The 55,416-nt window shown below is 58.4% G+C and carries 55 protein-coding genes and 1 pseudogene (1 of these 56 only partly in view); 27 read left to right on the top strand and 29 right to left on the bottom strand.

The annotated features are described in order from the left end of the window. Together ACVWXF_RS07105 and dapA are read right to left on the bottom strand one after the other, a co-directional pair. Positions 1–879, bottom strand: the 5' end (the start) of a protein-coding gene (locus tag ACVWXF_RS07105; RefSeq protein ID WP_457405017.1) for a ribonuclease J. It extends 957 nt beyond the left edge of the window; only the first 879 of its 1,836 coding nucleotides appear in the window; the start codon lies at positions 877–879; its stop codon lies off the left edge, out of view. A 219-nt stretch (positions 880–1,098) separates the two neighbouring features. Then, positions 1,099–2,019: a 4-hydroxy-tetrahydrodipicolinate synthase gene (gene dapA, locus ACVWXF_RS07100; protein WP_457474025.1), complete on the bottom strand. Its 921-nt coding sequence runs from the start codon at positions 2,017–2,019 to the stop codon at positions 1,099–1,101. A gap of 275 nt (positions 2,020–2,294) precedes the next feature. On the opposite strand from dapA, the gene ACVWXF_RS07095 reads away from it, so the two are divergent. The 3 genes from ACVWXF_RS07095 (at position 2,295) to ACVWXF_RS07085 (ending at position 3,214) form a co-directional block, all read left to right on the top strand. Continuing rightward, a complete protein-coding gene (locus ACVWXF_RS07095) occupies positions 2,295–2,666 on the top strand; it encodes a nitroreductase family protein (RefSeq protein ID WP_457384674.1) in 372 nt (123 codons plus the stop codon). 271 nt (positions 2,667–2,937) lie between these two features. After that, on the top strand, positions 2,938–3,060 hold the full coding sequence (locus tag ACVWXF_RS07090; RefSeq protein WP_457395907.1) for a hypothetical protein: 123 nt from the start codon (positions 2,938–2,940) through the stop codon (positions 3,058–3,060). Next, a complete protein-coding gene (locus ACVWXF_RS07085; RefSeq protein WP_457395908.1) occupies positions 3,047–3,214 on the top strand; it encodes a hypothetical protein in 168 nt (55 codons plus the stop codon). Before ACVWXF_RS07090 ends, ACVWXF_RS07085 begins: the two co-directional genes overlap by 14 nt. A gap of 51 nt (positions 3,215–3,265) precedes the next feature. Here the strand turns inward: ACVWXF_RS07085 and trpD are convergent, their stop codons facing one another. Then, positions 3,266–4,297, bottom strand: coding sequence for an anthranilate phosphoribosyltransferase (gene trpD, locus ACVWXF_RS07080; protein WP_414329730.1), 1,032 nt, complete (start codon positions 4,295–4,297; stop codon positions 3,266–3,268). A gap of 183 nt (positions 4,298–4,480) precedes the next feature. On the opposite strand from trpD, the gene trmFO reads away from it, so the two are divergent. Continuing rightward, positions 4,481–5,860, top strand: coding sequence for an FADH(2)-oxidizing methylenetetrahydrofolate--tRNA-(uracil(54)-C(5))-methyltransferase TrmFO (gene trmFO / locus ACVWXF_RS07075; RefSeq protein WP_414329729.1), 1,380 nt, complete (start codon positions 4,481–4,483; stop codon positions 5,858–5,860). A 239-nt stretch (positions 5,861–6,099) separates the two neighbouring features. Here trmFO and ACVWXF_RS07070 read toward each other — a convergent pair whose 3' ends face one another. Continuing rightward, positions 6,100–7,116, bottom strand: a complete 1,017-nt coding sequence (locus tag ACVWXF_RS07070) for a phosphotransferase enzyme family protein (protein WP_457474018.1) — start codon at positions 7,114–7,116, stop codon at positions 6,100–6,102. 365 nt (positions 7,117–7,481) lie between these two features. Here ACVWXF_RS07070 and remA point away from each other — a divergent pair, with 365 nt between their 5' ends. From remA to ACVWXF_RS07040, 6 genes and pseudogenes are all read left to right on the top strand, one after another. Next, on the top strand, positions 7,482–7,751 hold the full coding sequence (remA, locus tag ACVWXF_RS07065; protein WP_414330335.1) for an extracellular matrix/biofilm regulator RemA: 270 nt from the start codon (positions 7,482–7,484) through the stop codon (positions 7,749–7,751). Positions 7,752–7,850: 99 nt separating this feature from the next. Next, the gene (gene gmk / locus ACVWXF_RS07060; protein WP_369791759.1) at positions 7,851–8,498 is read left to right on the top strand and encodes a guanylate kinase; all 648 of its coding nucleotides are present in this window, start codon (positions 7,851–7,853) and stop codon (positions 8,496–8,498) included. A gap of 210 nt (positions 8,499–8,708) precedes the next feature. Continuing rightward, positions 8,709–10,044: pseudogene (locus ACVWXF_RS07055) on the top strand (RNA-guided endonuclease InsQ/TnpB family protein). Between the two features lie 96 nt (positions 10,045–10,140). Further along, positions 10,141–10,599, top strand: coding sequence for an adenosylmethionine decarboxylase (gene speD / locus ACVWXF_RS07050; RefSeq protein WP_414328672.1), 459 nt, complete (start codon positions 10,141–10,143; stop codon positions 10,597–10,599). Positions 10,600–10,718: 119 nt separating this feature from the next. Continuing rightward, entirely contained in the window at positions 10,719–11,657 is a 939-nt protein-coding gene (locus ACVWXF_RS07045; RefSeq protein ID WP_414356308.1) for a fused MFS/spermidine synthase, read from the top strand. Between the two features lie 92 nt (positions 11,658–11,749). Next, on the top strand, positions 11,750–12,901 hold the full coding sequence (locus ACVWXF_RS07040; protein ID WP_457384670.1) for an NAD-dependent epimerase/dehydratase family protein: 1,152 nt from the start codon (positions 11,750–11,752) through the stop codon (positions 12,899–12,901). Here ACVWXF_RS07040 and ACVWXF_RS07035 read toward each other — a convergent pair. The 9 genes from ACVWXF_RS07035 to ACVWXF_RS06995 all read right to left on the bottom strand — a co-directional run bounded on the left by ACVWXF_RS07035 (position 12,898) and on the right by ACVWXF_RS06995 (position 21,866). Further along, on the bottom strand, positions 12,898–13,809 hold the full coding sequence (locus tag ACVWXF_RS07035; RefSeq protein ID WP_457474017.1) for a histone deacetylase family protein: 912 nt from the start codon (positions 13,807–13,809) through the stop codon (positions 12,898–12,900). The genes ACVWXF_RS07040 and ACVWXF_RS07035 overlap by 4 nt on opposite strands. Positions 13,810–13,866: 57 nt before the next feature. Beyond that, a complete protein-coding gene (locus tag ACVWXF_RS07030) occupies positions 13,867–14,187 on the bottom strand; it encodes a hypothetical protein (protein WP_011431733.1) in 321 nt (106 codons plus the stop codon). Between the two features lie 596 nt (positions 14,188–14,783). After that, the gene (gene rsfS / locus ACVWXF_RS07025; RefSeq protein ID WP_011431734.1) at positions 14,784–15,155 is read right to left on the bottom strand and encodes a ribosome silencing factor; all 372 of its coding nucleotides are present in this window, start codon (positions 15,153–15,155) and stop codon (positions 14,784–14,786) included. A 42-nt stretch (positions 15,156–15,197) separates the two neighbouring features. Then, complete coding sequence (gene yqeK, locus ACVWXF_RS07020; protein ID WP_457474016.1) at positions 15,198–15,803, bottom strand: bis(5'-nucleosyl)-tetraphosphatase (symmetrical) YqeK; 606 nt, start codon at positions 15,801–15,803, stop codon at positions 15,198–15,200. Next, positions 15,796–17,607 carry a translation elongation factor 4 gene (lepA, locus tag ACVWXF_RS07015; RefSeq protein ID WP_414328663.1) on the bottom strand — a complete coding sequence of 604 codons (1,812 nt, stop codon included), beginning with the start codon at positions 17,605–17,607 and terminating at the stop codon, positions 15,796–15,798. The genes yqeK and lepA overlap by 8 nt, the downstream gene beginning before the upstream one ends. A 331-nt stretch (positions 17,608–17,938) precedes the next feature. Further along, the gene (locus ACVWXF_RS07010; RefSeq protein ID WP_011431737.1) at positions 17,939–18,466 is read right to left on the bottom strand and encodes a low amplitude/bright protein LabA; all 528 of its coding nucleotides are present in this window, start codon (positions 18,464–18,466) and stop codon (positions 17,939–17,941) included. A 150-nt stretch (positions 18,467–18,616) separates the two neighbouring features. Further along, the gene (gene glyQ, locus ACVWXF_RS07005; RefSeq protein WP_414356301.1) at positions 18,617–19,603 is read right to left on the bottom strand and encodes a glycine--tRNA ligase subunit alpha; all 987 of its coding nucleotides are present in this window, start codon (positions 19,601–19,603) and stop codon (positions 18,617–18,619) included. A 52-nt stretch (positions 19,604–19,655) separates the two neighbouring features. Continuing rightward, positions 19,656–20,420, bottom strand: a complete 765-nt coding sequence (locus ACVWXF_RS07000) for a peptidase (protein ID WP_414412782.1) — start codon at positions 20,418–20,420, stop codon at positions 19,656–19,658. A gap of 36 nt (positions 20,421–20,456) precedes the next feature. Beyond that, a complete protein-coding gene (locus ACVWXF_RS06995) occupies positions 20,457–21,866 on the bottom strand; it encodes a DUF697 domain-containing protein (RefSeq protein WP_457474024.1) in 1,410 nt (469 codons plus the stop codon). A gap of 231 nt (positions 21,867–22,097) precedes the next feature. On the opposite strand from ACVWXF_RS06995, the gene ACVWXF_RS06990 reads away from it, so the two are divergent. The 6 genes from ACVWXF_RS06990 to ACVWXF_RS06965 all read left to right on the top strand — a co-directional run bounded on the left by ACVWXF_RS06990 (position 22,098) and on the right by ACVWXF_RS06965 (position 27,146). Then, positions 22,098–22,382 (top strand): DUF427 domain-containing protein, encoded by a 285-nt coding sequence (locus ACVWXF_RS06990; protein ID WP_414328853.1) that lies wholly within the window; start codon positions 22,098–22,100, stop codon positions 22,380–22,382. Between the two features lie 58 nt (positions 22,383–22,440). Then, entirely contained in the window at positions 22,441–23,025 is a 585-nt protein-coding gene (locus ACVWXF_RS06985; protein ID WP_414328852.1) for a TolB family protein, read from the top strand. A 49-nt stretch (positions 23,026–23,074) separates the two neighbouring features. Then, positions 23,075–24,259 carry an LL-diaminopimelate aminotransferase gene (locus tag ACVWXF_RS06980; RefSeq protein ID WP_457474015.1) on the top strand — a complete coding sequence of 395 codons (1,185 nt, stop codon included), beginning with the start codon at positions 23,075–23,077 and terminating at the stop codon, positions 24,257–24,259. Between the two features lie 115 nt (positions 24,260–24,374). Beyond that, the gene (locus tag ACVWXF_RS06975) at positions 24,375–25,118 is read left to right on the top strand and encodes a hypothetical protein (RefSeq protein ID WP_457474014.1); all 744 of its coding nucleotides are present in this window, start codon (positions 24,375–24,377) and stop codon (positions 25,116–25,118) included. A gap of 247 nt (positions 25,119–25,365) precedes the next feature. Beyond that, positions 25,366–26,679: a histidinol dehydrogenase gene (hisD, locus tag ACVWXF_RS06970; RefSeq protein ID WP_414328849.1), complete on the top strand. Its 1,314-nt coding sequence runs from the start codon at positions 25,366–25,368 to the stop codon at positions 26,677–26,679. A 59-nt stretch (positions 26,680–26,738) separates the two neighbouring features. Beyond that, positions 26,739–27,146, top strand: coding sequence for a hypothetical protein (locus ACVWXF_RS06965; protein ID WP_457474013.1), 408 nt, complete (start codon positions 26,739–26,741; stop codon positions 27,144–27,146). Between the two features lie 55 nt (positions 27,147–27,201). On the opposite strand, the gene ACVWXF_RS06960 is transcribed toward ACVWXF_RS06965, so the two are convergent. Continuing rightward, positions 27,202–27,615 carry a hypothetical protein gene (locus ACVWXF_RS06960; protein WP_457474012.1) on the bottom strand — a complete coding sequence of 138 codons (414 nt, stop codon included), beginning with the start codon at positions 27,613–27,615 and terminating at the stop codon, positions 27,202–27,204. A 147-nt stretch (positions 27,616–27,762) separates the two neighbouring features. On the opposite strand from ACVWXF_RS06960, the gene ACVWXF_RS06955 reads away from it, so the two are divergent. After that, positions 27,763–28,362 carry a pseudouridine synthase gene (locus tag ACVWXF_RS06955; RefSeq protein WP_457474011.1) on the top strand — a complete coding sequence of 200 codons (600 nt, stop codon included), beginning with the start codon at positions 27,763–27,765 and terminating at the stop codon, positions 28,360–28,362. Positions 28,363–28,640: 278 nt separating this feature from the next. Here the strand turns inward: ACVWXF_RS06955 and ACVWXF_RS06950 are convergent, their stop codons facing one another. From ACVWXF_RS06950 to ccsB, 5 genes are all read right to left on the bottom strand, one after another. After that, the gene (locus ACVWXF_RS06950) at positions 28,641–29,990 is read right to left on the bottom strand and encodes an adenylosuccinate synthase (RefSeq protein WP_457474010.1); all 1,350 of its coding nucleotides are present in this window, start codon (positions 29,988–29,990) and stop codon (positions 28,641–28,643) included. Between the two features lie 211 nt (positions 29,991–30,201). Beyond that, the gene (locus ACVWXF_RS06945; protein WP_457474009.1) at positions 30,202–31,701 is read right to left on the bottom strand and encodes a S41 family peptidase; all 1,500 of its coding nucleotides are present in this window, start codon (positions 31,699–31,701) and stop codon (positions 30,202–30,204) included. Between the two features lie 165 nt (positions 31,702–31,866). Next, positions 31,867–33,546 (bottom strand): trigger factor, encoded by a 1,680-nt coding sequence (tig, locus tag ACVWXF_RS06940; RefSeq protein WP_457474008.1) that lies wholly within the window; start codon positions 33,544–33,546, stop codon positions 31,867–31,869. Positions 33,547–33,622: 76 nt separating this feature from the next. Continuing rightward, positions 33,623–34,006, bottom strand: coding sequence for a LapA family protein (locus tag ACVWXF_RS06935; protein WP_011431755.1), 384 nt, complete (start codon positions 34,004–34,006; stop codon positions 33,623–33,625). An 84-nt stretch (positions 34,007–34,090) separates the two neighbouring features. Further along, complete coding sequence (ccsB, locus tag ACVWXF_RS06930; protein WP_457388776.1) at positions 34,091–35,143, bottom strand: c-type cytochrome biogenesis protein CcsB; 1,053 nt, start codon at positions 35,141–35,143, stop codon at positions 34,091–34,093. Between the two features lie 225 nt (positions 35,144–35,368). Here ccsB and ACVWXF_RS06925 point away from each other — a divergent pair, with 225 nt between their 5' ends. Beyond that, on the top strand, positions 35,369–36,727 hold the full coding sequence (locus ACVWXF_RS06925) for a hypothetical protein (protein WP_457474007.1): 1,359 nt from the start codon (positions 35,369–35,371) through the stop codon (positions 36,725–36,727). Positions 36,728–36,995: 268 nt separating this feature from the next. Here the strand turns inward: ACVWXF_RS06925 and ACVWXF_RS06920 are convergent, their stop codons facing one another. Further along, entirely contained in the window at positions 36,996–38,150 is a 1,155-nt protein-coding gene (locus ACVWXF_RS06920; protein ID WP_457474006.1) for an AI-2E family transporter, read from the bottom strand. A gap of 124 nt (positions 38,151–38,274) precedes the next feature. Between ACVWXF_RS06920 and xseA the strand changes: the two genes are divergently transcribed. The 3 genes from xseA (at position 38,275) to folD (ending at position 40,695) form a co-directional block, all read left to right on the top strand. Beyond that, complete coding sequence (gene xseA, locus ACVWXF_RS06915; protein WP_457474023.1) at positions 38,275–39,504, top strand: exodeoxyribonuclease VII large subunit; 1,230 nt, start codon at positions 38,275–38,277, stop codon at positions 39,502–39,504. Then, positions 39,485–39,721, top strand: coding sequence for an exodeoxyribonuclease VII small subunit (xseB, locus tag ACVWXF_RS06910; RefSeq protein ID WP_011431761.1), 237 nt, complete (start codon positions 39,485–39,487; stop codon positions 39,719–39,721). Before xseA ends, xseB begins: the two co-directional genes overlap by 20 nt. Before the next feature lie 92 nt (positions 39,722–39,813). Beyond that, a complete protein-coding gene (gene folD / locus ACVWXF_RS06905) occupies positions 39,814–40,695 on the top strand; it encodes a bifunctional methylenetetrahydrofolate dehydrogenase/methenyltetrahydrofolate cyclohydrolase FolD (protein ID WP_457474005.1) in 882 nt (293 codons plus the stop codon). Between the two features lie 263 nt (positions 40,696–40,958). On the opposite strand, the gene ACVWXF_RS06900 is transcribed toward folD, so the two are convergent. The 4 genes from ACVWXF_RS06900 to ACVWXF_RS06885 all read right to left on the bottom strand — a co-directional run bounded on the left by ACVWXF_RS06900 (position 40,959) and on the right by ACVWXF_RS06885 (position 44,889). Next, positions 40,959–41,468, bottom strand: coding sequence for a hypothetical protein (locus ACVWXF_RS06900; RefSeq protein ID WP_457474004.1), 510 nt, complete (start codon positions 41,466–41,468; stop codon positions 40,959–40,961). A 320-nt stretch (positions 41,469–41,788) separates the two neighbouring features. Next, on the bottom strand, positions 41,789–42,406 hold the full coding sequence (locus ACVWXF_RS06895; protein ID WP_414423877.1) for an Npun_F5749 family FMN-dependent PPOX-type flavoprotein: 618 nt from the start codon (positions 42,404–42,406) through the stop codon (positions 41,789–41,791). 48 nt (positions 42,407–42,454) lie between these two features. After that, positions 42,455–43,729 (bottom strand): GNAT family N-acetyltransferase, encoded by a 1,275-nt coding sequence (locus ACVWXF_RS06890; RefSeq protein WP_457474003.1) that lies wholly within the window; start codon positions 43,727–43,729, stop codon positions 42,455–42,457. A 506-nt stretch (positions 43,730–44,235) separates the two neighbouring features. Next, positions 44,236–44,889, bottom strand: coding sequence for a DUF3386 domain-containing protein (locus tag ACVWXF_RS06885; RefSeq protein ID WP_414422439.1), 654 nt, complete (start codon positions 44,887–44,889; stop codon positions 44,236–44,238). A gap of 345 nt (positions 44,890–45,234) precedes the next feature. On the opposite strand from ACVWXF_RS06885, the gene murA reads away from it, so the two are divergent. The 3 genes from murA to sixA all read left to right on the top strand — a co-directional run bounded on the left by murA (position 45,235) and on the right by sixA (position 49,597). Further along, positions 45,235–46,551, top strand: a complete 1,317-nt coding sequence (gene murA / locus ACVWXF_RS06880) for a UDP-N-acetylglucosamine 1-carboxyvinyltransferase (protein ID WP_457474022.1) — start codon at positions 45,235–45,237, stop codon at positions 46,549–46,551. Positions 46,552–46,736: 185 nt separating this feature from the next. Next, positions 46,737–48,872, top strand: coding sequence for a lytic transglycosylase domain-containing protein (locus ACVWXF_RS06875; protein ID WP_457474002.1), 2,136 nt, complete (start codon positions 46,737–46,739; stop codon positions 48,870–48,872). 137 nt (positions 48,873–49,009) lie between these two features. After that, the gene (gene sixA / locus ACVWXF_RS06870; RefSeq protein WP_414408574.1) at positions 49,010–49,597 is read left to right on the top strand and encodes a phosphohistidine phosphatase SixA; all 588 of its coding nucleotides are present in this window, start codon (positions 49,010–49,012) and stop codon (positions 49,595–49,597) included. 61 nt (positions 49,598–49,658) lie between these two features. Here the strand turns inward: sixA and ACVWXF_RS06865 are convergent, their stop codons facing one another. Beyond that, positions 49,659–49,949: a DUF3082 domain-containing protein gene (locus tag ACVWXF_RS06865; RefSeq protein ID WP_414408575.1), complete on the bottom strand. Its 291-nt coding sequence runs from the start codon at positions 49,947–49,949 to the stop codon at positions 49,659–49,661. Between the two features lie 84 nt (positions 49,950–50,033). Between ACVWXF_RS06865 and ACVWXF_RS06860 the strand changes: the two genes are divergently transcribed. Beyond that, positions 50,034–50,726 (top strand): J domain-containing protein, encoded by a 693-nt coding sequence (locus ACVWXF_RS06860; protein WP_457474001.1) that lies wholly within the window; start codon positions 50,034–50,036, stop codon positions 50,724–50,726. Here ACVWXF_RS06860 and ACVWXF_RS06855 read toward each other — a convergent pair. The 3 genes from ACVWXF_RS06855 to ACVWXF_RS06845 form a co-directional block, all read right to left on the bottom strand. Beyond that, positions 50,718–51,587 (bottom strand): SDH family Clp fold serine proteinase, encoded by an 870-nt coding sequence (locus ACVWXF_RS06855; RefSeq protein ID WP_414350282.1) that lies wholly within the window; start codon positions 51,585–51,587, stop codon positions 50,718–50,720. The genes ACVWXF_RS06860 and ACVWXF_RS06855 overlap by 9 nt on opposite strands. Positions 51,588–51,657: 70 nt before the next feature. Then, positions 51,658–52,539: a hypothetical protein gene (locus ACVWXF_RS06850; protein WP_457474021.1), complete on the bottom strand. Its 882-nt coding sequence runs from the start codon at positions 52,537–52,539 to the stop codon at positions 51,658–51,660. A gap of 1 nt (position 52,540) precedes the next feature. Then, positions 52,541–53,512 carry a fatty acid desaturase gene (locus ACVWXF_RS06845; RefSeq protein WP_011431774.1) on the bottom strand — a complete coding sequence of 324 codons (972 nt, stop codon included), beginning with the start codon at positions 53,510–53,512 and terminating at the stop codon, positions 52,541–52,543. A 357-nt stretch (positions 53,513–53,869) separates the two neighbouring features. Here ACVWXF_RS06845 and psaK point away from each other — a divergent pair, with 357 nt between their 5' ends. Next, complete coding sequence (gene psaK, locus ACVWXF_RS06840) at positions 53,870–54,115, top strand: photosystem I reaction center subunit PsaK (RefSeq protein WP_011431775.1); 246 nt, start codon at positions 53,870–53,872, stop codon at positions 54,113–54,115. Between the two features lie 121 nt (positions 54,116–54,236). After that, positions 54,237–54,374, top strand: a complete 138-nt coding sequence (locus tag ACVWXF_RS06835; protein WP_414332566.1) for a photosystem II reaction center protein K — start codon at positions 54,237–54,239, stop codon at positions 54,372–54,374. 338 nt (positions 54,375–54,712) lie between these two features. Here the strand turns inward: ACVWXF_RS06835 and ACVWXF_RS06830 are convergent, their stop codons facing one another. Continuing rightward, a complete protein-coding gene (locus tag ACVWXF_RS06830) occupies positions 54,713–55,252 on the bottom strand; it encodes a DUF3611 family protein (RefSeq protein ID WP_457474000.1) in 540 nt (179 codons plus the stop codon). Positions 55,253–55,416 lie beyond the last annotated feature (164 nt).

Genomic DNA, 55,416 nt, shown 5'->3' with positions numbered 1-55,416 from the left:
CGTTTCGTCCTTGCAGCGGATGTAGCCCAAGCGCCGCGCATGAGCCACCACGTTTAGCATGGAGCGGCCCAGCAGAGACACCACCCGACCTTGCTGTTCGGCGATCTGCAGCACCAAGTTGAGACGATGTACCGAAGAAGCAAAGGTAGTGATGATCACCCGTCCCTTGGCTCCGGCAATGGCCTTGGTGAGACCCGGCACCACAGAGGCTTCGGAAGGGGTAAACCCCGGCACTTCCGCGTTGGTGGAGTCGCTGATCAGGCAGAGCACTCCCTTTTCCCCATGTTCGGCCAACCGCTGCAGGTCGAAGTACTCCCCATCCACGGGGGTATGGTCGATCTTAAAGTCGCCGGTCTGAATAATGACGCCCACAGGCGTGTGCAGAGCCACCGTAAAGCTATCGGCAAAAGAGTGGGTGTTGCGAATGAATTCGGCAAAAAAGTGCTTACTCAAGGGAACGATTTCACGGGGGCCAACAGGACGCAGCTCTGTGCGGTTGAGCAGGCCCACCTCCCGCAATTTCTCTTCCAGCAGCGCCAGCGCCAATCTGGGGCCGTAGATGACCGGAATATCAAATTCCCGCAGGTGATACGGGATGCCACCGATGTGATCTTCGTGGCCGTGGGTAACCACCATCCCCCGCACTTTGTCGCGGTTTTGCTTGATGTAGGTCATGTCCGGCAGCACGATGTTAATGCCGTGCATGCTCTCATCGGGAAAAGCCAAACCGGCATCCAAAAGGATAATGTCGTCCTCGTAGCGGAAGGCCCATGTGTTTTTGCCGATCTCCCGTTCGCCGCCCAGCGGAATCATCTGAACGGAAGAGGTGGATTGTGGGATCACAGAACGAGAAGCAACTGAAGAACGTGGTGTTGGCATATGGGTTTAGATCCTCAACAGTAAAAAAACAAAAACAGAAATGGGCACAAGCTATCCCCGACAAAGTTGTGGGCGAAAGCCGCAACTCATCCATTTCCCAGGCCGGGGAAGAGCTTTTCAAGGAAAAAGCTACCTACCCACAGGTCAAACGCCACAAAAGAGCCCCTTGCAAACCCCTGAAAACCGTGGTCATGGCAGAAGCAAAGCCTAAAAATGCAATCATGAAACTTTCGTCGCCATTTGTTCGGATCCCTTCGATTCAGCCAGTAGGCCCATCTCTTCAAGCACCTGTCGCAAAACCTGCAGAGAACTGGGGTGTAGAGGCGCTAGGGGAAGGCGCGCCCGACCCACTCGCCAACCCTGCATCTCCAATGCGGCCTTAATCGGAACTGGGTTGGTCTCGATGAATAAAACCTTGAACAACGGAAACAGGCGCAGGTGGTGGGCCAAAGCTTGATCGTGTTGCCCTCTGATGTAGCTCTGGATCAGCTCCTGCAACTGCAACCCAACTAGGTGGCTGGCTACACTGACCACACCGCTGCCTCCCAAAGATAGGAGTGGCAACGTCAGAGAGTCATCCCCTGAATAGATGGCGAAACGCGAGGGAGTGAGTCGCCGAATTTCCGAAGCTACATCCATCATACCACTGGCTTCTTTGATGGCGACAACCGTTTCCAATTCTGCTAATTGGGCTACAGTCTCCGGCTGTAAACTGGCCCCTGTCCGACTGGGAATGTTGTAGAGCAAGATGGGCAGGTCACTGGCTTGGGCGATGGCCTTGAAGTGCTCATAAAGGCCGGCCTGGGTAGGCTTGTTGTAGTAGGGCACCACCTGCAGAGAGCCATCCAAACCGAGTTGAGCGGCCTTTTTTGTGGCTTCAATGGCCTCACGGGTGGAGTTGGATCCCGTCCCGGCGATCACCTTAGCCCGACCGGCTACGGCATCTCGCACCACGCGGAACAGCTCATACTCCTCTTGCCAAGTCAGGGTGGGAGACTCGCCCGTAGTGCCACAGACCACCAGGCCGTCGCTGCCGTGGGTTACCAAGTAATCGGCCAAACGAGCGGCCTCATCGTAGTTAAGCTCCCCCTCATCGGTAAAGGGGGTAACCATGGCCGTCAGCACTCGACCGAAGTTCACCGATTGCTTCTCCCCATCAACCACACCAATCCGACGATTAACCGGGCGACCCAGATGAGACCAGTTTGTTTTTCCATCATACCTGCCTTTGCGTTAGGGATCCCGCTTGCCTGCCCTGCCAAGGCCCAGTTTGTGCCTCACCCGGTTGCCACAGGCTGGATAAAAGGGGGATAACAAAGAAGACAGACCGTTTGAACACGGAATGTATAGCCATTTGCCAATCCTGCCCCTACCTTTGGGGGGAGCAGCCTTTCTACCGACACTTGAGGATCCCTATGGACGCCCTAACTGCCCTGAAAGAGCGCATTTCCGCCGACAAATTGGATCCCAGCCGCCGTTTATCGGAAGCGGAGATCCGAGAGCTGGTGGCTTATGCTACGGAAGCTCCTTCTTCCTTCAACATTCAGCACTGGCGGTTTGTTGCGGTCACCGACCCGGAAGACAAAGAGCGCCTCAAATCTCTGGCCTACAACCAACAGAAGGTGGCGGATGCATCGGTGGTGTTTATCATCCTGGGGGATCTGCGGGGGTATGAGAAACTGCCTGAAATTGTGCAAAGAAGCGTTGCTGCCGGGATCCTCTCGCCCGAAAAAGCGGAAGGCTGGGTGAACATGGCCCAGGCAACCTATCTGATACATTCACGCTGAACTCTCCTGAACATGGTTCAGGAAAGAAGCGATCGCATCCTGCCTATCTCTGTTCGCGTCAGCGGGACGGAGTCCAAACAGGAAGGCGGTATCCCGCAAAGCCCTGAGGAATACCCCCCGAGCGCTTTCCCCCTTCACTTCCCGGCAACCGTTGCGGTGGACTCAAGGATCAGGGGGAAACTTGGTCTACTATATCCCTCTCAATGACTTTTGCCAAACCGCCTAAAGCTCAGTAAATTCAGCAAAGTTCAGGGTTTTGGGGGTTAGAGGCATGCTCCACAATCCCACCTTGGCGCGGGATGAAGCGATTCGCTCTGGGGCGATGGCTGCCATGGCGCTGATGATCGCGGCTCAGGCCAAGGGTTTGGTGAGCGGGCCTGATGATCGGCTTTGATCCGGAAGGGGTAAAGCGGGAGTTCGGCATTGCCGACCGCTACGTGCCGGTGATGCTGCTGGCGGTTGGATATGCGGCAGCGGGTAACCTGCCGCGCAAGCCTCGCTTGGGGGTGGATGAAGTTCTGGCCTTTGGGCGAGGGCGGGAGTTTTAGCCCTAGGCTCAGGTGGGATCCCTGTCGCCCTCTCCTGGGCTCCTACCGGCATCAAGCCTTGAGAAAATGAACCAGCTGTTGCAAGCGATCCCAAGCGGCACCCCTGGCGAGAATCTCGCGAGCTTGGGCGATCCCGGCTCTCCAATCGGGGGCCACTCCGGCCACCTGCAGGGCCAAAGCAGCATTCAAGGCCACCACATCCTGCTGGGCAGGCGTCCCGGATCCCTGGAGAACTTGGGTGAGGATGGCGGCATTTTCCGCCACATCCCCCCCCTTGAGAGCTTGGGTGGGTGCCAGGGTCAGCTCGTAATCTGCAGGGTTCAAGACTTCCGTCCGTACCAGCCCACCGGACAGGATGCCCAGATCGGTGGGTTGATCCAGACCGGCCTCGTCGAGACCTTCGCGGCTGTGCAACACAATGGCCCCTTCCCGTCCCAACAGGCGCAGGGCCTCTGCCATTACCGGCACCAGCTCCTGGGCGTAAACCCCGATCACCTGGCGGTTGGGATAGAGGGGGTTGACCAAGGGCCCCAACAGGTTGAAAATGGTGCGAACCTTGAGGGCCCGCCGATAGGGGATCACCGCCCGCATGGCCGGGTGCCACTGGGGAGCAAACAAAAAGGTGATGCCCACTTCCGCCACAGCCGCCCGCACCCGCTCTGGCTCAGCCCCCAAGTTCACCCCCAGGGCCTCCAGCACATCCGCCGAGCCGACCTTGCCAGAGGCGGAGCGGTTGCCATGTTTAACCACCGGGATCCCGGCTGCACTGACCACAAAGGCCACCGCCGTGGAAATGTTAAAAGTGCCGGCCCCATCGCCGCCGGTGCCACAGGTATCCACCAGGAGAGGCAAGTCCAGCGGGGATCCCAGCGAAGCCCGCTGTAGCACTCGTGCCATGCCGGCCAGTTCACCAGCGCTCACACCCTTGGCTTGCAGGGCCGCCAGAATCGCCCCCGACACCACATCTGGCACTTGGTTCTGGAGCCAACCGTTCATCAACTGTTCAGCTTGGGCTTCGCTCAGAGATTGCCGATCCAGCAACTGCCCCAAAAGCTGTGGCCAAAGGTCAGCCGTTTCCGTCATGGGTCGGGATCCTGGGTGTCAGCGGGTACTTATAGTAGCGTATCTAGTAGCGTATCCCGCCTCTGGGTCACTTGCCTCGTGCAGGTCGGGCCATGCTGATGGTTGGTATAGTGGGTTTGACCTGAGCCGTTTCCGGCCCTAGCAGGGTGCGCTCCATTCTTCTCTTCCCTCCCGGAGGTTGTGATGAACCCTCCAACTAACCCAAGGGCTTGCAGCCCGCTTGCACGAGCGGGAGCCTTTGCCCCCATCCATGTTGTGGGCGGGGGGTTGGCGGGGACAGAAGCTGCTTGGCAAATTGCCCAGGCAGGGTTGCCTGTCATCCTTTCGGAGATGCGCCCCGTGCGTCAGAGCCCGGCCCATCACACCGATCAGTTGGGGGAGCTGGTGTGCAGCAACTCCTTTGGGGCTGCAGCCAGCGATCGGGCGGCAGGGCTACTCAAGGAAGAACTGCGACAACTGGGATCCCTGGTGATCGCGACGGCGGATTGCCATGCAGTGCCGGCAGGAGGGGCATTGGCAGTGGATCGGGCCCGCTTCAGCCAGGCTCTCACGGAAGCCATTCAAAACCATCCCCGCATCACCCTGCGTCGGGAGGAGGTGACGGAGATCCCGGAGGGCATTGCCGTCCTCTGTACCGGCCCTCTGACCAGCGATCCCCTGGCCAAGGCACTGCAAGCCTTTACGGGCCTGGAGTACCTGAGCTTTTTTGATGCGTCTAGCCCCATTGTTACCGGGGATTCGTTGAACCGAGCGGTGGTGTTTCAGGCTTCCCGCTACGACAAGGGGGAAGCAGCCTATCTCAACTGCCCCATGACGGAAGCGGAGTACGAACGGTTTTGGCGGGCGCTGGTGGAGGCGGAGCAGGCGCCCCTCAAGGATTTTGAACGGGAGGAGCGCAAGTTTTTCGAGGGCTGCTTGCCGATTGAAGAAATGGCGCGCCGTGGCAAAGACACCCTCTGTTTCGGCCCCTTGAAGCCGGTGGGGCTGGTGGATCCGCGCACGGGATCCCGTCCTTACGCGGTGGTGCAGTTGCGGCAAGAGGACAAAGCAGGGCAGCTGTGGAACTTGGTGGGCTTTCAAACCAACTTGAAATGGGGAGAACAGCAGCGGGTCTTTCGCCTCATCCCCGGCCTGGAACAGGCGGAGTTTGTCCGCTTTGGGGTGATGCACCGCAATACATTTTTGAATTCGCCCCAGCTTCTGTGGCCGACCTTGCAATTTCGTCGCCGACCCACGCTGTTTGCCGCCGGCCAGTTGGTGGGCACCGAGGGCTATGCCTGCGCGGTGGCAGGGGGATGGTTGGCCGGACAGAACGCCGCCCGCCTGGCTCTGGGGTTGCCCTTGATCACGCTGCCCCCCGAAACAATGATGGGATCCCTGTTTCAGTTCATCAGCAGCGCCGATCCCAGGCACTTTCAGCCGATGCCGGCCAATTTTGGGCTGCTGCCGGATTTGGAGGGGCGCAAGCTTCGCAACAAGCAGGAGCGCTATGGCCGTTACCGGGATCGGGCTTTGGCTGCTCTGAAAACGACTGGGTTGGTGCGCCAAGTGCAAACCGCCTAGGGGAGCTTGGAGCGTGTTCCCGACCATTGCGATCCAAGTCAAAGTCGAGATTGAGCGTTATCGTCATTTGAAACTAGATTGAGACACTTCCTAGGCGTTTCGCGACCGCCCCCAGCCCCTCTCCCTCTGGGGGAGGAGAGTCGGGAAGCAATGCCACAGAAATATTTAGAAATGTTTCATTCCTATGCCGCGGTAGCAGATCCCAAAACGAGCTGTCAAAAGCTGGGCAAACCTGTTGGCTACCTTCCCTCTTTCCGCTGCTCACAAGACAAAAGGGCGCGCATGGACTCCAACAGTTGAGGCACCCTCTGGGTTAGGTCTTGATAGAGGCAAATTTGCTGTTGGCAGCGGGCCAGGTTATGGGCCTTGCGGCTGGGGTAGCGCTGGGGATCCCAATTCCAGTAAGCGTCTTCAAACCAATCCTGCAAAAAGCGCATCCCCAATTCCAGGGTAATCAGTTGGATCCCTTGAATGATGAGTTCTGGTTGTAGGGCGTGCAGGTTCCCGGTTTGGGCATAGCCCCGCAACCCGGCCAGGATCGCCTCTGGCTGAAGGGTATTTCCTCGTTTGCCCCAGGAGCGCAGGGCATCCCCCAATTCAACATAGAGATTGTGATACATAAAGGTGTCCAGATCCACCAGGCCCACAAATCGCCCCTGCTCATCGAACAAAAAGTTGTTGAACTTGAGATCGGCATGGATGATTTGAGTTGGGATCCCCGAGGGCAGCAGAAGATTGGGCACAGTTTCGATTAAAAACTGCCATTCTGCCTGCACTTCTGGCACCGGTTCGTGCTGGCGTAGCTGTTGCCAAAGGTGAGCCGTATCGTGAAAATGCGGGATCTGGAAGCGAAAACGATAGTCCATCTGGGCCAAGAGTCGATGCAGGCGTCCAACGGCTGCCCCCGCCTCTTCCAGATAGCCCCAATTGGGAGGAGTTGGGTGACAGGATCCCGGCAGACAATCCATGACCCGCCACAGCCCTTCTGCCCAGGACAAGTGCAGGGATCCATCGCGAGCGCGGCGGAATTGGGGGACGGGGAAGCCGTGTTGTCTCAACCATTGGCCGATGGCTTGACCATCTTCGGTGACAGCAGGATCAAATCGGGGGTGAAGGCGCTGGACGATGAAGGATCCCTCAGAGGTGTTGAGTTTCCAAGTTTGGTGAATGAGGCCCACTCGGATGGCTTCGGGTGGCTCTGGATCCCCCAGTTGAAAGTGCTGGACAAGGGGATCCAGCCAAGTCAGGTCAAGCATAGGCAAGGAAGAAATCTATTCAAGCTTGGGGTGCTGGGTCGATCTTTACTGTTTTCCGAGCCCACTCAAACTGCCTATCACACTTACCGCCTTTGAGGCTTAAAGTTCTCTTAAAGTTCTGTTGAAGTTGCTTGGCGTTGGCGATTTTACCGTCCTCGATAAACAGGGCAAGTTGTTTGGGAGGGTGCAGCTTGTTATGCAACCACAGCCTTTTTGCGGCTCACCCGAACGGGACTTGTCGCCAGAACTCACTGCCCCATTGGCCGAGAACTCAGGTGTCGTTGTGGCAAACCCGCGAAAGAGCCCCATTTGCTACCTTAATGAAGGTTGCTGGCCGGACAACCGTTAGGTTCCCTCATCACCCCATGGATACCCGCCTAATCAACATTGGCTTTGGCAACATCGTCGCCGCTGGGCGTGTGGTCGCCATTGTCAGTCCCGAGTCAGCTCCCATCAAACGCATCATCAGCGATGCCCGCGAGAGGGGCCAGTTGGTGGATGCTACCTATGGTCGTCGTACCCGCGCTGTCATCATCACCGATTCCGGGCACGTCATCCTCTCCGCCATCCAACCCGAAACCGTTGCCAACCGCTTCCTGACGGCCAAGCCCGGTTTGCCAGACGAAACCGAGTGAAAGCCATCGCTGTGAGCCGTTTGAGAAACCAGAAGTGAGATATCCTAAAACAAACCCAAACAAGTCAATTGCCCAGCCGTCTTGCGTCGGTCTCTGTCTATGCCAACCTCTCCTACCCCGGTTTCCTCTGAGTGTACGCAGCAGCAGGGATCCCTTCCGGCTCCCACCCCGCGCGGTCGCTTGGTGGTTTTGACAGGGCCCAGCGGAGTGGGTAAGGGTACGCTGGTCAACCAGTTGCGCCAGCGCCACCCCGAGCTGTATCTCTCGGTTTCGGTCACCACCCGCCCCCCCCGCCCCAGCGAACAGGAAGGCGTCAACTACTACTTTCGCAGTCGGGAGGAATTTCTCAACTTGATTGAAGCCAACGAGCTGTTGGAATGGGCACAGTATGCGGGCAACTTTTACGGCACTCCCCGCGAGATCGTGTTCCAAAAACTCAATCAGGGTCAGGATGTGCTGCTGGAAATTGAGCTGGCGGGGGCCCGTCAGGTGAGGCAACAGTACCCAGATGCCATTCGCATCTTTCTCTGTCCCCCTTCTCTGGAAGAGCTGGAACGTCGCATCCGCGAGCGCGGACAAGACTCAGAGGCCAGCATCGAGCGCCGCCTGGAACAGGCCCGCAAGGAATTGGATGCCCAAGACGAATTTGACTACGTGATTGTCAACGACAACCTGGAGCAAGCGCTGCAGGAGCTGGAAGCCCTGCTCTATCCCCCCTCTCCCTCTTCAAAGGAGCAGCAGCCCTAGCTTCTCCAGCCCCTTCCCGGAACGCTGGTGTCGGTGGTGCAGTGGCTCCAGATTGGGCCTAGGGTTAACTTTCGGTTAAGAAAAAAGCTGCTGGGGAGGGTAGTTTGGCTTTACCAAAAAACTGGGTCTGAAGCCCCGCCCTAAGGCCTACGGCCCGCTGACGCGACCAGGGCGGCTTTTATCTTGCTAGACCTTTGATAAAGTAGGCTCATGCGCGTCCTCGAAGCCAAGCTCCTCAACGGCACAGCCCAGCAGTACCAAGCCCTGGATGAGGCCATTCGGACTGCCCAGTTCGTGCGCAACAAGTGCCTGCGCCACTGGATGGATCATCAGGGGGTGAACAGGGCCACGTTGTACTCCCTCTGCAAGGACTTGGCCAGAGAGTTCCCCTTCGCCCAGAAGCTGAACTCCTCTGCCCGGCAAGCCAGTGCGGAGCGAGCCTGGTTTGCCATCTCCAACTTCTACCGCCGCTGCAAGGAGAAAGCAGCCCGGAAGGGCTATCCCAAGTTCCAGAAACGGTGTCGCTCCGTGGAGTACAAGATCTCCGGCTGGAAGCTGGCAGCAGATGGGATGTCCCTCACCTTCACGGATGGCTTCCAGGCAGGCACCTTTGCTTTGTATTGCAACGACAAGGCGCGGCGGGACATCCTCACCCTGAAAATCAATCGGGTGCGGGTAGTGCGGAGAGCCGATGGCTACTACGCCCAGTTCTGCCTGGACGTGGAGCGTCGGGAGAAGGTGGGCTACACCGGCGAGGCGGTGGGGCTGGATGTGGGCTTGATGCACTTCTACACCGACAGCCACGGCCACAAGGTAGAGTGCCCCCAGTTTTTGCGTCGTGCCGAAAGGAGGTTAAAGCGAGAGCAACGCAGGTTAAGTCGGAAGTTAAGGACTCCGTCCCGCTTACGCGAACGGAGAGGGGCCAAACCCCAATCCAAGAACTACCACCAGCAGAGGAAGCGACTGGGCAAGGTGCATCTCAAAGTCCAACGCCAGCGTAGAGACTGGGCTGTGAAGTTGGCCCGGTGCGTGGTGCTCGCCTACGGCGGCGCGGAGCGCTTTGTCTAGCGACATCGTGGCGTATGAGGACTTGCAGGTGCGCAACTTGGTGCGGAATCACCACTTGGCCAAGTCGATTCACGATGCCGGGTGGAGTTTATTCACCGGGTGGCTGGACTCCTACGGGAAGGTCTTCAACAAGGTGGTGGTGGCCGTGCCGCCCCAGTACACCAGTCAGGACTGTTCTCGGTGTGGCCACCGGGTGAAGAAGACGCTGTCCAGTCGCACCCATCAATGCCCGCAGTGTGGGGTGGTACTTTGCCGGGATGAGAATGCGGCCATCAACATCCTGCGCAAAGGGTTGGAGTTGTTGGGTGAGGAGTGGAACAACGGTACCTTTGGGCAAAAGGGAACCGCCCCGAAAGGGGGAACGCCTGGGGAGAAAGGCCTACGGCCCGCTGCCGCGATGAGCACCGCTGCTGTGGAGGGGCAACCTGACACGGTAAGTGCTGTCGCAGAACCAGGAACCAGAATCCCCTGCCTTTAGGCAGGGGAGTATGTCAATTGTGAGATAATGGTAAAGCTGCGCTTTCTGTGCAGCCTCTGGTTCTAATCAGTTCTATCTGGCCAATTAGGGGATAGTATGCTGCACACACTATCTGGCCAATTAGGGGATAGGTCTCCAGCTCTGATCGGGATCCACTGTATCCTGGAGCTTTACGACTGCCCGGCCAAACTTTTGGATGATGCCTCTCTGGTGCAACAGGCTTTGCGAGAGGCAGCCAGACGCTCCAACTCCACCTTTTTGGGAGAGCTGTGCCATCCATTTGAGCCGCAGGGGATTACAGCCCTCGCTCTTTTGGGGGAATCCCACATCTCCATTCACACCTGGCCCGAAGCGGGCTACGCGGCGGTGGATGTGTTCACCTGTGGTCGCCACACCCGACCGGAAGCGGCCTGTGAATATCTGATCGACGTGTTTCAAGCGCGACGATATTCCCTGCGCAAGGTGCCCCGCCGCACCGCGCAACCGACACTCCTGGAAGAGGCCCCAGACTCGGCTGAGGTGCTCACCTGTGAAGCGACCCGACGAAGGCGCTGAGATCTTCGCCAATCGCAGCTTTTTCCAAACTGTCATGGGGGCCATCTGTAGGCTGGGTGGGATCCGATTCACCCCAGAGGTCAGTCTATGTTGCTGGAAAAAGCTGTAGCGAGGTGCTTATGAGCAGCCCGAGAAGTTTCTTCTGGGTTCAGGAGTACTTTACCCCTTGGGACTACACCGCCCGTGCCGTCACGCGCATCTTGGCCTACCGAAAAACCCCTTTCCAGGAGATGCTGATCGCCGAGACGGGGGCCTTCGGCAAGGGTCTGATGCTGGATGGGCATTGGCAATCCACTACCGTGGATGAGTTTCTGTACCACGAGGCTTTGGTTCATCCGGCTATGGTGCAGGTCGTGCAAGCGGGCGGGATCCCCCGGCGGGTACTGGTGTTGGGGGGGGCAGAAGGGGCAACGCTGCGGGAGGTGCTGCGTTGGCGCTCGGTGGAGCAGGTGGTGATGGTGGATATCGATGGGGAGGTGGTGGCCGCCTGTCGAGAGCACCTGCCGGAAATGCACCAGGGATCCTTTGAAGATCCGCGGGTGGAGGTGGTGATTGCCGATGCCTTGGATTTTCTCCAAGAAACAGGCCCCATTTGGGATGTGATCCTTTCCGATCTCTCCGATCCCATTGAGTCCGGCCCTGCCTACCGCCTCTTCACCCAGGAGTTTTTCCGCCAGATCCGCTCCAAGTTGCAGCCAGATGGGGCTTTCACCATCCAAGCCGGGCCGACGGGGCCGGTTGAGCTTCATCAACACACCCGCATTGTTCGCACCCTGAAAACGGTGTTTGCCGCCGTGCAGCCCTACGCCATCTATGCCCCCACCTACGGTGGCCCACTGGGTTTTGCCCTGGCAGCTCAGGATCCCATCTCCCCCAGGCCAGAACCGGAGCAGATCGACCAGATTCTGAGCCAACAGTTGGATCCCGAGCGAGGGGCACTGCAATTCATCGATGGCATCACCCTTCTGGGCCTCTACCAAGTCCCAGCTCACCTGCGCCGTGCCATTGCCGCCGAGACCACGGTTTATACCCTGGATAACCCGCCTCGCATTGAATGAGGAGCCATGCAGCGCTCAAAGGGATCCCAGGAGAGTTTGTCTTTGGTGCCATAACTTGGTAGATTCGTGAGCAGCCGAATTTTGCTTCCCTGATGAAAGTCCTGGTTATTGGTGGTGACGGATACTGTGGCTGGGCGACGGCCCTATACCTATCCAACAGGGGTTATGAGGTGGCCATTCTCGATTCCTACGTCCGCCGCCTCTGGGATCTGCAACTGGGGGTTTCTACCCTGACCCCAATTGCCCAGCTAGAGCAACGGGTGGATTGCTGGAAGGGGCTAACCGGCAAGGACATTCCCATCTTTGTCTGCGACGTTACCAACTACGAAGCCCTGATCTCCTGCATGCGCCGCTTCCCGCCGGAGGCCATTGTTCACTTTGGCGAGCAGCGCTCTGCCCCTTACTCGATGATCAGCCGCGAGCATGCGGTGATGACCCAGGTGAACAACGTGGTGGGCACCTTGAACATCCTCTACGCCATCAAGGAGGAATTTCCCGATTGCCACCTGGTGAAGCTGGGCACCATGGGCGAGTACGGCACCCCCAACATCGACATCGAGGAGGGGTACATCACCATCGAGCACAATGGCCGCAAGGATACCCTGCCCTACCCCAAGCAGCCGGGATCCATGTATCACCTCTCCAAAGTACACGACAGCCACAACATCCACTTCGCCTGCCGCGTCTGGGGCCTGCGGGCCACCGACCTCAACCAAGGGGTGGTATACGGCGTGCTCACAGAAGAAACCGGCATGGACGAGGTGCTGATCAACCGTCTCGATTACGATGGCGTATTCGGCACAGCTCTGAACCGCTTCTGCATTCAAGCGGCCGTGGGCCATCCGCTGACAGTGTATGGCAAGGGCGGCCAGACCCGCGGTTTCCTGGATATCCGCGACACGGTGCGCTGCGTGGAGCTGGCCATTGCTCACCCTGCCGAGCCGGGCCAATTCCGGGTGATGAACCAGTTCACAGAGCAATTTAGTGTTGAGCAACTGGCGTTGCTGGTGCAAAAGGCGGGAGCCACCATGGGCCTGAAGGTGGAAATCAACCACCTGGAGAACCCCCGCGTCGAGCTGGAAGAGCACTACTACAACGCCAAAAACACCAAGCTCCTAGACCTGGGCCTCCAGCCCCACTATCTGTCCGATTCCCTCTTGGATTCGCTGCTCAACTTTGCTCTCAAGTACAAGGATCGGGTGGATGTGCGGCAGATTTTACCCAAGGTGAAGTGGAAAGGTTAACTCTCCAGGCAAGCTTGGGCCAGGCTCAGCCAGCCGCGCGCCAGGTTGTCCAGGTTATAGCCGCCTTCCAAGCCGAAGAGGGTTTTGCGGGTCACCTGCTCCAGGCAAAGGCGGGCCATGCGGCCAAAGTCTTCCGGCTCTAGCCGCATACCGGCCAGGGGATCCCCTTTGGCACAGTCGAAGCCGGCGCTCACCAGCAGCAAATCCGGCTGGAACGCTTGCAAGAACGGCAAGATCTTCTCGTCGAGGGCCTTTTTGTAGGCCAACCAATCCGAGCCGGCAGGCAAAGGCACGTTGCAGAGGTTGCCGTGGATCCCGGTTTCGCGAGCGGAGCCGGTGCCGGGGTAGAGGGGAAACTGATGGATGGAGGCATAGGCCAGTTGGGGATAGCGCTCCACCACCGCCTGCGTGCCGTTGCCGTGGTGAACATCCCAATCGAAAATCGCCACCCGCTTCACCCCCGGCTGATCCAGCGCCCACAGCGCCGCAATGGCCGCGTTGCTGAATAAACAAAACCCCATTGCCCGTTCTGGCTCTGCGTGATGCCCAGGTGGACGGCACAGCACCAGCGCTGGCTGAGCGGTGGTCAAAACCGAGGCAGAGCCGGCCACCCAAGCCCCCACAGCCAGGCGCGCCGCTTCAAAACTTCTCTCCGAGAGAGCAGTGTCGGCATCAATGTGTCCCCCACCTGCTGTTGCCAACTCAGCCACCTGTTGAATGTGCCGACGCGAGTGTACTCGCTCCAGCTCTGCCAGCTCCGCCAAGGGGGGATCCCGCCATTCCAACTGGTTGGCAAAAGGGGCACCACGCAGCGCCTTAACAATGGACTGCAAGCGAGCCGGACGCTCGGGGTGAAATGGCCCGGTATCGTGGCTGAGGAAAATATCGGAATAGTAAACAGGCAACATGGGCAGAGGCAACAAGCTAAGGCAACGCCTTTGCAGTGTAGCTTAAGCCCGCCCCCTCTATCCGTAGAAGACCTCTGACATGGATCCCGCATAGGGGTCAAGGCCAAAAGAGGCTTGTTGGAGTTTTTGATTGACCACATCCCGCACTACCGACCGCAGCAATTCCAGCTCAGAGGAATTGAGTTGATCGCGGCTGGGACACTCATCGGCAGCCAGCCACATGTAGATGGCGGGGACCCGGTTTAGGATCTGCTGCATCATCGCTTCCCGCTCCCTAGCGTCATAAAACACCTGTTGATGGGGGTGCTCAGTGGAGAGGATAGTTTCCAGTTCTCCCAATGCCAGGTACTCGACGATATTAACCAACATCTTTTCCATGATGAATGTCCCTCCTAAAAATCCCTGTCGCTCTTAAAAACAGACATTAAACAAAAAACGCTGCTTCCCCATCTTCCTCCGCTGCTTTTGGCACCGGATTTTGCCTACAGGCCGACCATTTAAGCCGGTTGCAGTTAAGTCTGCCGTCGGGAAGAAGTTGCGGTTTCGTTCGTAAGATCCTCTTGTGCAGCCAATCCTTGCCTCCTCTATTCGCCTCGTTTGCCTTTCCACTTGCCGCTGAAAGCAGCCAATAGGAGCCATCAGCAGCTGGAAAATCTTTTTGCTGGTATTCAGTACCAACAAAGAATTATCAGCGTTCAAGAGAAACAAGGTAGAGCGTTTAACAAAGACTATAGAAACTCGACTGCAAAAGGCAGGAAGATCTTACTCAGCTATTTGTCATTCACTACCCTAACACGTGACTGTGTAAGAAATTGCGGGAATATTAAGAAACTTACATATTTCTTGACAATTGACTAAAACTTCTGTCTGTCAAGGAGGCCCTGGAAGGCAGTTAAAGAGTTGTAAAGAGCAACTCTTCCCTTGGCTCCAAGCTCTGAAGAACTGCCAAATCCAGGGATCCAAAACAAATAGATTTAGCCTGCTATGGGCAGATCGACTCGCTGAGCCTGGATCCAGAAAGACTCTAGGTCATAGTAGTCCCTTTCCTGTTGCATAATCACATGGACAATGAGATCGGCATAGTCGATCAGTATCCAAGAGGCCGATTCCTGCCCTTCGATGCGGCGCGGAGTTTGTTTCCACTCGTCCCAAACCTTTTCCTCAATTGCTCGGGCAATGGCGCGGACTTGCGTAAGCGAGTAGCCGCTGACCAGAAGAAAGTAATCTGCCAAAGTGGAGACTTGGGATACATCCAGCAGAACGATATCGCCACCTTTTTTCTCTTCTGCCGCGCGAGCTGCACTCAGCGCCATGCAATAGATGGGATCCCCAGCAGGGGCAGGCATGAGATGTAGCAACTAAAACCCTCCTGAAACGACTGAGTTAACCTAGAACACCGCTTTTTCTAAAGGATGTAACAAAAAATGATTCCGAGTCATGAGTGTGCGCGGATGAACCACCTGATTCCGGTCTAGCAAAAATTTTAGGCTCAAGTCACATACTCCCACTACGGTTTTAGACAAATCTACAAAAGCCATCTGCCGCAACCGCTCCAATTCTGGGCTGTTGCCCCGATTCGGCTCCAGGGCATCGGCCACGAAAACCACGCAACTGAGCGGATCCATGCCGGGCTGCCCTAGCGTGTGGTTGGCAATGGCCGCCAAAATCTCCGGATCTTGTACCTGAAACTGCTCCCGCGCCACCAGGGATCCCACCTCAGCATGCAGGATGTGAGGTTCGGCCCGCTCAATTTCATCCAGCTCCCGTTCCTGAGCCACCCTTTGCAACAGTTGCTCCGGCGGGAAAGCCTTGGCCAAGTCGTGCATCAGCCCTGCCCAAGCAGCTTTCTGCTCATCCAGCCCGTAGTGGGCCGCCAGCTGTCGGGCCATCCCCTCTACCCCCAAGATATGGCGGAGGCGAGGAGGAGACACCCGCTCCTGTAGCCAGGCCAACACCTCTTCCCGCCCCAGTTGAGTGCCCATCGCCCTAGTCATTCTGCAGCTTCAGCACGGCCATAAACGCTTCTTGGGGCACATCCACCGTTCCCACCGCCTTCATGCGTTTTTTCCCCTCTTTTTGTTTTTCCAAAAGCTTGCGTTTGCGGGTCACATCTCCTCCGTAGCATTTGGCCAAGACGTTTTTGCGCAGGGCCGGTATGGTTTCACGAGCAATCACCTTAGAGCCAATTGCCGCCTGAATGGGCACTTCAAATTGATGGCGCGGGATCAGCTCTCGTAACTTGGCCACTAGAGAACGGCCTACATAAAAAGCTTTGTCCCGATGCACAATTGTGGATAGAGAATCCACCACATCGCCGTTGATCAAAATGTCCAAACGCACCAAATCATCGGCGCGATAGCCAATCATTTGGTAGTCCATGCTGGCATAACCGCGGGTGCGCGATTTCAATTGGTCGAAAAAGTCGGTGACCACTTCCGCCAGGGGCAGCTCATACACCAGCGTAGTCCGACCCTGCGCCAGATATTTCATGTCTTTAAAAGTGCCGCGTTTGGTCTCACACAGCTCCATCACGGTACCGACAAATTCCTCAGGAAGAATCACCTCTACCCTGACAATCGGCTCCTCAATGCTGGTGCGCTCGTTGGGGGGAGGCAGCTTGCTGGGATTGTCCACCCGAATCACAGAGCCGTTGTTGAGGGTAACTTGGTACACCACCGTCGGAGCTGTGATCACCAGATCGAGATTGTACTCCCGCTCTAGGCGTTCCTGCACCACCTCCATGTGCAGCAGGCCCAGAAAACCACAGCGGAAGCCGAAGCCCATGGCGCTGGAAATTTCCGGCTCAAAGTACAGGGCAGCATCGTTGAGCTTGAGCTTTTCCAGAGCCTCTTTGAGTTCGGCGTACTGATCGGAGCTGCTGGGGAACAGGCCACAAAACACCATCGGCTTGGCTTCTTTGTAGCCGGGCAGGGGCTCAGGAGCTTTGCGATTCACCAGTGTGATGGTATCCCCAACACGGGCGTGTTCCACGCTCTTGATGGCGGCGGCCATGTAGCCCACCTCGCCCGCATGTAGGGCATCCACCGGCTCTTGGTTGGGACGCATCACCCCCAGCTCGGTAATCTCGTATTCTCGGCCAGAGGCCATAAAGCAAATCTTGTCCCCCGTTTTCACCTCCCCGTCCATGATGCGCACATAGACGATCACGCCGCGATAGGCGTCGTAATAGCTATCGAAAATCAAGGCCCGCAAGGGATCCGCCACTGTATCCCGTGGGGGGGGCACCCGCTGCACAATGGCCTCCAGAATCTCTTGAATGCCAATACCCACCTTGGCAGAGGCCAGGATTGCCCCGCTGCAGTCGAGGCCGATTACCTGCTCAATCTCCGCAATCACCCGCTCCGGCTCGGCGCCCGGCAGGTCGATTTTGTTGATCACCGGAATAATTTCCAGGTTGTTCTCCAGGGCCAGGTAGACGTTGGCCAGGGTTTGGGCCTCCACCCCTTGAGAGGCATCCACCACCAGCAACGCCCCTTCACAGGCGGCCAGGGAGCGGGAGACTTCGTAGGTGAAGTCTACATGCCCTGGCGTGTCGATCAGGTTCAAAACATAATCTTGGCCGTCTTGGGCACGGTAGTTCATGCGGGCCGCTTGCAGCTTGATGGTAATGCCCCGTTCCCGCTCCAGTTCCATGCTGTCCAGCAGTTGTGGCTTCATCTCGCGGGCTGAAACGGTGCCCGTTTCCTGCAGGAGGCGATCGGCGAGGGTGGACTTGCCGTGGTCGATGTGGGCGATGATGGAAAAGTTGCGAATGCGGGAGACAGGAACGCCGGTCATAAAAACCTGATCAGGGCAAAGATTTTTTACAATGCTAGCCTGTCTGGCCCTCTGCCTAAGCCAAGGTTGCCCAGAAGTTGGCTGCCAAGGGGAGAAGACACAGCCCTTCTGCCGGACACCAGAGCACCCTACTGGAATTGGCCGGGACAGCTCCTTTCCGGCAGCGCTGACTAGAGCCGGTACAACGGACGTGCCGCTTGTGTGGCAGGGATGGGATCCGTGAAGATGGAAAAAGCCAGAACGAACTTAGGCGGTGTTGTCGCCAGCTCGCCAGGAGGCTATGGGTCTGACCCGACGGCAGAGGAAGCAGTCCAGAACCCTGCCCAAAGCACTACTTGTCTAACTTCTCAATGTAGGGGCGAATGTCATTGAGGTCGATGTAGCGGTCGGTGGCGTTGCGCAGCTCGCGGGCGATCATCCCTTCGGTGGAGACAACTGTAATCAGCGTGTTTTTGGAACGCAACAGCTCGACGGCCCGCTCAAAATCTCCATCGCCGCTAAATAGAATGATCCTATCGTACTGGCCAACGGTGTTGAACATATCGATTACTATTTCGATATCCAGATTTGCTTTTTGGGAGTACCGACCGGAGTCTTCATCTCGATATTCTTTGAGGATCTTGGTGCGCACAGTGAAGCCCATGCTGATCAGAGCGTCTCGAAAGGCCCTCTGATCATGGGGATCCTTGATGCCGGTGTACCAAAAGGCGTTGACCAATTCAACATTCGGCTGTGATCTAACAAAATAATCCAGCACCCGGCGTGGGTCAAAAAACCAGCCATTTTTCTGTTGAGCATAAAACATATTATTGCCATCAATAAAGATGGAAACCCGAGTGACGGGATGATGGTAAAACATAAAGCTTTTCCGAAAAAAGTAAGGTGAACTGGTCAGAAAAAGAGGATGAAAACGAGGTCACTGACTTTCCACAAGAGCCATTTGGGCAGCCAGCACCTTGCTGACACCAATCTCTTATCATAGCCAAAGGTGGGATCCCTTTCTCAAGAATTAACTCTGGGGAGAGGCACCCCTGTAAACCAAAGCGGGTTCCGGTTGCCGCAGGGCATAGCTGGATCCCGGTCGATCGGCTTGGCTAACGTACAGCTCCGCCAATTGTCGAGCCAGGTTACGGATGCGCCCAATGTAGAGGGTGCGCTCGGCTACAGCAATGACACCACGAGCGTCGAGCAGGTTAAAGGTGTGGGAGCACTTGAGCACATAGTCGTAGGCGGGCAGGAGCAGAGACACGGCCAACCGATCCGGCAACACCTGTTTCTGCAGTTTCTGTTGGGTGGTTTCGATCAAACGCTTGGCCTCGGCTTCGTAGAGCCGGAACAATTCCAGTAGCATCTCCGGATCGGAATACTCGAAGTTGTAATAAGATTGCTCGACCTCATTTTGGAAATAGATTTGTCCATAGGTAATCCGTCCCAGAGAAGGATGCTCATTCCAGCAGAGATCGAAAACCGAATCCACCCCCTGCAGATACATGGCCAGGCGCTCTAGCCCATAGGTAATTTCTACAGAAACCGGGCGACAATCTTGTCCGCCCACCTGCTGAAAGTAGGTGAACTGGGTTACTTCCATGCCGTCCAGCCACACTTCCCAGCCCACGCCCCAAGCCCCCAAGGTGGGAGATTCCCAATCATCTTCCACAAAGCGAATATCGTGCTCTGCCGGATTCACGCCCAGAGCTTGCAGGCTATCCAGGTACACATCTTGAATGTCGTCGGGGGAGGGCTTGATCAACACTTGGTATTGAAAATAGTGCTGCAGGCGATTGGGGTTTTGACCGTAGCGTCCATCGGTGGGGCGGCGACAGGGTTCGACATAGGCCACTCGCCAGGGATCCGGCCCCAAGGCGCGCAAAAACGTGTGGGGGCTCATGGTGCCGGCGCCTTTTTCCAGGTCGTAGGGTTGTAGGATCAAGCAGCCCTGCTCCCCCCAAAACTGTTGCAGGCGAAAGATCAAGTCTTGAAAGGTGTGGGCTGACATGGCAAGGGTTGGGCAGAGATAGAGCAACCCCTATCCTACCAATCTCCTCCTCTCAGTCGAGCAGCTCTTCCCGATCAGCTGGATCCGAGTAGTCCCACTCGATGGGGGGCATTTGGTCGAAGGCTTGTTTGAGGGCGCTCTCCCACAGTTTGCGCATCTTGGCCAGGTAGGGATCCCCGGTGCGCAGGCGCAGACGGTGGGTGACCTTGAACTGATCCGCTTGCACCATCACCAAATCGATGGGGGGGCCGACGGAGATGTTGGATTTCATGGTGGAGTCGATGGAGAGGAGAGCGCATTTGGCCGCATCTGCTAGCGAGGTTTCGTAGGAGAGGGTGCGATCCAGGATGGGTTTGCCGTATTTGGTTTCCCCCACCTGCAAAAAAGGGGTTTCCGGGGTGGCCTGGATGCAGTTGCCCTGGCTGTAGATCAAAAAAAGGGCTGGCTCTTCGCCTCGGATCTGTCCCCCCAACAACAGGCTGCACTGGGCGTCGATGCCGTCTTTTTCCAGCCAGGGCCGGTCTTGCTCCTGAATGTAACGAATTTTGGATCCCAGGTAGCGGGCCACGTCGTAGAGGTGGGGAAAGGTGTGGAGATTGGTACTTTCCGGTTGGCGCAGATCCCGCTGCACTTCGGTCAAAACGCCCTGGGTGATGGACAGGTTGCCGGAGGTGCAGATCAAGATCACCCGCTCTTCGGGCACGGAAAAATCGAACAGCTTTTGGTAGGTGGAGACGTAGTCCACCCCGGCGTTGGTGCGGGAATCTGCCGCCATCACCAAGCCAAAGCGGGTGATGATGCCAAGGCAGTAGGTCATGAGGACGACGCGGCTCGGCTTTTTGATTGTAGAGGGTCAGGGGAAAGCAAATCCGATTTTGTGGCGGATTTCCTCTCGCAGGCGGGCGGTGATCGAGGCTTCGTCCAAATCGGCCAAAATCTGGGCTATGGCGGCTTTGGGGCCCTCTGGCCCCCAACTGGCCCCTTGGGCGAGGTAGCGGCGGGCGGACTCGCCGATGGCATAGCAGGAAAACCCGGCCAACACCGCCTGCGTCAGGGCCACGGAACCGTAGGCTCCCAGAGAGAATCCCCCCAGCAAGGTTTTTAAGGATCCCAGGCCCAACAGCGCCACCCACTCGCCGGCGCCCAGGCTGAGCATGCTGAGGATGATCTTCTGCAGCAGTTGTGTGGCTCCTGCAGTGCTCATGGGCCAGCCGTACAGGCGGGCCAGGCGCAGGATCAGGGTGACATCGATGGCCAGCCCTCCCAAGGTATCGAGCAGGGTGATGGGGTTGAGGGCAACCGCCAGCGCTTTGGTGCGGGCGGCTGAGGCGATGAGGTCTTGGGCTTGCTGGGCACGGGTTTGCAGCTTGCGCTCAATTACCTGCTGGTTAACCCGATCGGCAAACAGGAGGGCATTCAAGGCCAGCAGCGAACGCCCCTCCCGATGCAGGACTTCCAGGATTTTCTGGCGCAGCTCGTCCACCTGCGGGGATCCCACTTCCATTTGGGCAGCAAAGCTCCCATCCGGCCTTTGTACCAGGCGGGGCACGCGAGGGGAGGCCGCCACCATGACGATCTCGTTGGGAGAAAGGAGCTGCCGCACCCGTTCGTTGCGGATCTTATCGTAGATGGCCTGGCGATCCGCCTCTGGGTACTGGTCGATCTTGTTGAACACCAGCAGCATGGGCTTGCCCGCCTCCCGCAGGGTGGCCAGGGCCTCAAACTCCACCCGCGTCAGATCCCCGCAGACGACAAACAGGATCAAATCCGCCCGCTGCGCCACTTCTCGGGCCAGCCGCGCCCGCTCTTCGCCGTCTACTTCATCCAGGCCGGGGGTGTCGATCAGCTCCAGACGGGATCCCTGCCAATGGGCGACCTGTACCGACTGCACCGAGGAAGGGGGGAGGCGGGATCCCTGCAGGGATGTGCCAGAGAAGGAGGACTGGGGGCGGGTTTCCCAGCTGATGTTCCAAGTTGCCACTTGCTGGGTACGGGTGATGCCATGGGTGGGCCCCGTCTCAAAGACTGGCTCGCCCAGCAGGGCATTGAGCAGGGAAGACTTGCCTCGCCCCACCAGACCAAAGGCGGCGATGTGGATGACCTCGGTTTCCAGCTTGTCCAAGAGCGCTTGCAAGCTCTCCAACTCCCCTTCTAAGCCCGCGACCTCTTGGGGGCGCAGATCCAGTTGGGCCACCCACTGGCGCAGGCTGCGCTTGGCTTGTTGGTAGTTGAGGTCATCTTGTAGGGTGTTGCGGCGAGCCATGGCCGTAGCGCTCAATAGCGGTAGGAAGCAGCCCTTAAAAGACTCCACTTTGCTCTCGGGATCGGCAGGCTTCCCCACCGGACAGAGAGCTTCTCATCGGACAATACAAGGGACAATACAAGACGATCATAAGAGGAAGGGAAGAGCTAAGCTCAAAGCAAGGCGGCCTCAGCCGCCGGGATCCGCAACTCAAAAATCCGATATCCAAAACTTGGCAAGAGGAGGTTTTCCATGCCCAGGGCTATCTGGAATGGGGTAGTGGTGGCGGAGACAGACCGCTACGAAACCGTAGAAGGCAACATCTATTTTCCGCCGGAATCTCTGCGCCGGGAATACTTCCAGCCCAGCTCTACCCACACCACCTGCCCTTGGAAGGGGGAGGCCAGCTACTACACCCTCGTGGTCAACGGCCAGGAGAACAAAGATGCCGCCTGGTACTACCCGGATCCCAAACCCGCTGCGGCCAACATCCGGGGCTATGTGGCCTTCTGGAAGGGTGTCAAGGTGGAGCCCTAGCCGGAGCCGAGTTTGTCAACCGGGTATGATGGGAAGAGTGGGTTGGAGAGGCGATGCCATGCTGACCAATGGCCGGATCCTGTTTGGCGCGGCCCGGTGGGCGAGAAAGCTGGGCCTGGCCGGATTGAGCTTGGTGCTGTTGGGCTGCAGCCCCGCAGGTTTTCGCACCCCGCGTCCCAGCCTGACCAACAGTGGCCTCAACAGCATCTTCCCCGATGGGGAGCCTGCTTTCAACGGAGATGGCCGCTACCTGGTGTTTTCCTCGGCCCGCAGCGGCAGCCAGGATATTTTTCTCTACGACACGGTGGAACGTCGCTTGGTGGATCTGCCCGGCCTCAACTCCAGCGACGTGGCGGCTACCTCGCCCGACATCAGCGCTGATGGCCGCTACATCGTCTACGTGTCCAATGCTCTGGGCAAGTCTGAGATCTTCCTCTACGACCGGGAAACTCGCAGGATAGAAAACATCAGCAGCCGGGTGCCGGGAGATGTGCGCAACCCCACCATCAGCGGCGATGGCCGGTTTATCGCTTTTGAGAGCAACGGCCAAGGACAGTGGCACATCGAGATTTTCGACCGGGGGCCGGCGGCCAGCACGCGTCCAACCTCACCTTCTTCCCCCAATGCTGACGACAATCCCTGAGGGGATCCTCAAGCTAGGATAGACCCCCCTGCTTTGCAAGAGTTGTTGCATGTCGATTTCCCTCGCCCAGCGACTTCAGCCCCTCGGCGGCAATGTGTTTGACCAAATGGATCGAGCCAAGCGAGAGGCTCGTCGCTCTGGCCTGGATGTGATCGATCTGTCTCTGGGATCCTCCGATCTCTTTCCCCCTTCAGACTCCTTGGCGGCCATTCAATCGGCTCTGTCGGATCCCTCTACCTATGGCTACACGCTGTTTCACGACACGGCGGACTTTCGGACGGCCTGCGCCAAGTGGTACATGGGGAAGTTCGGCCTGGAGATCGATCCGGAAACAGAGGTGCTGCCGTTGATCGGATCCCAGCAGGGGACGGCCCTCTTGCCCCTGGCTTTGCTCAATCCTGGCGATGTTGCCTTGGTCGCCGATCCGGCCTATCCCTCTCATGCGGGCGGGATCCATCTGGCGGGCGGGATCCCCTACTACCTGCCCCTGCGGGCGGAAAACCGCTTCTTGCCCCGCTGGGATCGGATCCCGGAGGCAATCTGCCGGCAGGCACGGTTGCTGGTGCTGAACTACCCCCACAACCCCACCACTGCCACCGTCACCCCGGAGTTTTGGCAGGAAACCCTACAATTCTGTCAACAGCACGACATCGTTCTGGCCCACGATTTTCCCTATGTGGACTGGCGTTTCGACGGCCAGGTAGCCCCTTCCGCGCTGCAGGCGGATCCCGATAAAACCCGCACCATCGAGTTTTTTTCTCTCTCCAAGTCCTATCACATGGGGGGATTCCGGGTAGCCTACGCCATTGGCAGCCGGGAGCTGATCCGAGCCCTGCGGTGGGTGAAATCCACCATCGACTTCCATCAGTACCAGGGCATTCTGCGGGGGGCAGCAGCGGCTTTGGCAGTTCCCGATAGTTTTTTGGAGCGCTGGCGGCAGGTGTACCGAGAGCGACGGGATATAGCTGTGGCGGCTCTACACCGCATCGGTTGGCCTGTGCCTTTGCCGGAGGCCACCATGTATCTGTGGGCGCCTTTGCCGGAGTTTTATCGCGGCTCTTCTGCCCAGTTTTGTTTGGACTTGGTGAGAGCCACAGGGGTTGCCCTGTCTCCGGGTTCTGGCTTTGGCCCCAGTGGGGAAGGCTATGTCCGCTTTGCTTTGGTGGTCGAGGGATCCCGTCTGGAGGAGGCAGTGGGACGGATCGAGGCGTTTTTGTCCCGGTGCATTTCCTAAATCCCAAACATCAATCCCAAACATCGAGCATCCAGCTCTCGGTTGGTTGTGCTCGCCCACCCTCGGGCAATCTAAGTCAGGATAAGAGTAAGAGTGTTATCCAAGTTGAGTGGGCATGGAGAAGGAAACGCTCGACAGTTTTTTGTCCATCCGTGGGGTGATGGGGGTGGCGCTCTTGAGTCGGGCAGGTCGCCCTTTCTTCTACCGCTCTTTTCAGGATTTGGATAGCCGACAGCAGCAAGCCCTTACCGAAGGGCTGTTTCAAGTTTTGGAGACCATGCCCCCAGGACTTGACTATTTTGACTTTCAGTTTGCCGAGCAGCGGGTTTTCGTTTACCCCCTTGGGCCGGAATGGGTGCTGCTGGTGGCGGTGAATGACGATCTGGTGATGCCGGTTTACACCTTGGCCGTGAACCGCCTGCGAGCCGAGCTGCAGCAGGATACGCCAAAGGGCTTGGCCACCTTTCGTCTATTTACCAGCCAGGCAGAGGCAGGCCGGAACGCTACCCAGCCCAGTTCCGCTCCTGTGGCGGGCCCGCGCATGGAGATGGATGTCTTCGTGCAATCTCTGAACCGTCTCTGCCAGATTACAACCGGCTATTTGGGCAAGGCGGTGATCGTCAACTATTGGAAGGCAGCACGGCAGGAAGTGGTGGAACGCCAGGGATCCAAAGCAGAATGGCTGAACCAGTTCGAGATCGAGCGCAGCGGCCAGATCCACTACCGGGGATCCCTCAAGGAACTGGACGAATCTCAGCAAAGGGTGCTACGGGATTGGGTGCTCGCTTTTTTCCGTCGCTGTGAAGAGGTAATCCACGATTTTCGCAACTTGATCAAATCGACAGAACTGGGCCTATGAAAAAGGGGCAGGCTTTTTCCTAAGTAGGGCTATCGGCGAACTCTACCCGGCTCTTGGTCGAGGAAAATCCAGGCTAAGCTATGACCATGATCAACCCGGATCGCGCCAGGTGCAGACAAGATCCCTGCCTGGGGATGTCCCTTCTTGTCGCCGCAAGCCGACCCAGCGAAAGATCCGCTTTGCTACCCCGATGCCGCCGGATCCCTCGTTACTATGGGGTTGCGGCACTCTACGCGAAGGAGTCGCTATGCTGAGAATCGTCACCCAGCTAGCCGAGGCTGAAGCCGAGCTCAGACGGATCTCGGAGCGCACTCAGGCTGACCAGAACCTGCACCGCGAAGCAACTGTGCGGGAGATCCTGCAAGCGGTACGCCGTCAGGGGGATCGGGCCCTGCTGACCTATACGGCTGAGTTCGACCAGGTGGAGCTGAGCGTTGCCGAGCTGAAGGTGTCTGGGGCCGAGCTGGAGGCGGCTTACCAGGCGGTGTCTCCGCAATTGCTTTCAGCCCTACGGCTGGCCAAGCAGCGCATTGAGGCTTTTCACCGGCAGCGGGTGCCCAGCAGTTGGGTGAGCTTTCCCGGCCCTGAGATCGTCTTGGGCAAGCAATACCGCCCTGTGGATCGCGCCGGCCTCTACATTCCGGGAGGGCGAGCCGCCTATCCCAGCACGGTGTTGATGAACGCCATCCCGGCCCAGGTGGCGGGGGTGCCCGAGATTGTGATGGTGACGCCACCGGGATCCGACGGCTCGGGGGGCAAGGGGATTAGCCCGGCCATTTTGGTGGCCGCCCAAGAAGTAGGCATCCACACCATCTATCGCGTTGGGGGGGCTCAGGCAATAGGGGCTTTGGCCTACGGCACCGAGACCATCCCCAAGGTGGACGTGATCACCGGCCCCGGCAACATCTACGTAACTTTGGCCAAAAAGCTGGTGTACGGCACGGTGGGGATCGACTCGCTGGCCGGGCCATCGGAGGTGTTGATCATCGCCGACGAGAGCGCCAACCCCCTTTATGTGGCTGCCGATTTGCTGGCCCAAGCCGAGCACGATCCCTTGGCGGCGGCCATCCTTCTGACCACCGATCTCCAGCTGGCCCAGCAGGTGCAGCAGGCGGTGGCCACCCAGATGGAGGCCCATCCCAACCGTCTGATGGTGGAAAAGTCGGTGGTGAATTACGGGCTGATTGCGGTGGTGCCGGATCTGACGGCGGCGGTGGCTTTGTCCAACCTGTTTGCGCCAGAGCATTTGGAACTGCAGGTGGCAGATCCCTGGGCTTTGCTGGATCCCATTCGCCATGCGGGGGCCATTTTCTTGGGCCACCATACTCCGGAGGCGGTAGGAGATTACCTGGCTGGCCCCAACCATACCTTGCCCACCGCCGGTGCGGCCCGCTATGCCTCGGCTTTGGGGGTGGAAACTTTCCTAAAGCATTCCAGTCTGATTCAATACAGCTCAGCGGCTTTGCGGGAGGTGGCCAGCGCCATTCAGGCTCTCACACAAGCGGAAGGGTTGCCCGCCCACGGCCAGTCGGTACAGGTGCGGTTGGCGGAGGAGCGCTAATCAAGCCCTGGTCGCAGTTAGCTAGACCGCCGGGAAGCCCCACCCTCTGTTAGTGACTAGTGGCTAGTCACTATCCACTCACCACTATCCAGGGTGAGGGTCGGGATAAAAGGCGAGGACACGATCCCTATCGGGATCCCTTTGGGGCTGTTCGGGATCGCTTCCAAGCGCTGCGGCAGGAGTGGATGTTTTTGCTCGAGCAGAAACGGTTGGGGTTGTGGGATCACAGCCAATGGATGGAGCAAATAGAGCGGGTGCAGGGATCCCTGGCGGCCTTGGCAGCGGATCCCACCCCGGAAGCCCTGGAACAAGCCCGTCAGCAACTGGGCAACTTGAAAACCAATCTTGCCACTTGGATGCGGCTGGAATCTCTGCGCAACCCCTATCGAGTTCAAGTTTGGGGCAACCGTCTCGCGGCTTTGGAGATGATGCTGCGCTACGGAGAGCAAACCCTGATGAGGGCATGAAGCTCCCCTCTTGCGGGATGGGGATCCCATCTATCCCCAGAACCGAAAAAAACTGTTATGGGGTATCTTTCGGCATTTCCTCTGCGGGGTCAGGCCCTGCATCCGGCTCCTTGGGGAGAGCAGAGTCCTCAGGGCTGGGCAAGGACTCTGTCCTGCTGGCGCGAACCGCTTCCGGGGAGGTTTCTGGCTCCTCGTCATCGCTACGCGACGCTTCTGGGAACCCGTCAGCAGTGTGTGGCGCTGAAGCGGGCTGAGCAGCAACAGGTTCAGGAGCAGAAGGAGGAGGTGCAGCTGGGATCCCGGCTTCTTCTGCAGGAACAACCGCAGGTGGCTGAGCAACTTCTTTTTCCTTTTGCTGTTCGTAGCGGCGACGTTTGTTGCCCTCATCCACCAGCACGTACACCAGGCTGAGGAGAGAGAGCCCTGCTGTTCCAACCAAAACCCAGAGTAAGTTGTTGTCTATGGTCATGGGTTGAGCTCCGTCAAACGCTGCTGGCGATGGAGGGATATTGCTCCTTAAGGCTTGATCTTACCGTTGAAGCCGCTCTGCCAAATCCTTCTGCCAAATCTTAAAGATTGGAAAGGTTGGGTTCACAGTTTTGTTGTTTTGTGTGTCATGCGCTATCTCAAGTTCTACAAGCCCTATGGCGTGCTCACCCAATTCACCGACCGAGAGGGACGGCCCACCCTCCAGTCTTTTATCCCGGTGCCCAGGGTTTATCCGGTGGGGCGACTGGATCGCGACAGCGAAGGGCTGCTCCTGCTGACCGATGATGGTCGCCTCAATGCCCGCTTGATCGATCCCAAGTTCGGCCATGAGCGCACCTACTGGGTTCAGGTGGAAGGGATCCCCACCCCCCAAGCCCTGCAACAGTTGCAACAGGGGCTGATCATCCAAGGGCGAAAAACGCGCCCGGCCCAGGTTAAGGTCTTGGCTGAGGAACCCACCCTGCCGCCACGGGATCCCCCCATCCGCTTTCGCCGCTCCATCCCCACCACCTGGCTGGAACTGACGCTGCGGGAGGGTCGCAATCGCCAGGTGCGCCGCATGACTGCTGCTGTTGGGATCCCAACTTTGCGGTTGGTTCGAGTTGGACTGGGGCCCCTCTCTCTGGCGGGGCTTGCTCCTGGCCAGTGGCAAGATCTCAGTGAGGTAGAACTGGCCCAACTGCGGCAATATTGTTTTTCTCAAACCATTAGAGTCATTTCAAGTTAGATTAAGACGCTTCCTATTCGCTCGGCAGTGAGGAGCTGGGAAGCAAGACAACGGAACAGTTTTATTCCCTCTTAAATGACTATAAACTAGGACACTGCATCCACACCTAAGACGTTGAACGCACAGGGCCGGAAGGCTTTTCTCCGTAGCTTAGGCGTTTCACCCTAACCTGAAATGACCATAACTTAACTCACATTGATCATTACTGAGCATTTGATCACTACATTGTTAATGATTGCCCTATGATTGCCCTTGTTCCCAATTGTTCTTGAGCCCACTCAGTCGGGCATGAGGGCGTGGGCGCGCTTGCCACCATTGGGGTAGAGAAGGGCCCGCTTGGGGCCGTGGATGGGATCCTCGACGATAATCGTCTGGTCGCGGCTGGCCCCCAGAGAAACAATGGCAATCGGCACCTGCATCAACTGTGCCAAAAACTTCAGGTAATCATGGGCTTCGGGGGGCAAGTCTTGGATGGAGCGGCAATCTTTGGTGGAACATTTCCAGCCCGGCAGGGTTTCGTAGATGGGTTTGCACTGGGCGAAAACCCGGGCATCGCTGGGAAAGTGACGAATTTCCCGCCCCTGGTACTCGTAGGCCACGCACACCTTGATCTCATCCAAGCCATCCAGCACATCCAGTTTGGTGATGGCCAGGCAGTCTAGGCCATTGATTCGCACCGCGTAGCGCCCAATTACCCCGTCAAACCAGCCGCAGCGCCGTTGTCGCCCTGTGGTGGTGCCAAATTCAGCACCGGTTGCCCCCAGGTACGCCCCGATCTCATCTTTGAGCTCGGTGGGGAAAGGGCCTTCGCCAACGCGGGTGGTGTAGGCTTTGGCCACCCCGATCACCCGGTCAATGCTGGTGGGGCCGATCCCAGCGCCAATACAAGCGCCACCGGCAATGGGATGGGAGGAGGTGACGTAGGGGTAGGTGCCGTAGTCGAGATCCAACAGGGTGCCTTGAGCCCCTTCAAACAGGATGTTCTCCCGATCTTCGATGGCTTGGGTCAGAAGCAGGGCAGCGTCGGTAACATAGGGGCGCAGCCGCTCGGCATAGGCCAGGTATTGCTCGATAATTGGCTCGGGATCCAAGGGCGGCAAGTTATAGATCTTTTCCAGCAAGACATTTTTGTAGGGAATGGCCCAACTGAGGCGTTCCCGCAACTGGTCAGGGTACATCAAGTCCACAACGCGAATGCCCATGCGCTCTGCCTTGTCGGCATAGGTGGGGCCAATACCCCGTCCGGTGGTGCCCAGCTTGTAGATGCCGCGCCGCTCCTCTTCTGCGATGTCGATGACCCGGTGGTAGGGCAGGGTAACGTGGGCTGTTTCGGCAATGAACAGGTTGTCGGTGGAAATGCCCAATTGATGCAGTTGGTCGATCTCGGCCAGCAGAACCTCGGGATCGATCACCGTGCCGCTGGCGATGATGCAGCGTTTGTCGGGGTAGAGAATGCCAGAGGGGATCAAGTGTAGCTTGAAGGTTTGGCCCCCCACCACCAGGGTATGCCCTGCATTCACCCCACCTTGATAGCGGACGACCACATGGGCCTTTTCACTGAGGAGGTCGGTGATCTTCCCTTTTCCTTCATCGCCCCACTGGGCACCGACAACCACGACGTTTGCCAAGAGCTTCTCCTACAGTCCGTAGATGGCACAAAAAATCCCCTTTGCGGGGGTTGCTGCACTAATCTACCGCATCGCTCCGGGCGATGTTGAGAGATCAGGACAAAAAGATTAACAATCGATTAACTTTTCTCCGGCAGGGGACAACGTGGAGATGAACGGGATCCCCGAACCCTCTGGCAAGCCAACAGAGATTCCCCAGTTGCCCTCGCCTTCAGCTCCCCGGCTTGAACAGGCCAATGGCCGTGACCTGGTTGGATCCCACCTCAAAGGCAAAGGCCAGGCCCAGGGCATCGTAGTTGACGTAGTAGCGGTCGTCGCGCAGATATTCTCGGCTTCCCTTGGGATAGGGTACCACCTCGTTGTAGCCGTTCTCGCCGGGCCCGCCGTAAACGGCGATCACTTCCGAATAGGTGGAGCCGATGCGGATCCCTTCGCCGGTCATGGCTTCCGGGTGGGTGGTGTAGATGCGGTTGGCGAAAAAGCTATCCACAATGCCCGGATGACGGTAGGTGAAGAGGATGTAGTCTTGTAGGTAAAAGATCTTCAAGTCGCTGTTGGGCTGAAACACATTGGCTCCAGAGGCCGCTGGGATCTGATCGACATTGCCCAGCAGGTGGGTATCGACGTTGCGGGTATCCATGCCCAGCTCAAAGCGACCGACTCGACCCTCTTGCACCAGCACTGTAGGCCGTGGGGGCAGGGCAGGTCGCCGGGGGGGCAAGGCCAGCGCTTGCAGGCCGGCATTCAGCCAAGCATTGTCACCTCCTTCCACGGTCTGCAAGGGCACCAGACCCCGCTCCAAAGAGCGACCATCTCCTGTCTTCCAGGTGGCCACGGCCAGTTCCACCGCCGCGCCGGAGGGAAGGGCAAAGAAGCGGGTTTGTCGTTCGCTGCCCTGGGTGGGCTGCCCCAAAATGAGGGTGCTGCCGCTGGCTCCCAACTGGGCAGCCAGGAGGGTGGCCCCCTGGCGGGTGTTGCCATCCACCAGAACGGCCAACGGGATCCCGGCGGCAATGGGCAGATTTTCGCTGTTCCAGAGGGTGGGCTGCCCGAATCGGTCTTCGGTAATCAGCAGCGGCTGGACGGAGCGGGGCAGAAATAGGCGCGCCACATCGGCCACCACTTGGGGGTCGTAGCCCACAGCTCCGCGCAGGTCGAGGACAATGCCCTGGCTGTAGTCTTGGGTGTAGAGGGTTTGGCGGATCTGCTGAGCCGTGGCTGGGGTGAGATCCGGCACTGCCAAATAAACCTGGCGCGGGCCAATCCCGCGGGCTTGTACGGGAGGACGGGGACGGTTGAGCAAGTCCTTGAAAGCTTGCGGATCCCAGAAGCGATCGGCGGGATCCCCATACTCCCGCAGGATCTCTTGAATGAACTCGTACTCCACCTCAATGGGGGGGCGGGGATCCCCGTAGCTTCGGGCCAACAGGCGGGTGTAGAGGTCGTTGTAACTAACCGCAGCAGCTTGGCTGCCCGCCCCCCAAGACTCGTTGATGAACAATCCCACCAGATGGCGGAGATCCAGCCCGACCGGCTCACGGGGAAGCGAAGGAGCTGCCTGGATCCCTGGATCGGGAAACGAACCTTGGGGATCCGAGGGCATGATGGGCACAGGAGGCAAGGCCGATTGGCCCACGGCGCTGCCGGGCGAGATCCCGGCGATCAGGGTGAGGATCCCCCAAGCCCCAAGTACGCGCGCAAATCCCTTCATGGCAGCCTGCCCTCTTGCAGATGTTGCGAATAGGATAAACCCTAAACGCTCCCCTTTGCCACTGCCAGCAGTGGTAGATATCTATTTTTTGCGACTTGGAACACTAGGGGCTGCGCCCCCTTGCTTTTGAAGGAAATGCCCTCAGCCAGAAAATCCCCAGCGCATTCACTTGCCTTTTTTGTCCTTTTTGCTCGGCTTGGGCTTTTCTGCTGCCGGGATCTCTGTAGCGGTCTCTGCCGCTTTCTCCTCAACTGGGAGCGTTGCCTCTGCCGCAGAGGCTGAGACGGTTTCAGCAGGGGATGCTTCTACAGCCTTTTCTGTAGCTGGCTCGGCTTCCGCAGCTGCAGCTTCTCCATCCGTTTCCGCCCCCGTAGCCGTCTCTGATGAGGATTCAACGGCCTCAGGGATCCCAGATACCTCTGCTTCTGGCTCATCGGCCTCAAACTCGGCCTCTGGCACTGCAACCTTCTCCTCCGAGCCTGCCAAAGAAGTGGGCGCCTGGGTTGGATTCCCCTCGCTATCGACCCAGTTGACCGTGGTCTGAGACTTCAGCCAAGCCATCACCTTGTTGGTCAGCAAGCTTTCATAGACGGCTTGGCGTACTCGGCGTACTCGTTCCCGATCCAGCTTTTGGCCTTGCTGGGCATAGGCCGCCATCACCTCTTCCACCTCCACGTCCAACTCCGTGGAACCTACGGCAATTTGCTCTTGCCGAACGATGGCGCTCAGGGCCAAGGTGCGCCGCAGCCGGTCGATGGCTTCGGGTCGGTGGCGCTCTTTCAACTGGTTAAGGGTTTCGGGAGGCAACTCGGACAAGAACTTACGGAGCTCCCCCGGCTTGATGCCTTCCTGCCGCAGGGCCTGGAGACTCTGGGCCAGCAGTTGTGTCGTTTCTTGTTCGATGAGGGTTTCCGGCAAATCCACCTCAGTAGTCTCCAAGATGGCGTTGAGGATGGCGGTTTCCAGGTTCTCCTCAGATTGTATCAGGGCATCCTGTTCGAGGCGCTTTTGCAGGTGTTCCCGCAACTCGGCTACCGTTTGGAAGCTGCTGATCTCTTGCACAAAGGCATCATCCAATTCGGGCAGCTCTTTGGCCTTGATCTCCCTCAGGCAGACAGTGAAGGTAACCGTTTTCCCGGCCAACTCTTTTCTGAAGTAGTCGTCGGGGAAGGTGGCTGCGATCTCCTTGGTTTCGTCGAGCTGCATGCCCACGATGCCCGCCACAAAACCGGGGATGAAGTTGTCTTCCTTGAGTTCCAGCTGGAAGTCCTGGGTGGTCATCTCGTCGAGGGGATTGCCTTCTGCATCGCGGGCCTCAAAATCGATCACCACCACATCCCCCAACTGACCAGGCCGATCTTCTACCGGCAAGAGGGTGGCCCGCTGATCCCGCCATCGGTCGATGAGCTGGTCAATTTGCTCAGGCTTGACGTCAACACGGGTTGCCGTAACGGTCAGCCCTTTGTATTGGCCAACGCGGGCTTCGGGGTACACCTCAACATATCCTGAGAAGCTGAAGTCTGCTTCGGGGTTGAACTGAGCCAAGAGCTGACCCACCTCATCATCCAGCTCGAACCGACTGATGGGGGTGAGCTGAGCTTCCTTGAAAGCCTGTTGAATGGCCTCGCTGATCAGGTCATCCACAGCACTGGCCATGATGCGCTCGCGGCCCACCTGCCGCACAACAAGATTGCGGGGGGCCTTGCCCTTGCGGAATCCCGGAATTTGGATATTCTGCTCCAGTTGACGCAAGGTTTTTTCGTAGGAGCGCTTCACCCGGTCGGCTTCTACCACGATTTTGAGACCGACCCGGCTGCCAGGGCGTTTTTCTTGGATAACCTGCATAGGAAGTATGAGCTAGGGAGAGGGGCAAGTAGAAGTTCAATTCTACCTCAACGGCCTGTGGGTCAACCTGGGAATTTTAGGCAGGGGATCCCTCGGTGGCCACTTCTTTCACATCCTGGATGTCCTCTTGGGGTTCGGCACGCTTGCTGGGAGGCAGTTGCTTCACTTTGGCTTCCAGCTCCACCACCATTTCCTTGAGTTCGGTGATGGTGACCTCCTTCTCCTGCAGTTGCCGATTTTTTTCCCGGGCTTCGATGCTGAACTGTACGCGCATCCAGAGGCTATACAGCCAGGCGAGGGCGGCCCCAATCCCGGCAGATGCCAGAAGTTCCATCACCAGAGGGCTTTCAACGCTGACGCCGGGGGCAAAAGTAACCGTGACCGGGGTGGCGTTTTGCATGGCAAAGAGGGCAATGGCCAGGAGGGCTGAAAACAAGATCAGGTAGTTGAACAGTCGCATCGTTTTTCTCCTCGAAGGGATCCACTACGGCTTGCCAGCACCAGAATACCCATAAACTCGGGCCGGTTTTTGAGAAAAATTCCCTCAGAAAAACCAGCCATAACTGTGTAAGCCTTTGCCCAGAAAGTTGACCCCCAGGTAACATACCCAAACCACTCCAAAACCCAAGCTGGCCAAGAGGGCGGGGCGTCTGCCTTGCCAGCCTTTGGTGATGCGGGCATGCAAATAGGCGGCAAAGACCAACCAGGTAATCAAGGCCCAGGTTTCTTTCGGATCCCAGCTCCAGTAGGTACCCCAGGCTTCGTTGGCCCAAACGGCGCCGGCAATAATGCCGATGGTGAGCAGGGGGAACCCCAGCCCGATCAGCCGGTAGCTGGTGTTGTCCAAGATTTCTGCCAGGCTCAGCCGTTGCCAGGGGATCCCTTCGGGGGCCGGTTGGGGGGGGAGTTCAGCGGACGAGGGGGCAGGACGGGGGGAGCGGAGGCCGGCGTAGGCCAGTTCTGAAGCCGGGGAAGGCAGGGTGGCTTCCGCCCATTCGGGATGGGTTTGGGGTTGGGGAGGGCGAAATTGCAGGCCGAGGGAGTTGCCCTTGAGATGCACTTCCTGACCGCGAGTGACGATGAGAAAGCTGATGGAGAGAAGGGATCCCACCAGCAGCGCCGCGTAGGCCAGCAACATCACAGTCACGTGCATCATCAGCCAGTTGGATTGCAAAGCCGGCACGAGGGGCTGGGCTACCTGCATATCTTCCGGCAGCACCAAGGCAGCAAAGGCTACGATCCCGGTTACAACTGGGGCGGTCATGACCCCCACCCAGCGGCTGCGGCTCCAGTGGAGGGCCAGCAGGTGCAAAGCGGTGATCCCCCAGGCCAGGAAAAACAAAGACTCGTACAGATTACTCAAGGGGAAGTAGCCTGCATCGATCCAGCGGGCCGTCAACAGGGCGGCCATCGTCAAGTTTGCCCCGATCATCCCCGCTAGGCCCAATTCGGCCAAAAGCTGCACCTGGGGAAAAGCTGCCCCACCCCAGTAGAACAGCATGGCCCCCAGAGAAATGGCAAACGCCACGTTGTTGAGCAGAGCTTGCCACTGGGCCAGATCCATGCCCGCAAGAGCTGTTATCGCCAACAGAGCCATACACGACCTCAAAAGTGTCTCCGACCCGGCTGGAGCCAGGCCAGTTGATCCCATTCTAGGGCGGGGGAAGGGATCTTCCCCAAAGGACACATGCTGGTAATGTGGGGATGGCTTGTCTGCGGCTCGGCAGGATACAAAGAGCATTGGGATGTAAGGCTCATGCAAGAACACGCGGGAAATGCCAGGTTGAGAAGGTGGGGGTTGTTGAGATGGTGGATCTGTCTGTTGACCGCCCTCGTTTTGGCCTCTTGTGGGGGATCCCCGCCTGAACCCCCGCAGGAACAGCTTCCCCAGCTAGAGCGCGTGCCGGTTCCCCCGGAGATTGCCAAGCTGGATGCCCATTTGCAGTATTGTCGCCCGCAAGTTCAGATCCTCAGCCCCAAGCCAGGTGAGGTGTTGTTAGAGCGGCAGGTAACCGTTCGCTTCGCGGTGCAAGGGTACCCACTTTTCAAAGATCCGCAATTGGGTCTTGGCCCTCATCTGCACGTGGTGCTGGACAACCGGCCCTACATCGCCCATTACGATGCCGATGCTCCCCTCGTTTTCAAGGATTTGGAGCCGGGATCCCATACTCTGCGGGTGTTTGCCGGCAAACCTTGGTACGAGAGCTTCAAAAACTCTGAAGCCTACGCCCAGGTCAGCTTCCACGTGCTGGCTCCCACCCCCGAGTACGTGCCGCAGCCGCAACTGCCCCTGCTCACCTACAACCACCCCACCGGCAGCTACGGGGCCGAGCCGATCCTGGTGGATTTCTGGCTGGCCAACGCCCCGGTGCGGGAGAGCCTGCTGACCGACTTGCCCCGCGATTGGCGGATCCGCTACACCCTCAACGGCCAGTCCGGCCTGCTGGATCGCTGGGAGTCCTTTTATCTGAAGGGCTTGAAACCCGGTCGCAATGTGATGGTGGTGGAGCTGGTGGACAGCAAAGGGGATCCCATCCGCAATGTGTTCAACAGCGCCGCCCGCGAGATCACCTACACCCCTGGCGGCCAAGATACCCTCTCCAAGCTGGTTCGGGGGGAGCTAAAAGCCGAAGAGGCCCTGGCCATCGTCCAGCCCCAGCCCACCCCTACCCCAACTCCGACACCGGAGCCCACCCCAACTCCGACACCGGAGCCCACCCCAACTCCGACACCGGAGCCCACCCCGACTCCAGAACCCACGCCCACTCCTACTCCGACGCCAACGCCCACTCCGACGCCCACACCCACACCCACTCCGACTCCAACACCCAGCCCGACGCCCACACCCACACCCACTCCGACTCCAACGCCAGAGGCGACGCCCACGCTTGCACCTCGTCGCCAGCCGCGCTTTCAACTGGGCCGCCCCCGTCCGACACCAGAGGGGATCCCGGCTGTTCCAACGCCACCGCCCGTGGTGGCCACTCCCGAACCTGAGCTTACGCCTGAGCCCAGCCCAGAGCCCTCTCCGCAAGCTGTGCCCACTTCAACTCCCCAGCCTGTGGCTACGCCTTTGCCGCGCGTGACCCCCATTCCCTTCCAGGAGCGGCGGGTGCGCCAGCAGGGGTTGCGGCTTTTCCCGCCGGGACTCCACAGTCCAACCTTGCCAGGTGAGCAATAGCGGGACGGAGTCCTTGAGTTGATAGAAAGTTGATAGAATGCCCTTCGCGCAGCGGGCCGTGGGCCTCACTGTTTCCCCGATGCCGCTCTGCCTGGGTGCGCAGTTGCCAGTTGTCGCGTTCTCACACCGGTCAAGCGCGAGGAGCGTGGAGCGACGGGAAAGAATCCCCCGGCTCTAGCCGTGGGGAGAACGTCGATTCCTGCCCAATGGAAGGGCCGGTCGTGTGGCTAAGCTGATGGGGTTGAGCCAAGCCAGGAGCATTGCCCCCTCAACCTTCTCGCACCGATTGCGGTCGCGGAATGGGATCCTGGTTTTCCGCCTGGGTGGAGCTTTGGATCCCGTTCTCTCCACTTTCCAACTTGAGCAAGGGCCGCAATCGGGATCCCTGCCAGGGATCCAGGACATCCCGAATTAGCACCTCCTGAATCCACACCTGCAGGATTGCCGCCAAAGGCACGGCCAGGAACAGGCCCAGCACCCCAAAGAAAAAGGCTGAAGTAACTTGAGCTACTAGGGTTAGGGCGGGCAGGAGCGACACCTGTCGGGACATAACGATGGGGGTGAAGACGCTGCTTTCCAACTGCTGGATCAGGATATACAGCCCCAGCACTGCCAAGGACTTCCAAGGGGCATCCGTGAGGGCTACCAGCATGGGGGCTACCACGCTTAAGGTGGGGCCGATATTGGGGATGAAGTTGAACAATCCCGCCAGCACCGCATTGGCCAAGATCAGGGGCACCCCCAAAATCCACAGCCCGATCCCACTCAGCAGCATCACCAAGGTGCTGGTAAACAGGATCCCCATCAGCCAGCCCCGCAGCGCCAGCTCACAGCGCTTGAGGATGTAGCGAATGCGGGGACGGTAAAAGGCCGGGAAAACCGAGACAAAAGCGCGACTGTAGGCTTGGGGATCCGCCAACAACAAAATGGTGAGGATGATTACAAACAATAGGTTGAGCAGGGTGCCAAAAAAGGCAGTGAAGGACTCGGAGAAAAAGTCGCGCACCTGTCGCACCAACTCGGTGGCCTGGGGCACCAAGCTATTGGCCAATTCCCGCAGCGTCGGCAGCTCAATATCCGTCGGCAAAGAGAGAATCAAGCTCTCGAACAGCCGCTGCGCTTGCACGATCCCGGCGGGCACCCCATCGGTAAACAGCCGCCGCAACTGCTCCGCCAGGGGGGGCACCACGATTAGCCCCACCAAGATCGCGGCCACCAAAACCGTCAAACTGGTGATGACAATTGAGGGGCCACGCCGAAAGCCGTAGCGCTGTGGGATCTGGGCCAAGGTATCCAATGCTACTGCCAACACAATGGCCGCGAACACCAACAGCAGGATCTGCCGGATCTGCCAAAGCAGAACTAGCAGGCCCAACAGCGCCCCTAGCCCCAGCCACTGGGCGAAGGTCACCCGCCAGCTCACCTCCTCTCTCGCCCGGTTGTCGCCTATTCTAGATGGGATCCCGACAAGTCCCATCGCTATTCGAGAACCCTAAATGCGCGATCCTGTCCCTTCAGAAGTGACTTTAGCCGCCCGCAGCAGTGGGATGGAGTTTTTGCTCACGGATGAAGCTCCCCTGCTCTCGGTGGGGGGAGTGTCCCGTTATTTGAAATCGCTGCTGGCCGGGGATCCCTACTTGGTCAGGCTGTGGGTGAGCGGGGAAGTCTCCAGTTGCCAGCGCAACCGCAATGGCCACCTGTTCTTGACCCTAGTCGATCCGGAAACCGGTGACGTTCTCAAGGGGGTGGTCTGGCAGGGCCAAACTTCCAGGCTCAGCTTCTGGCCGGAAGTGGGGCAACAGGTGCTTGCCCTTGGGCAACTTGGCATCTATAGCGGCGGCAGCCACTATCGCCTCGTCATCTGGCAATTGCTGCCTGCCGGGGAAGGGCTGTTGGCGTTGCGATTTCAACAGCTCAAGGCCCGCCTCAGTGCTGAGGGCTTGTTCGATAACCAACGACCTCTGCCTGTTCATCCCCAGTGCATTGCCGTCGTCAGTTCCCCCCACGCTGCCGGCTGGGGAGATATTCGGCGCACCCTCAACCAGCGCTACCCCGGGCTACGGGTGCTGTTCTCCCCAGCTCAAGTGCAAGGGGAGGCGGCCCCGGAATCAATTGTGCGGGCCATTCGCCGGGTGGAACAGGATGGGCGGGCGGAAGTGCTTCTTTTGGCGCGGGGCGGTGGAGCCAGCGAAGATTTGGCCTGTTTTAACGATGAGCGGGTGGTGCGAGCCATTGCCGAATGTCGGATCCCGGTGGTCACCGGGATTGGCCACCAGCGGGATGAAACCCTGGCTGACTACGCTGCCGACTACGCCGCCCATACCCCAACGGCAGCTGCCGAGCGGATCGTGCCGGATCTGGGGGAATTGCAGCGTCAGGGATCCCAGTTGCGCCAGAAGTTGATCGAACGCACTCGCCAAGCTTTGGAAAGGGCCCAGCAGCGTTTGCAGCAGGCCCAACACCACCTGGCTTACGTACATCCAGAGCGGCTGTTGCAACAGGCTCAGGATCGCTTGACCCAACACCAACATCGCCTGCTCCAAGCCGTGCGCCATCGCTTCCAGCAACGCCAACAGCACCAACAGGCCCTGCAAGATCGCCTCCAAGCGCTCGATCCCGAAGCCATTCTGAAACGGGGCTATGCCTTGGTGCGAGATGAAGAGGGATCCCTGATCCGCACCCATCGCCTGCCTCCCCAAACCCGCCTGATGATACAACTGGCCTCGGGAAGCCTATGGGTACGAGTAGAGGAGAGCCATGAGCCGCCGCAAACGTGAGGAGCCGTGGCGCTATGAAGCAGCCATTGCCGAAGTGGAAACTTTGATTGCCCAGATTGAGTCGGGGGAACTGGATCTGGCCGAGGTGGTGGAGCGCTTTCAACAGGCCGCCCAAACCCTGAAAACCTGCGCGGACTTTTTAGAGCAAAAGCGGCAGCAGGTGGAGATCATCATCGAGCAATTGGGCCAAGAGGAAGAAGACCTGCCCGAATCATAGGGATCCCACCTGATCATTCCCCCTGCACTGCTGTCGCCATTCTGCTTCACTATGGATGGTCGTTGGATGGTTGTCTTTATCCTTGCGCCCCCATGCCCGCAAAGATCCTCGATGGCAAAGCCTTAGCCGCCCGCTTGCAAGCGGAGATGGCCGCCCAAGTGCAAGCTTGGATACCCCAGGTGGGGCGGCCACCGGGATTGGCGGTGTTGCGGGTTGGAGAGGATCCCGCCAGTGCGGCTTACGTGCGTGGCAAAGAGCGGGCCTGTGAGCGGTTGGGCATTGCTTCTTTTGGCCGACATTTTTCCGCCCAAGACTCCCCTGCCCATTTGCTCGACACCATCGACCAACTCAATCAGGACGAGCGGGTGGATGGCATCCTCGTCCAACTGCCCCTGCCCCCCGGCTGGGATCCCATCCCCCCCCTTCTGGCCATCAATCCCGACAAAGATGTGGATGGACTCCATCCCCTCAACCTGGGCCGGCTGTTGCGCGGCGAGCCCGGCCTACGCAGTTGTACCCCTTTGGGCGTGATGCGCCTGTTGCAGGCAGAAGGGATCCCGATTGCAGGCCGAAAGGCAGTGGTGGTCGGTCGCAGCATCTTGGTGGGCAAGCCCTTGAGCTTGATGTTGTTGGCCGCCGATGCGACGGTCACCCTAGCCCACTCCCGCACCCCCGACTTGGCAGAAGTGACCCGCGCCGCCGACATTGTGGTGATGGCCGTGGGCCGCCCCCGCCTATTGAGGGCAGACATGGTAAAATCCGGCGCGGTGGTCATCGACGTTGGCATCAACCGCATCGAGACCCCCACCGGAGCCGAGCAATTGGTGGGAGATGTGGACTATGAAGCGGTCAAAGAGTTGGCCGCTGCCATCACGCCCGTACCGGGAGGCGTAGGGCCGATGACGGTAACGATGCTGCTGGCCAACACCCTACAGAGCTATAAACTGCGCAGCCACTTGTGTGGTCATTATTAAACAGGAATGAAACATTTCTGTTGCATTGTTCCCTAACTTCCCTCTCTCTCTGGGAGAAGAGCTGGGGTTGGTCGCGGCAGCGGCACAGAGCGCTTGGAGAGTGTCTCAATCTAGCTTGAAATGACTATGGTTTGGAGACTGTTCTCAAAATGTTCTGTTGCTTGGATCCTCCCCCTTTGGCCCAGAAGAGTGAGGAATGGAGAAGTTACCCCAGAGGAGTTTGAGGTGACCGCTGCAAATGTCCAAGCTGCGCGCGGAGCACCCTAAGGCTGCAAGATCATCGACCAGGAGCCGCTCTCCCCATCCCAAAACGGGGCCAGAGACTCTCCCACCACATTGGGCCCCCAATAGCGGCGGGTTCCATCCAGGGCGAAAGCCACCACAATGTCTCCGGGGCCGATTTGCAGCGGTTCCTCTCCCAAGCTCAGCAGCAATCCCTCGCTCCCCCCCTCTCCAGGGGCAAAGTCCCAGTGGGCCGTTTCCGGATTGATCATCCGTTCGCCGCTGCGCATCAAGATCACCAGCCGAACCGGATGGGGCGTGCGATTGCCGACACGAAAGGATCCTGTGCGGGCGGAGGTGGGGGCAGCCTGGGGGGGCAAGGCAGGTTCTGAGTGCAGAACAGGGATAACATTCCCCTCAACAGAATCTTCCAAGGCTTCCAGCATCGGTTTCTCCAGAGTCTGTGCCCTCAATCCCTGCACGAGAACCCCTACCCCAACCAGAGCGGCAGACAACACTAGGGATCCCTTGCCCCTCAAGGCCCTGTTCATGGATGGCCCACCAGCGAAAAGAGAGGCGACAGCCCGAGCAATGTAGGCAGAAAATGACCAGATCAAGACGCACATCGAGACCACTGCAAGCCCAAGTGATACGTGTCGATTAGAGGAAAGGCATCAGCCGTTGCCCTACCACCGATAGACCAGGCATGCGCATACAGAGTTCCATCTGAGGGCAACGCCCCCCACCGTGCAGAACAGGATTGTTCAGCTACGTTAACACGTCCATTCCTCTATTCTTTGGGCTTTCGGGGAACGTCAAGGAAAGAAGGGATCCCCCACTCCAGACCAGGCTAAGCAAGTTTGGATCCCTTTTAGGGATTCACAGCCCGACGCTGCCACCCTTTGGAAGTGCGCTCGTACACCGTCCGCAATTGGGGATAGATCTGATCCCCCTTAAGCTGCAAGTGATCCACCTCTGTTGGCTCCAGCAGTAAAGCCACAAAGGTCTGCGGAGGCAGCGGATCTTTCTCTTTCGGCAACTCTTGAATAAAAGCCTCTGGCGGGGCGAGCGGCCCTTTGGGTTCCGGCCAAAACCAGAGGAGCCGTCCTTTTTCCGATATCTGTTGCCACAACTGCTGCCGCTGGCGCTGAGCCTGGGGATCCGGATGATCGGCGGCGATGGCCTCAAGGGTGCCAGCGATGCGGAATTGCTCGCGGGTTTTGCAGAAATACCAGCAGATCTGGGCTTGGGGGCAGTGGGCAATTTGTCGGATCTTCTCGCTGCGACTATCCACCGCCAATTGAATGCGGTCGGTATCGCCCAAAAACCCCCGGAAAACGACCGTGCGGTTGCGCGGATGCCCCTGGGGATCCACCGTGGCCAATTGCAAATACCGCACACCGGGATCGCTACGGTTCCGGTGCAGTGCCGCCTGAATCAGCGCCCGCCAAGAGGGATCCGCAGTAGAATTGCCCTTCGGGTCTTTCATCCGTTTTTCGCAAGGTGCAAGCAAGCCAGGATTGGGGCTCTCTCTCCCTTAGCTAGGGGGTGGAGAAGCCTCAGATTGGGAGTCTCTGGAGAGCCCTGGTGAAGACTCCACACCGCTGACGCGACCAGAGCTGGGATCCGGCTCAGTTGGGCTGATGGGATGAAAGTGGTGCTCTACCCAGCCCTCCGGCGGCCCCTCAAACCGCTCCGGCACTGGCTGCTTCACCTGTAATCCCCGCAGCATCGCGTTGAGATAAGCACTATCCCAGGTAAAGAGGCGGCTTTCGCGGATTTTGTGCCACACCGAACGCGACATCAGCAACGTCCGCTCTACATCCTGGGCTCCCAGCTTCAGCAAGAACTCCTCCCGTTCCGGCTGGTAATCGGTGGAGGCCAAGGCCAGAGATTGCGGCGGATGAGCCTGAGTAAGCTGGGCCATCTTGGCCATGAGTTCGGGGTAAAGCCAAGTGTAGGCAGGGTGAACCGTAAGCTTGGCCACATGAGGTTGCTGCCCGGTGCGATCCAACTTCAAGTTGAAGTAGCCGATGGCGGTTTTGCGTTCGGGCTCGTAAACACACACTTCCACCCGCTCCGTCTGGCTAATGGCGCATTTGGCCTGCTCCAAAAGCCAATCCAGTGGGCTAGTGCGAAAATCGTTCACCTCACGGTCGTACACCTGGCGCACAGTGGCCGGCATGGATCCCGTATCCAGTTGGTAGATGGCATAGGCATCCCGGTTGGTCACCGGCACCAGGTTGGGCAATTTGGGCTCGTGCTGGCTGAGAGCTGCCAGAATATCGGCTGGAATCGACCAGTAGGTGATCTGAGCCAAGGGTTGGAAGCCGTTGCGCCGGTAGAGCGCCATTGCCCCCTTGTTGTGGATGTTCACCTCCAGGATCCAGGTGCGAGCTTCCCGAAAGTGCTCCATGCAGTGCTTGAGCAGCCGGGATCCCACCCCCTGTCGCTGGGCAGAGGGCGCCACTGCGATATGATCGACCCGCCAGGTGCTGCGGGAATGGTTGAAGGGAGAAACCTGAATCACCCCCTGAATCTTGCCCTTCAGCTCCGCCACATGCACTGTAAACATGTGCTGGAAGCGATTGGGAAACAGGGTCAGGGTTTTCAGGGGCCCATACCACTGGCGCAACCGCCGCACTTGGCGACGAATATCCACCGAGCGGCTGCTGTACTCTTCATCAAAGGCTTGCGCCAAAATCTCTTCCACAGCCTCCAGATCCCCCAGTTGGGCGGGGCGAATGATCAGGTCAGGGGCACCAATGGGGGCTTCGGCATCCGGGTCGGGTCTTGCTGTGGTGTTGTCCATGCCAATCGCAGGCGGGAGAATATTCAAAGCATAGCTCAGGCTCTCTTGCTTTTTCTAACCGGGAGCATGACTCTAGTCAATAATAAGCTCAACTATACTGAAAATAATGTATAATATGTTCAGTACGGATTACTACCAGTTGATCTTTCTGTTTACTTTCGAGTCTGCCAACAGGGTAGCCAAAGCAAAGCAGAAAATTGGTAGTAAGACGACACGGAAACTGCGCTTTGGGTATTCTACTCAAAGCTTTGCGGGATACCGCCATTCTGTTTGGAAACAAACAGAATGCTATCGCTGCATAGTTGAACAGTGATGTTCAGCAGTGTTCAGCGTAAATGTATCAGGATCGTTCTGCAACAAAGCTTGAAAGCCTACAGATCGGCTTTCCCGTTATCGAGAAAGGCTTGGCCGCCAAGAAGGGCGTGAACTCAGCCTCCCGGTAGCTGCCCAACAGTGACGAACGGGAGAGCCGGCCCTCTACCCCGCAGAGAGCAATGCCGGGTCGCTCACGCCCCAACGTCTAGCAAGGTCAAGTTGCTGAAGGTGAAGCGCTTCTCCACAGGGCCGGTTTCCGTCTCCGTCTGGATACGCCGCTCCGAGAGGATGTAATACTTGCCCACTTTTGTGTACAGATCCTCGAATTGGCTGCGCCCGCCTTTTTGCTCGCCCGTTTGGGGATCGTGATAGACGGAATCGTAGCGGTGGGAAAGATAGCCTTCGCCGGTATCGTGGCTGCTGAAGGTGTGGATGGTAACCACCACTCCGTGGATATGCCGGTGCACCATAGTAACCTGGTTATCGCGCACGTGGTAGCGATCCCCTTCGGCTTTGCCCCCCACCAGGATCTCTACTGTGCCATCGGGCAGGGTTTGGCCGTAACGGAAGGTGTTGTTCCCATGGGTCTCGTCGAAGCTGCGGCGCACCCGGTGAATGGCAATCTCCCAGAGTTGGTTGTGAATGGCTTTTCGAGCTTCCTCATCTTCTACGCCCGTAACGGTGGCCTTTAGGTCTGCCCCCACTCGCACCTGCCCAACGAATGTGCGCTCCCCATCCCAATAGGTGACCTCGGCGCTGTAGCCCGGGAAAGCGGGATCCCAGGTGTAGCGGTTTTCATAGGCGGCCCGAAACAACTCTTGGGCAGAGACTTGAGTGGCAATCATCGGCTGTCTCCTTCCTGTTTTCCTTGCAAGCACTTCCCCTGAGCATCCATCATACCGCCCCCTGCTGTTGGGCTGCCCCCCAGTTGCCTTCGCTGAGAACCTGCATCTGGTGAACTGGCCTAGCCGCTCCCCTGTCCGCTGCTGCAGGATAGAAGCACAGCCATGGGAACTTCTTCCTCACACCCAATTTGGCTTGCGAGTTTAGCCGCTGCTGTGATCCCCAGAGTATTCTCTGAGAAGGGTTCGCCTATTTTTTGTGGGTGAGGAGGGAGATTGAAAGGTTTTGACAATCGCGTCAGCGGGGCGGATCCCCTAGAGCCTGGCCTGACGCCGCCCCAGACCGGCATGGCAACCGCGCCAGAGATGATGGGGCCAGTGCTGAAAATCATTGGCAAGCAGACCCTGAGTGGCCACATCCCTATTGGCGGGGCAAAAAACTCTGCCTTGGCGCTGATGGCCGGGGCCATCTTGGCTCCTGAGGCCTGTCGAATTCACAACGTGCCGCGTCTGCTGGACATTGAACGCATGGGGCAGATCCTGGCCACGCTGGGAGTTAAGGTTTCCCATGTTGGCAATACCCTGGACCTGGATGCCAGCTCCCTCAAAACCTCTCAAGCCCCTTATGAATTGGTCAGCCAGTTGCGGGCCAGCTTTTTCATCATAGGGCCTCTGTTGGCGCGGCTGGGGGTGGCCAGAGTTCCCCTGCCCGGTGGCTGTGCGATTGGGTCTCGTCCCGTGGATCTGCATGTGCGGGGTCTGCAAGCCTTGGGGGCAACGGTCCAAATCGAGCATGGGGTAGTTCATGCCTATGCCCGTAAACTGTTGGGAACCCGTATTTACCTGGACTATCCCAGCGTCGGTGCCACCGAGACCTTGATGATGGCCGCTACGCTGGCGGATGGAGAAACGGTGATCGAGAACGCCGCCCAAGAGCCGGAGGTGGCGGATCTGGCCCGCTTTTGTCAAGCCATGGGGGCCCGCATTCGCGGTATCGGCACCAATACGGTTGTGGTGGTAGGGGTGACCCGCTTGCATGGAACGGAGTACACCGTCATTCCCGACCGCATTGAGGCCAGCACCTATCTCATTGCCGGGGCCATTACCCGCTCTCACCTCACAGTTGGCCCTGTTATTCCCGATCATCTGCGGGCGGTGATCGCCAAGTTGCAAGCCATGGGTCTGCGGGTGGAAGAAGAGGGCCCAAACCGGTTGCGCATTGCCCCAGCTCAACTGAGCTCAGGCTGGCTCTGTCAGGCAACTGATATTCAAACGCTGCCCTATCCCGGTTTCCCCACCGATGTGCAGGCGCCGATCATGGCTTTGGCCGCCTTGAGCGAGGGCAGTTGCACCATTGAGGAGACAGTGTTTGAAAACCGCATGCACCACATTCCCGAGCTCAACCGCATGGGAGCCGATATTCGCCTGAAGAACCGAGTGGCCCTGATCCGGGGGGTGCCGTCTCTTTCCGGCGCTCCGGTGGTGGCTACCGACCTGCGGGCGGGTGCGGCCCTGGTGTTGGCCGGTCTGGCGGCTGAAGGCTGCTCCACGATCCACGGATTGCACTACATCGACCGGGGCTACGAAGCCATTGATGAAAAGCTGCGCAGTGTCGGGGCCAAGGTGTACCGCAGCGAAAGCCCGACAGCGCAATTGGGGAAATGAGCCGTTTCACCGCCGTTTGAAGTTTGAAGAAATCGTTGCATCTCTCCCTGCCTATCGCCTGGCCACAATGCGCGGCGACCGCTTGCTGGGTGAGCTTTCCAGCCATGTTGCAAGTATCGAGTCGTCCGGTGGCTCAACGCAGTCGGGTTGAGTATCTTAGTTCAGAGGTGGTGGGGAGGTAAAGCATGGGGATCCTGACAGGCAGCAAACGACGCTGGATAAGATGGGCTGCCGGTGTGCTGGCAGCGGGAGCAGCTCTGGGTGGGGCCGTCTGGGGCTTCTACACCTCATCCTGGGCAGAAACCGCGGAGGTGGCCTCTGCACCAGAAGACAGGGATCCGGCGCAACTGCCTCAAACTTCCACAGTGGCCTTTCTGCAAGCCTATGCAGCGCTACAGGCCGGCCAAGCGCAATCTGCCTTGAAGCATTTGCAGGGGCTGGAAGAGAGCCTGCCGGTTCTGAGGGAAGAGATTTGGAAGCTCAGGGCCCAAGCCTATGAACAGTTGCAGGACAAGGAAACAGCCCAAGGGATCTGGTGGCCCAAGATTTTGCAGGAATATCCCCACAGTCCTGTGGCCGCCTACGCCCTCTGGGGGATGGGCCAGGTGGATCGGCTGCGGCAGCAATTTCCCACCCATCCGCTGACCGGACGTGCCCTCAAGCATTTGCTGGAGCTGGATCCCGACCGCTATGACCTGCTGCGGGATTTGGCCCAACATCACCCGCAAACCCCTGGGCTAACGCCGCTGCTGGATCGCTGGCGGCAGGCTCAGGAGGGATCCCTCACGGCTTCCGACTGGCAGATCCTCGCCGATGCCTACTGGGAGCAACGGGAGTACGGCAAAGCTGCCCGGGCCTATGGGCGTGCCCCCGCCACCTCTCAGAACCTCTACCGCTGGGGCCGCAGCCACCAGATCTCGCGGGAGTTTCCCCAGGCCAAAGCGGCTTACCAAGCGCTGCTGGCACAGTTTCCCGATGGGCCAGAGGCTTCTCTCACCCGCCGCCGTTTGGCGGAACTGAGCGACCTGCCGACGGCAATTGAACTCCTCCGACAGGTGGGATCCGGCTCAGATAAAGAAGCTCCAGAGGCGTTGCTTAGCCTCAGCCAGCTCTATGATCGCAACGCCAGCCCCCAATCGGCCCAGGCTACTCGGCAAGCCCTTTGGGATCGCTTTCCGGCCAGCGAAGCTGCAGCCAATGCCGCCTGGACAGTGGCCTGGAGCCAAGCACAAGCAGGCAATCTCAGCCAAGCCATCGCCCTGGCCCAACAGATCGGATCCGCCCAGCGGGATACAGAAATGGGGGCACAACTGCTCTACTGGGCGGGCAAATGGCGGGAACAGCAGGGGGATGTCGCTGCAGCTCGGCAGACCTATCGGCAGGTACTGCGTCAGTTTCCCCACACCTACTACGGCTGGCGGTCGGCAGTGCAACTGGGCTGGCCGGTGGGGGATTTCTACAGCGGGCGCAAAAGGGTTGAGGTGGATTTTCAGCCGGTGCGCCAACCGTTGCCAGGGGTCTCTGCAGTTACGCAAACCCTGCATTTGATGGGAGCCAGCCAACTGGCCTGGGAACGCTGGCAGGGCGAAACTCCCGTGCAGCGGGATCCCCGCCAGATGAGCGTTGCCGAGCGCTTTGTCACGGGCATTTTGCGCAACAGCGCCGGAGATCACCTGCGGGGCATTAACCAGGTGGCTGCTTTGCGCTTTAGCGAAGAGCCGGATCCCTTGCTGGAGACGTTGAGGCAGCGCCAAGATTTCTGGCAGGCCATCTATCCGCTGCACTACTATGCCGGCCCAGACAATTCCTGGAGCGGGGATCCCTACGCCCAACCCGGCTTGGCCCACTGGTCACGGCAATTTAACCTCAATCCCTTGATGGTGGCGGCTTTGATCCGGCAGGAATCCCGCTTTGAGCCAGAGATCGTCTCGGCCTCGGGGGCTTTGGGCTTGATGCAGGTGATGCCCGCTACTGGCCGCTGGATTGCCCAGCAGATCGGCCTGGCCCAGTACAGCCTCACCAACCCCGCCGACAATCTCTACCTGGGATCCTGGTACTTCGACTACACCCACCGCACTTACCAAGACAACACCTTGCTGGCCCTGGCCAGCTACAACGGTGGCCCCGGCAACGTGGCCAGATGGCTGAACCGCTTTGGCTTCGGGGATCCGGACGTGTTTGTGGAGCAGATCCCCTTCCCCGAAACCCGGGGCTATGTGAAGTCCGTGTTTGGCAACTACTGGAACTACTGGCAGCTCTACACCCAGGAGGGGCGCACTCTGGTCAGCCAGCGACTGCATAACCCCTCGTCTTCTTCATGACTTCCGGTTTTGTCGCGGGAGTGCTGCCGTAGAGGGAGTGGGCTTTTTTCCCACAGTATTCTGGGAGAGTTACAGTTATTCCAAGATTTGGCAGTCAAGATTTGACAGTGCCGTTCGCGCTGACAGGACGGGGTTCTATGGTCTCTGGGTTTGAACAACAGGAGGGCGTTTGCGTTAGCGGTGCGGAGCACTATCAGGGTGCGGCAGAAAAGCAAGCTGCCCGGCAGGAGCTGGCTGTGGATTTTATTCGCCATGGCATAGCCGAGGAACCCCGGCCAGAAGTCGAGGATGCCTTTCGGGCCCTTACAGACGAAGGTCGCAGGCGCTGCCGCAAGATTGCCCGCCAGCTCAAGAACATGGGCTGGAGGTGGGATCTCCTGCTCACCAGTCCCCTGGTGAGGGCTCGGCAGACGGCTGAGATCTTTTTGGACGAGAACCTGGCCGAAGCTGTGGAGGTGTTTGAACCGCTGGCTCCGGGCGGCAGTTTTGCTGACCTGGTGCGCTGGCAAGCAGAGCGGGAACCTCTGGCGTCTTTGGCTCTGGTCGGTCACCAGCCGGATCTGAGCCTGTGGGTACAAGCGGCTGTTGGTCTAAACCCGGCCAACGCCCACGCGATCACCCTCAAAAAAGCGGGCCTAGCCCAAGTGCGCTTTGCCGAAGGCCGGATTGACTACCGCCAGGGATCCCTGACTTTGTTGCTCTCCCCCAAGGTGGTGCTGCGCTGAGAAGAAGCTGGCTCATCATGATAAACGCCCAACGAGTCGGCCAGAGGTTGTGCCCCTAGGTTCAGCGCTGAGAGGAGGTCAGCCGCTCTCCCAGCAATTGCACACAATAGGCCGCCAGCCCCAACCCCACCATGGCAAACATGAAGGCAATCAGGGAAACGGAACCGACCAGCAGGTAGCGCACCAGAATGCTGATTCCGCGGGCCAACGATCCAATCTCCACCTCAATTGGCGGCAACTTGGCCAACATCGAGAGCAGCAGTTGAAAGAACCCGTAGCCCAAACTGACGGCGATGGCGGCCCCCAAGAGGGCACTGAAAGGATGGGGGGATCCCTGTGGAGAAGAAGACATGGGGCAGCACCGGAAAACTCACCTTTATTCTAGGCTGCAGGTACAATGTGGAAGTTTCTTTTCTTTCCGGCAAGCCTAGGGGTTATGGAGAGCGGATCGGGAGTGGGATCCCACTACGAAGTTTTGGGCGTTTCCGTGGGGGCGACGGCGGAGGAGATCAAGTCCGCCTACCGTCGTTTGGTCAAGTATCACCATCCCGATAGCCTGCTGGCCAAAAAAGATCGGGCCACCGCTGAGCGCATCCGCCAGATCAACGCTGCCTACGCGGTGCTCAAGGATCCCCAATCTCGCCGCGAATACGATCGGCAACTGCACTCCAGCCGCACCTCACCCCGCCCCCAGCCGACGGGATCCCCCCGTGAAACCGTCAGCCACGAAGCCATCGCCCGTGCAGCCTGGATCCGACAGGTCTACACCCCTCTAAACCGAGTGTTGGGGCCCTTGTTGTCTTCCCTAAAGCCTCAGTTGAATGCTTTGGCGGCGGATCCCTTTGATCCCAACCTGTTGCAGTCTTTTGCTGACTATCTGGAAGAGTGTGCGCAGAAACTGGCCCAAGCCCAGCAGATCTTTGGCCGCCTCCCCAATCCCAGCAGCCTGGGGGGAGTGGCTTCTCGCCTCTACTACGCCCTCAACCACCTAGAGGACGCTCTAGAGGAGCTGCAGTATTTCCCCCTGAACTTCGACGATCGCCACCTGCACACCGGACAAGAGCTGTTTCGCCGGGCAGGGGGGCTGCGCCTGGAAGCTATGGAAGCTTACGCCAAGAGTTCACCCTAAGCCAGAGCGGGATCCCCCCCTGGGCAGAGAGGGGCGAGGATCATAGGGGATAGGGATGTACTGTACAGAAGGGCGGCCCATGGTGGCCTGTGGGTACAAGTCCATCAGGGCATAGATTTGGGGTGGCAACTCAGTAGAAATGGGCAGGCCCAACCTTTGGGCTTCTTCGGCAGTGATCGGGTAGTCGTGGGTAACTTGTCCACTGGTTAGGTACTGGATGAGGGGCTCGATGCGTTCGGGGGCAATTTTGCGCTTGGGCACATCGTCCTTCAGGAGATCCCGCACGAAGTTCTGTACCTGTTGCATCGCTTTGCGGGCCAGATCTGCCAGGATCAAGGTTTGGTCATCGATTTCGGCAATGGGTTTATCCGCCACCACCTGCAGAATACTGGCGGCAGCATACCCCCCCAACTGCGGATCCACCGGCCCCAGGACTGCATTGGCATCCATGACGATTTCATCGGCGGCCAGGGCCAGCATCGTCCCCCCCGACATGGCGTAGTGGGGCACAAACACTGTCACTTTGGCCGGATGGCGGATCAAGGCGCGGGCAATTTGCTCCGTAGCCAGCACCAGGCCACCGGGGGTATGCAAAATCAAATCAATCGGGGTATTGGGTGGGGTAAGGCGAATTGCCCTCAACACCTGTTCGGAGTCCTCGATGCTGATGTAGCGGGAAACCGGGATCCCCAAAAAACTGATCGACTCCTGGCGGTGAATGAGCAGAATCACCCGGCTGCCCCGCTTTTGCTCCAACTCCCGAATGGCCATCAAGCGCCGGAACTCTTGGGCACGACGGTTCAGCAGAGGTTGCAAAGAGCTGAAGATCAGAAAAATCCAGAACAGGCTGCCCCAGTCCACTTTCACACCTCAAGTGGGATCCCTTTGACTCCAGCATAGGGGATCCAAAATCTTCGGCGATCCCTGAGCCTCATGAGTTGGGTTCAGACGCCGCAAAAAAGCGATCCAAAGCCTGCAGCAAATCCGGTACGGAAGCTTGGTCAATCCAAGATCGAATATAAGCCTGTTGCTCCGCCAAGTTTTCAATGCGGCCCAACTTTTGCATGGCCAAGTAGCGGGTTTCTGCCTCGGCGCGATTGGTTTGCAAGTCCAGCCGCTGCTCCGGGGTCAGCGGATACTCCGTTTGGGCCAGCAGGTAATCCGCCACCATCATGAACAGCAGAGGCCCCGCCAATTCCACCTGAGGCTCGGCTTCTGGCTCAGAATCAGCAACAGCGAGATCTTGGAGATCTTGAAAAAGATCCTGACCCAGTTGCAGCAGCTCCTCTGCTGAAGCCGCCCGCAGCACCGTCTCGGCAGCAGCCTGCAGCGGCTCTGGGGAAACCCTGTGGTGGATGGCCAATTCCGCCAGGGCCTGTTCCCATTGATCCCGTTGGGCTTGCACCACAGCCCGCTCTTCTGGGGAAAAGTCCAACCGCTCCAGCAACACCTGCAGAGCCACAGCCCCCACCAACAGGGGGGGGAAGCGCAGCACTGTAGAGGCGGATCCCGCCTGCTCCAAAAAGGCTTCCAAATCCGGGCCAGATCCCCTGTCCAGCAAGTCCTGCAAGTAGGCCAGCACCTCTTGGGGCGAGGTCAACCTGAGGATCCCTCGCACCTGTGCCCGCAAGTCTGCGGGGATCCCAAGGAGCTGCACCTGGACTTCGGCCCGCGCCTGCGCTTCTGCAATCAACTCCGGCAAATCTGCCGTCGCCTGACCGGCCTGCAGCAAAACCCGGCTGGAATCTCGCAACAGACTGGCCGCTTCCACAAACAGCAGCACCTGCGGGACTTGCAGCGTTGGCCAAACCATGCTAGCCAAGCTGTGGATCCGCAGGGGATCCCTCCGATTCTGGATTGGCTGGCGCAGCGGGGTGAGCTGAAGTGGGCTTGTGCCAGTGCAGACCGATCAGAGCATCGTACAAAAAGCCCCAAAACTCTCCCTTCTCCCAGATCCCCAGCGTTTGCTGGCAGTTGCGCGCGTCCAGCTCAGGTTTGGCTGCCCAGTAGGCTGCTTGGTATTTGTACCAGGGAACAGAAGGCCAGAGATGGTGGATCAGGTGATAGTTTTGCCCCAACAGCAGAATGTTGGTCAGCCATCCGGGATAGACGCGGGCATTGTACCACCGCTCTTGGGATTGAAAAGGGCGATGGGGCAGGTAGTCAAAAAACAAGCCCAGCAAGAACCCCATGATAAAGGCAGGGGGTAGCCAATAGTTCATGATGTAGTCGGTGTAGCCGAAGTAGCTGGCCAGACCAAAGGTCAGGATAACCACCAGCCGACTCAAGCCCCACTCCAGCAGATCCCAGCGACCTTTCCGCCAGAGCTGCCGCTTAAAGAAAAACACCTCATGGTAGAAAAACCGCGGCGCGATCAGCCACAGCGGCCCTCCCGTTGAGACATAGTGATCTGGATCGTCTTCAGGATGGTTGACGTGGGCGTGGTGCTGCATGTGTACCCGCTTAAAGACGGGATAGACAAAACCCTGCAACAGGGCAGAGCCGTGTCCGAGTGCCTCGTTCAGAAAGCGGTTGCGGTGGGCCGAGCCATGGGAAGCATCGTGAATCACCGTGCCCAGAACATAGAGGGCCACAAAATTGAGCCAGAACACCATCCATTTGGGCCAGTGCCAAAAGGCGTACCCGCCAAAGCAAGAGGCCGAAAGCACCACCGCAGCCAAAAACATCAGCAAGGTGGGATTCCAAAATTCCGAGGGTGGCCCCAACAGCTCACGAGGCAATGCGAAAGGTTTTTGGGCTGGTTCAGCAGTAGCAGCAACAGTCATCGGCAGCCATCCTTAGGTGCGCACAGTGCAGACAGAGAGGATGGGTCGAGGCAGCGCGTCCCAGTCATCACACCGAAAAGAGATCGAAGAGATAAGTTTGTTAACTTTCGTTAGTATACGGCAGAGACCTGCCCAGCTTCTCAGCCCAAGCCTTATTTTCCTCACAACCCCAGCCATGGGGGCACCTTCCTCTCCTGGCCAAGGATTCCTGAAGGATCCCGGCAACGGCAAACTGCCCCTGAAGCCAGAGAAAAGCCGTAGTGTGAGGTTTTGTTGCAATTCATGTGCAGATTGCGAGGGGATCCCAGCAGGAGGGGTAATCTAAGGGTCGGTTAACCTGAGCTGAGGATGGAAACCATGATGCCTGTTGTTGCGCTGTTGGCTCTGACCGCTCAAACCAGCCCCTGGTCCCCCCTGAACGCCGTGATCATTCTGCTCTGCACAGGGCTGGCTTACTTGAGCTTCAAATCCTCTTCTGGAGTGGCCTCAGAGACTGGGCCGGTACTGGGAATGACCTGGCCAGAAGTCATCGGGGTTGCCAGCTTTGGCCATTTGTTGGGAGTGGGGGTCGTTTTGGGCCTCTCCAACATTGGCGTTCTCTAGGTCGCCACTTCCTTTACATTTCTTGAACTTAGTCCGGATCCCTGCTGGATGATGTTAAGCTCTATTTTAATTCTGAAAGAAGCAGTTTCTTCAGCCGCATTTTCCCCTGAGGTTTGTTGCTATGTCAGCGATGGTGCTCCTGGCCAGTTTGCCGGAAGGCTATGAATTGTTTGACCCGCTGATCGACATTTTGCCGATCATCCCTGTTCTGTTTTTCCTGCTGGCTTTTGTCTGGCAAGCGGCAGTAGGCTTTAAGTAAAGCCATTGCTTTTACTGAGGTCGCAAAGGTCTCAAAGGCCTGGGTGGTCTGGAGAAAACTCAAGCAAACCTAAAGGGCTTCCCCCAGCTTATCTCCCAAGTTGGGGGCTCTTTGCTTTGCCCATTTATGGTCATTTCGATTCAAACTAGGACACTGCACCCACGCCTAAAACGTTAAATGCACCGTGCCAGAAGGCCTTTCAAGGACTCCGTCCCGCTAGCGCGAACAGTAGCTCAGGTGTCTTGCCCTGAACTGGAACGACTGTAAACGACTATAAAAACAACAAGCCGTCTCGCCACTGTCCACATGACTCCCAAAACTGGGCCAGGGATCCGGCGCTAGGGTTCGCGGTCGAGGACACCGGTAATCCAGAGAACCCCTGCCAAGCAGACGAAGTGGGCAAACGTCACATTGATATTGGCGGCCAGCAGCAGCACTCCTGTTACCTGGTTGGCCTGGGTGCGGGAAAACATGCGCGCCAACAGCTCGCCCACTTGGGCTTCCATACCAATCAGAGCGAGGAAGGCCCCAATGAGGCTGATATAGGTGACCAACTGCAACTGCTTGGGCAGATCCAATTGGCTTAAGGCATCGGCAGAAGCTGAGCGGCGCTCCGCGTGGAGCAAGTAGCGCCAGTTGAAAAATAGACCGGCTGCCAGGGTGAGCAATGTAAACAAGGTGAACCAGAAGGCGATGATAGCCCCCAGCGAGTCATCTCGATAGACGGTATTTTGGCCGATTAAAAAGCCGAACCACAGCAGCAGCGCCGTCGCCCCCAAGATCGCCTGGAACCAAAACCCGAAGCGACGAGTCAGGCGCAAGCGAGACTTCATCCGCTCGATAGCCGCCCGTACTGACGGCGACATGGGCTCGTTCATCTTTTTCCCCCGCTCGCCTGGATGAACACCAACGTTCGCTTCCAGCCTATCTTCATTCTCCGGCCCCAGTCACCAAATTTTCGGGCTGGAGGCCCGCACCATAGCCGCAGGCTTGGTGTCGGGAGGAAAGCCCTCCTCCATATAGGTTTGCTGGTCAAAAGTCT

This window comes from Thermostichus sp. MS-CIW-40 (assembly GCF_054058315.1).
This window is presented reverse-complemented; position numbering and strand designations above follow the sequence as displayed.

What these genes read in the sequence shown, in the direction of transcription:
- ACVWXF_RS07095 (WP_457384674.1), top strand. Translation starts at nt 2,295, where the DNA reads ATGGACGCCCTAACTGCCCTGAAAGAGCGCATTTCCGCCGACAAATTG.
- ACVWXF_RS07090 (WP_457395907.1), top strand. Translation starts at nt 2,938, where the DNA reads ATGCTCCACAATCCCACCTTGGCGCGGGATGAAGCGATTCGCTCTGGG.
- ACVWXF_RS07085 (WP_457395908.1), top strand. Translation starts at nt 3,047, where the DNA reads ATGATCGGCTTTGATCCGGAAGGGGTAAAGCGGGAGTTCGGCATTGCC.
- trpD (WP_414329730.1), bottom strand. Translation starts at nt 4,297, where the DNA reads ATGACGGAAACGGCTGACCTTTGGCCACAGCTTTTGGGGCAGTTGCTG.
- trmFO (WP_414329729.1), top strand. Translation starts at nt 4,481, where the DNA reads ATGAACCCTCCAACTAACCCAAGGGCTTGCAGCCCGCTTGCACGAGCG.
- ACVWXF_RS07070 (WP_457474018.1), bottom strand. Translation starts at nt 7,116, where the DNA reads ATGCTTGACCTGACTTGGCTGGATCCCCTTGTCCAGCACTTTCAACTG.
- remA (WP_414330335.1), top strand. Translation starts at nt 7,482, where the DNA reads ATGGATACCCGCCTAATCAACATTGGCTTTGGCAACATCGTCGCCGCT.
- gmk (WP_369791759.1), top strand. Translation starts at nt 7,851, where the DNA reads ATGCCAACCTCTCCTACCCCGGTTTCCTCTGAGTGTACGCAGCAGCAG.
- speD (WP_414328672.1), top strand. Translation starts at nt 10,141, where the DNA reads ATGCTGCACACACTATCTGGCCAATTAGGGGATAGGTCTCCAGCTCTG.
- ACVWXF_RS07045 (WP_414356308.1), top strand. Translation starts at nt 10,719, where the DNA reads ATGAGCAGCCCGAGAAGTTTCTTCTGGGTTCAGGAGTACTTTACCCCT.
- ACVWXF_RS07040 (WP_457384670.1), top strand. Translation starts at nt 11,750, where the DNA reads ATGAAAGTCCTGGTTATTGGTGGTGACGGATACTGTGGCTGGGCGACG.
- ACVWXF_RS07035 (WP_457474017.1), bottom strand. Translation starts at nt 13,809, where the DNA reads ATGTTGCCTGTTTACTATTCCGATATTTTCCTCAGCCACGATACCGGG.
- ACVWXF_RS07030 (WP_011431733.1), bottom strand. Translation starts at nt 14,187, where the DNA reads ATGGAAAAGATGTTGGTTAATATCGTCGAGTACCTGGCATTGGGAGAA.
- rsfS (WP_011431734.1), bottom strand. Translation starts at nt 15,155, where the DNA reads ATGCCTGCCCCTGCTGGGGATCCCATCTATTGCATGGCGCTGAGTGCA.
- yqeK (WP_457474016.1), bottom strand. Translation starts at nt 15,803, where the DNA reads ATGACTAGGGCGATGGGCACTCAACTGGGGCGGGAAGAGGTGTTGGCC.
- lepA (WP_414328663.1), bottom strand. Translation starts at nt 17,607, where the DNA reads ATGACCGGCGTTCCTGTCTCCCGCATTCGCAACTTTTCCATCATCGCC.
- ACVWXF_RS07010 (WP_011431737.1), bottom strand. Translation starts at nt 18,466, where the DNA reads ATGTTTTACCATCATCCCGTCACTCGGGTTTCCATCTTTATTGATGGC.
- glyQ (WP_414356301.1), bottom strand. Translation starts at nt 19,603, where the DNA reads ATGTCAGCCCACACCTTTCAAGACTTGATCTTTCGCCTGCAACAGTTT.
- ACVWXF_RS07000 (WP_414412782.1), bottom strand. Translation starts at nt 20,420, where the DNA reads ATGACCTACTGCCTTGGCATCATCACCCGCTTTGGCTTGGTGATGGCG.
- ACVWXF_RS06995 (WP_457474024.1), bottom strand. Translation starts at nt 21,866, where the DNA reads ATGGCTCGCCGCAACACCCTACAAGATGACCTCAACTACCAACAAGCC.
- ACVWXF_RS06990 (WP_414328853.1), top strand. Translation starts at nt 22,098, where the DNA reads ATGCCCAGGGCTATCTGGAATGGGGTAGTGGTGGCGGAGACAGACCGC.
- ACVWXF_RS06985 (WP_414328852.1), top strand. Translation starts at nt 22,441, where the DNA reads ATGCTGACCAATGGCCGGATCCTGTTTGGCGCGGCCCGGTGGGCGAGA.
- ACVWXF_RS06980 (WP_457474015.1), top strand. Translation starts at nt 23,075, where the DNA reads ATGTCGATTTCCCTCGCCCAGCGACTTCAGCCCCTCGGCGGCAATGTG.
- ACVWXF_RS06975 (WP_457474014.1), top strand. Translation starts at nt 24,375, where the DNA reads ATGGAGAAGGAAACGCTCGACAGTTTTTTGTCCATCCGTGGGGTGATG.
- hisD (WP_414328849.1), top strand. Translation starts at nt 25,366, where the DNA reads ATGCTGAGAATCGTCACCCAGCTAGCCGAGGCTGAAGCCGAGCTCAGA.
- ACVWXF_RS06960 (WP_457474012.1), bottom strand. Translation starts at nt 27,615, where the DNA reads ATGACCATAGACAACAACTTACTCTGGGTTTTGGTTGGAACAGCAGGG.
- ACVWXF_RS06955 (WP_457474011.1), top strand. Translation starts at nt 27,763, where the DNA reads ATGCGCTATCTCAAGTTCTACAAGCCCTATGGCGTGCTCACCCAATTC.
- ACVWXF_RS06945 (WP_457474009.1), bottom strand. Translation starts at nt 31,701, where the DNA reads ATGAAGGGATTTGCGCGCGTACTTGGGGCTTGGGGGATCCTCACCCTG.
- tig (WP_457474008.1), bottom strand. Translation starts at nt 33,546, where the DNA reads ATGCAGGTTATCCAAGAAAAACGCCCTGGCAGCCGGGTCGGTCTCAAA.
- ACVWXF_RS06935 (WP_011431755.1), bottom strand. Translation starts at nt 34,006, where the DNA reads ATGCGACTGTTCAACTACCTGATCTTGTTTTCAGCCCTCCTGGCCATT.
- ccsB (WP_457388776.1), bottom strand. Translation starts at nt 35,143, where the DNA reads ATGGCTCTGTTGGCGATAACAGCTCTTGCGGGCATGGATCTGGCCCAG.
- xseA (WP_457474023.1), top strand. Translation starts at nt 38,275, where the DNA reads ATGGAGTTTTTGCTCACGGATGAAGCTCCCCTGCTCTCGGTGGGGGGA.
- xseB (WP_011431761.1), top strand. Translation starts at nt 39,485, where the DNA reads ATGAGCCGCCGCAAACGTGAGGAGCCGTGGCGCTATGAAGCAGCCATT.
- folD (WP_457474005.1), top strand. Translation starts at nt 39,814, where the DNA reads ATGCCCGCAAAGATCCTCGATGGCAAAGCCTTAGCCGCCCGCTTGCAA.
- ACVWXF_RS06900 (WP_457474004.1), bottom strand. Translation starts at nt 41,468, where the DNA reads ATGAACAGGGCCTTGAGGGGCAAGGGATCCCTAGTGTTGTCTGCCGCT.
- ACVWXF_RS06895 (WP_414423877.1), bottom strand. Translation starts at nt 42,406, where the DNA reads ATGAAAGACCCGAAGGGCAATTCTACTGCGGATCCCTCTTGGCGGGCG.
- ACVWXF_RS06890 (WP_457474003.1), bottom strand. Translation starts at nt 43,729, where the DNA reads ATGGACAACACCACAGCAAGACCCGACCCGGATGCCGAAGCCCCCATT.
- ACVWXF_RS06885 (WP_414422439.1), bottom strand. Translation starts at nt 44,889, where the DNA reads ATGATTGCCACTCAAGTCTCTGCCCAAGAGTTGTTTCGGGCCGCCTAT.
- murA (WP_457474022.1), top strand. Translation starts at nt 45,235, where the DNA reads ATGGCAACCGCGCCAGAGATGATGGGGCCAGTGCTGAAAATCATTGGC.
- ACVWXF_RS06875 (WP_457474002.1), top strand. Translation starts at nt 46,737, where the DNA reads ATGGGGATCCTGACAGGCAGCAAACGACGCTGGATAAGATGGGCTGCC.
- sixA (WP_414408574.1), top strand. Translation starts at nt 49,010, where the DNA reads ATGGTCTCTGGGTTTGAACAACAGGAGGGCGTTTGCGTTAGCGGTGCG.
- ACVWXF_RS06865 (WP_414408575.1), bottom strand. Translation starts at nt 49,949, where the DNA reads ATGTCTTCTTCTCCACAGGGATCCCCCCATCCTTTCAGTGCCCTCTTG.
- ACVWXF_RS06860 (WP_457474001.1), top strand. Translation starts at nt 50,034, where the DNA reads ATGGAGAGCGGATCGGGAGTGGGATCCCACTACGAAGTTTTGGGCGTT.
- ACVWXF_RS06850 (WP_457474021.1), bottom strand. Translation starts at nt 52,539, where the DNA reads ATGGTTTGGCCAACGCTGCAAGTCCCGCAGGTGCTGCTGTTTGTGGAA.
- ACVWXF_RS06845 (WP_011431774.1), bottom strand. Translation starts at nt 53,512, where the DNA reads ATGACTGTTGCTGCTACTGCTGAACCAGCCCAAAAACCTTTCGCATTG.
- psaK (WP_011431775.1), top strand. Translation starts at nt 53,870, where the DNA reads ATGATGCCTGTTGTTGCGCTGTTGGCTCTGACCGCTCAAACCAGCCCC.
- ACVWXF_RS06835 (WP_414332566.1), top strand. Translation starts at nt 54,237, where the DNA reads ATGTCAGCGATGGTGCTCCTGGCCAGTTTGCCGGAAGGCTATGAATTG.
- ACVWXF_RS06830 (WP_457474000.1), bottom strand. Translation starts at nt 55,252, where the DNA reads ATGAACGAGCCCATGTCGCCGTCAGTACGGGCGGCTATCGAGCGGATG.